This is a genomic window from Bacillus sp. JK106, from assembly GCF_053663355.1.
On the sequence record NZ_JBSJQC010000003.1, the window covers coordinates 115344 to 170342 of the forward strand.

The window sequence follows — 54999 nt, forward strand, 5'->3', positions numbered from 1 at the left end:
CCAGACATCAATATCCATGTCAAACTGTCTCAGTTTTTCTAAAACGACTGCCTGTGCGTTAAATTCATGGCCGAACGTGCTTTTTTCCCCGATCAGCCGTTTCAGCAGGCTTACCGCTTTTGCTGTGTTTTCTTCCGCCCACTCAGTGACTTTCTTTTCTAATTGATCCATGGACAGACCCCCTTTTAAGAAAACATTCTCCCAATCTGATTTCGGCGTCCGTTGTTTGAATGACATCGTCTATGGTCGTGCCATTCAGCAGTTCCTCAAGAACAAAAGCTCCCTCATCTATGCTGATGACGGCTTTCTCTGTAATGATGAGATCTGCACAGCCCGCTGCTGTAAGCGGCAATGAACAGCTTTCGACCAGCTTCGGCCGGCCTTTCTGATCGGTGTGGCTCATGACGACAACCACTTTTTTCGCGCCTTGGGCAAGCTCCATCGCCCCGCCCATTCCGGGCACTTTTTTCCCCGGCACGAGCCAATTGGCGAGATCACCTGTCCTGCTGACTTGGAGCGCGCCTAAAATGGTAATATCTATCAGCCCTTTTCTGATCATGGCAAAAGACAGAGCTGAATCAAAATAGGAAGCACCCTTAACTGTACTGACAGGAAATCCGGCCGCATTGCATAAAAGCTCATCCTCCTCTCCGCGCTCCGGACTACCGCCGATCCCGAGGACGCCGTTTTCCGCCTGCAGCATTACCTCCATGCCGGCCGGCAGAAAGTCCGGCACTAAAGAAGGAATGCCGATCCCCAGGTTGACAATCATACCTGAGGTAATTTCACTGGCGGCCCGCCTCGCGATACTCTCTCTTTCCGCTATTCCCAAGCCCATCTCCACTTCACTCCTTCACTTTGCACGACACCCTCTACGAAAACGCCCGGCGTTACAATATGCTCGCTGTCAAGTTCGCCGGCAGGCACAATCTCTGCCGCCTCAGCAAATGTTCTTTCGGCCGCAGCAGCCATCAGTGGGTTCATGTTGCGCGCCGTTTTGTCAAACGTCAGATTTCCGAATTCATCTGCAATATGCGCGGACACAAAAGCGAAATCAGCCGTCAGCGCTTTTTCAACTAAATAGGACTTTCCGTCAATCGTTACGGTTTCTTTGTTTTCACAAACGGTTGCGTTATCAATGCCGATATCAGTTAAAATACCGCCTAGCCCCGCTCCGCCTGCGCGAATCCGTTCAGCAAGCGTCCCTTGCGGCGAAAATTCCACCTCAAGCGCTCCGTCAGTCATTTGTCTGCCTGCGACAGGATTTGAACCGATATGGGAAGCGATCAGCCTTTTTACCCGCTTATGAACGATAAGCGGGCCGATACCGATTTCCGGAAATCCGGCATCATTGCAGATGACGGTCAATTCTTTAACGCCGCTTTCCAAAATCGCTTCGATTAATGACGGAGGTGAACCCACTCCTCCAAAACCGCCGAACATGATGACAGATTCGTCCTTGACATCGGCAATTGCTTCATGAATATCGATTTTTTTATGAAAAATAGACATATCAGCTCAATCCTTCTTCATCATTTTTTCAGCTTCTTCTGCGGACTGGGAAAATAGATCTGACAGCTCATCCAGCTCCGCATATGAAATCGTGAATGGCGGGGCGATGATGACGGCGTCTCCTTCTCCGCTGTCAATACCGGGCTTTGCAGGGTAAATAAGCAGGCCCCGTTTTTTTGCCGCTTTAATGATTTTTTCGGTGAAGGCCTGTTTTTTCGAAAAAACGTCCTTCGTCGTTTTATCCTTAACGAATTCAACCCCGATCAGGAGGCCTTTACCGCGGACATCCCCGATCACCCCGCTGCGGTCTTTGATTTCTTCTAATTTCCGCTTCAGCATTACGCCTTTTTCCTCTGACTGCCGAAGCAGCTCGTGTTTCTTGACATAGCGAAGCACTTCAAGCGCCGCTCTTGCACAGTATGGGTTGGCACTGTACGTATGTCCGCTCATAATGACCCCGGAGCCCCGCTTGATCGTTTCAATGATGTCATCAGACGCAACAGCTGCCGCAATCGGAGCGTAACCGGCGCCTAACCCTTTTCCGAGCACCGCGATATCAGGGGCGATCCCCCAATGCTCAGAAGCAAGCATCCGCCCTGTTCTCCCGAGCCCCGTCATGACTTCATCCGCAATAAACAAAATACCGTGCCTGCGGCAGACAACCTCAAGCGCTTCATAATAACCTGCCGGCGGAGTGATGGCCGCCCCGGCTGCTCCGACAATCGGCTCTGCGACAAAACCCGCGATAAATGAGGAACCGATCCGCTGAACAGCCGTTTCCAGTTCAGCCGCCGCAGCTTTCACAAATTCCTCTCCCTTCAGCTCTGAACGATACATATTAGGCGCTGAAACGGCCGGAAACCGTTCAAGCAGCTGGGTGAAGCGGTATCTCCGTTCGTAGAACCCCGATAATGAAAGCGCTCCCAAAGTAATGCCGTGGTAACTGCCCCATCTTGATAGAAAGACGGATTTTTGGTATTGCCCTTTTTCCTGCCAATATTGAACGGCTATTTTCATCGCTGTTTCGACTGCCTCTGAGCCGCTGTTTACAAAAAATGACCAATTCAGCCCGCCCGGCAGATGATCGGCCAGAAATAAAGCCAGTTCTTCTGCCGGAGTACTGGTGAATTGCGAGCGATACACAAACGAAACGGAGTCAAGCTGCTCTTTTAAAGCTTGTATAATATCCTCGGTGCCGTGACCGATATTGCAAGTGACCGCCCCCGATGCTCCGTCAAGATACTTGTTCCCCTCCTGATCATACACATATGATCCCTTTCCATGACTGACTGACGGATAATTTGCGTCAAGCTCCGGTTTGATTAAATAGCTCCCCATATCTTTCCACCTCGAAAACCCATTTGCTTCATTGTATGAACAGATGAATAACCGCATTCTTTCCTTCAAAAAGTTTTTTGCAGAAAATACCTTTCTGTAAAACAGGCTGCCGGAGATGTCCCGACAGCCTGAAGAGCGTTCTGGAAATTCTATTACTACTGTTGATTTTATTCTTTCTTCGGTTCTGCTATTTATCTGCTCAGCTCATCATCACATCATTTTTGATCTGAATCTGTATAAGCAGAAGGCGGAAAATTCCCGTCTTCTTTACTGTATGGGAATCAATATTTCACACAAATGATGATTCACCTTTTGTAAAGTATACCTTTCGATAATGGGCTGTTCTCTGATTGATAAATTATTTTTTTCGATCTCAGAAAAAACAGTGTTCCAAAATCCGCTGACTGCCTCTTTTGTATGATCAAGCAAGAAAACAGCGTACTTCCCTCCGGAAAATGTACCGATCCGGGCTGGTTCAGGCACATGGTCTTGATTGGTAACAAGACAAACATCATAGCGGCATTTCTCTTTAGGAGTACGATTCGGATGATCTTGCGGAATTCCTAAAATGACAGGATGATCAAGCAGGCCATTCAATTGCGCCCAGTTTTTAAATGGCTCCATCAGTTTCCGCCATACTCTCCGACGTTTCGGAAATAAGCAATTCTGGATTCGGGTAATTCTTCAATCGTTATGTTCACATTTTCTCCCCCTTCTCCAGAAAGGTAATATGTATTAAAATGTTTTTCAAGCTGATTTTTCAGCATGGAAATAACAAAAAGCCTGCAGAAAGTGATGTTCTCTGCAGGCTGATTTTCATAATAGGATTTTTTTCAGTCTAACAAATAAAAGCCGCACCGACGATGATTAATAAAATAAACAATACCACGATCAGCACAAAAGTGCTGGTTCCGCCTCCGCAGCCGCCGTGCCCGTAACCATAGCCAAAACTGCCGCAACCGTAGCCATATCCGTATCCGTACATACGCAAATCATCCTTTCTTCTTACGATATACGGCATTGTATGCGGGCCAACTCCCAATTGGTTTATGCGAATGCCCAACTATGTAAGAAAATAATGAAAAATTGTATGCACGCGCCGAAATCTTTTGAAACCGAGTTTTTCATAAAAGCGGTTTACACCGTCCATCCCGGACGTCACAAGGTATACGGTTTCCATGCCGTTCAGCTTTGCCGCCGCCATCAGCTCATTCATCAATATCGATCCGTAGCCTTTTCGTTGGAATTGATCCAGAATTGCGACTTCTTCTATTTTTGCGGTTTTATCTGCTTTGTTGATGAAAAGCTCTCCGCAGCCGATCGGAATCGTTTGCGAGGCGTCGCTGTAGCACACGACAAGCATAACCGTTCCGTCCTTATACAAAGGATATTTCCGCTCAAGCTTTTGTTCGGCCGCCGCCTCGCCAATGTAAAGGGCATCATAGATGTTCATAATAGACGACCCGTCGGCGAGGCTTTTGTCCGTCCCCCAAGCAGTGAGCGGGTGTCCTGCCTGCAGGTCCCCATTTGCCAGTTTCCTTGCAAAAAACAGCTCATCTTCCACTACGCAGCCCTGCTTTACCAGAGTTTGTTTCAGAAGAAGCGGAAATGCGTGCTCCGGAGACGCTTTCACATGAATATAATTGGCTTGAAGCATGCCCGGAACGGACGAAAAAAACGGCAACAGTTTGTCTAACGGAAATGTACGGTGCAGCTGAACAAAGTTATGCGAAAAAATCTGCGGCAAAAAAGGGTCCGTATATACACTGAAATGCTCGAACCTCTGAATGCCGGAAGTAAGCTCTATATACTGCTTCTCGGTTTTATCAAATTGATCGGTCATAAAAGCTCTCCTTTTCCTTACACATCCGACTGCATCTCTCAACCTTTTGTTATATTGAGATTTCTTATAATTTCATCGTACACCGGATAGAACGGCATTCCAATTGGTAATTGTTTAATTTGCTGAAAGGAAATGGGTATCGCCTTCTGATTCGCAAAAAAGCGTTTCGCTACGTCATGACTGATCGGATGGAGAACCCCTCTCAAATAAACATAAAATTTCCGTTCAATGCGAAACAGCATTCTCCCGGGCAGATGTTGAATACAGCCCGCTGTCCCCCGGCTGATCGGCGGACCGTCCGGAAGCGATTGTATTTCGGCCCGTTCTAAAGCCGGAATGTCATGCCGTTTAAATCGGTAAAAGCGAAATGCGCTATGATCAACCAGCCTTTTCTCCCCGTCTTCTATAAAATAAACATGAAACTGATCCCTGACGAGCTGAAAATTCGGAATACTGGCGGAGTCCTCTTCCTCATATTGAAATAAAAACGGATCCGGAATGACGACGGTTCGGCCTTCATATAACGTATGCCAGCGCTCGTTTACAGGCTTCCTTTTATTTCGGTCAAGCTGATATACTTTCTGGTCCGTCCCCTTTACAAAGGATCCGTCGATCAGGACAGACGGAAGCGATTGATACGTGTTCTGAAATGAGTGGGGTGTTTTATAGGTCGTATCCAACACTTCTTTTATCGGCAGAAATGATGTAAATGTGTTGAGCCTGCTCCAAAAAACAGAGTCTCCGTGATTCCAATGAATAACATCTTCGTCCCAAAAGCTGCCGAACTTCTCTTTCACACGCTCAAGCAATGATCTCCGGTGCATCACTGAACAGTGATCAACGAGAAAAGCGGCCTGATCAAGCACCTCTTCAGCAAAACGATAGAAGTGGAATTGTTCTGTTCCGCGCCCGTTTACATGTATCACCTTCTGGCTGGAATAGACGGCATCAAACTCGCTGCATTGATTAAGTGCTTGCGCCATGCGGCTGAGCCTATCCGGATGAAATACAGTGTCGTCTGTCAAATAAGTGATGTATTCGCCTTCGGCCCGTGAAAGCGCATCATTAATCAAAACGGCATACCGGGTCGACTTCAGCCGTTCGGCCGGATTGATAAAACTGTTGTCATAATATATGCGATGATCTTTTATATACGTACTGATGGCAGCCGAGGTTTCTTCATTTGAATGATCATCCATCACAAACAGCTCCCAATTGCTGTAGGTCTGATGCAAAACACTTTCAATCGCCTGTTTCACAAGATCCGGTTTGTTGTAACTCGTTAAGATAATTGAGATCTTCTTTTCCATCCCATCACCCCTTCTGTAAAACGTAAAAAACGGCTCCGAAAGAGACAGAGCCTGATATCCGTTATTAAAAAGCACCCCAGCTGACGATGCTTGAAATCGCGACGTTTGATCTCGTATTATTGAGCGGATTTTGAAAAACGGCCAAATCTGACAGCACTTCTTTGACAATTACGTTCTGCAGTGTGCTGCCGTTAATCAGATTGACGCGCGGTACAGGAACCCCAAGCTCTTTTGCCATTATAAGCTGACGCCGCAAATCTGAATGATCTCCGGACGGCTGATGAGATAACAAAAGAAGAAGAAGCAGTACGAGCTGAAATTCCTCCTCAAAACCCCCGTGTTTTACAGTTTCTCCTGAATCCAAAATATTCCTCTCCTTCATTTTTTAATCTATACAACGTATGTCATTCTCTTACAATCCGCATAGGCAAACAAAGCCTGATTCGAAAATTCAGCTGTTTGATTAAATATTGAAAAAAACACAAGCAAAACGGCATTCGACTTATACCAATCTCTTCAATCAGGAATATGAATAAACGTGAGGTTGAAATTGTTAAAGGAGGTGTATGTCCGCATGAGCGAGGATCGTTTGGAGCTTAAAAAGAACTTATTGAAAACTCTTTTAGCCCCTGTATTTGACAACAGCGCTTTATCTGGCGGCACAGATGGAGGAGATAACGTGAAAAACAGCGTAAAAGAATTATTGGAATCGGCAATTGATGCAAAAGTAGATGAAGCAGCGGCGAAAGACAGTCTCAGCGCACAATCAGTATTGGGAAGCGGTATTTCATTAGCGGCGAGATGGATTTTTGCAAGAATTCAGCCCGGCACTGTCATCAGCATTGTAATGGATTCAGGAGACATGATCGGCCCGGTTCAATTTGTTTCCTTTGACGAAATTCACGGAATCGTTTTTGTTACGCAGGAAAATTCCGTTACACCGGCAGGCTCTGCTACAACATTGCTTGACGTCGACAAAGTTGAAAGTGTCACGTTCACTTCGTAACAGCATATGAACGTTTTATATATCCGTTCAGGATATAAAGGCATATACACGTATCTTGACCGCTGGATCGAGGAAGGCTTTTTACAGTCTTCCGTCCGCTTTTTTTCTGTTTCTGAGTTTGAGGAAGATACCATCCGCAGTATACGGGCATTCAAACCAGACATCAGTCTGATGATGACGGGAGACCGTATTCCGTCTGAATGGCTTCAATGGCTGAAGACAGAACAGATTCCCGTTTATCTATGGATGACGGAGGATCCTTTTTATTTCGATGTGAGCATGACAATCGCCCCGCTTGCCGATGCCGTTTTAACGATAGAACAAAACGCGCTTGATGCTTACCGGCAAATGGGCTTACAGCACGTATATTATGTCCCGATCCCCGTTAATCAGCGGCTTTTTAAGAAACAACCTGCTGAAGCCTCTCTTCACACAAATCTGCTTCTGATCGGATACCCGTATCCGAACCGCGTTGAACTGGTGAAAGCAGCGGCGAAGCTTCCGTATACGCTTCGTATTATCGGGAAGGGATGGCGCAGACATCTGCCTAAAAAAATCGCCAGGCAGCAAAATGTGCTCGTAATGGATGAATGGATTGAACCCGAACATGCCGCATTATATTACAACAGCGCAGACGTGGTCTTAAACCCTCACCGTTCTTATCGGTTTGCGCTCAATCAGAACGGACGCGGCATCGAAAATACCAGTTTAAATACGAGAAGCTTAGACATTGCGGCTTGTCAGGCCTTTCAGCTGACAGACCTTTCTCCCGCGCCCCCGTTTTCATCATTTGTTTCTTACAGCGGGTTTGCGGATTTTGCGGATAAGATCCATTTTTATATGACAAACCCGGGTGAACGTAAACAAATCGCGGCGCTTAATTATCAAGAGACAGTACCGGCGTACACGTATGACCGGCTGCCGGCTGTGCTTACGGCTATCCGTTCCAAGACTTTCTCATGAAACGCTCTTCACATCAAAAAGCAGCTTGGATAAGCTGCTTTTTTCATGTTTATTTTCCGCTTCTGTCAGTCAGTTTTCTCGGGTCAACCTGTTTATTGACCTGCGGATGAAAGCCGATTTTATCAGCGATTCTTTCCCATGGCACCATTTTAAAATTTTGATTGGCCTTTTGGCCGTGATCTATATTCTCTCCGTCCTGTGCGACAAAAAGACCGAACGGATATTCAGGCCCCAGCCCGAAACCCAGAACGTCAATTCCGTCTGTATCGCTTGTGCCGTCTGTTTCAGGCCCGTCTGTTATCTGAAAGTCCGCAACATATTTGTTCTGTCCCTGTCTTTCATAAATCGCGTAGCTGCTGTTACCCTGGCTTGATGCAAGCAGATAACCTTTCCCGTCAGCAGCGTAGTAAATCGTCAGTCCTTCAATATCAGGGGTTAAATGCCTGCCGTCGGCACGATCGATAACCGTTCCGTTACTGCCGCCGTCCGGCTCAGCACTGAACTTCCAGATGGCCTCATCTTCTTCTGCGATATAAAGACTGCCGTATTCATCGTCTGCTGCCATTCCTTCTGTCTGAGAATTCATTTTAAACGCCCTTACCTTTTTGCCGGATATGTATCCATTTTTATCCGCATTTAATTCGTATTGTTCAAATTCGCCTTCTTTCCCTGTCACCATCGCGTAATATTTTCCTGTTTTTTGACTGTGGTACAAGCTGAAACCGTATACTTCATCAATTGCTGATGCAATCGGGCGGTCTGGATCCGTAATGCTTTGTAATGTGCCGTTTTTCCCGTCAATGGCGTAAATCTCAATGGTATTCTTTCCTTCAGACCGATTGGATGCCGCCGCAATATCGACTTTTTTTCCGTTCAACGGAAAATCATAGCGGATATCAACATTGTTCAGCTTCCCGGTATGATAGGAATGAAGCATCTTTCCCTCTAGGCTGTACACGACTAAGCCTGATTTTTTATTGGTTGTGATCAATTTGCTGTTCTGAGGATTCTTGGGGTCGAGCCAAATCGCAGGATCATCAGCTGCATCACCGGCTGTATCAACCGGCTCCGTTTCCGCCGCCGCATTCACGGTAAAATGATAAGGATCAGACAGCTTATGTTTGGCCTGGGAAGAAACCGCACTGCATGTGAGCATCAATCCGGCTGCCGCGGTTAACAAAAGTGTTTTTGAATGATTCATTTTCCATCCTCCTTTTATGAACGTGCACTTTAATTGTAAAATACATACAGGAAGTTCAGTGTTAAGTTTTTGTGAAGATTGTCCGCATGTGAGAATTTATGGAGAGAAAAAATTGACGTGGACAAATATTTGAAATGAATATTTAGTACAATGTTTTATTTGTGATTTCTATTCTATTAATCGGGTAAAGCCATATGAAAGCGCATCAGATTAATGTTTTTCTCTAATTTTTGATTTATTGGTTTCTTTCATTAACTCGCTGAAATTGTTCAACATATGATGCATGGTAGAGAAACGAGAGTTGGAGGATAAGCCATGCCTAAACAGCAAGCAGTAGAGCTACAACCGTTTTTTCACGATAAAACTGTTCTCGTCACAGGCGGAACAGGATCAATCGGAAGCCAAATAGTAAAACGCCTTTTGCTCTTAACCCCTAAAGAAGTTATTGTGTTCAGCAAAGATGACAGCAAACAATATGTGATGAAACAAAAATACGCGGATGAACAAAGACTGTCGTTTGTGCTCGGCGATGTTCGTGACTACAGAAGAGTCAACCAAGTGATGAAAGGTGTTGATATTGTCTTTCACACAGCTGCGCTGAAGCAGGTTCCGACATGTGAGGATAATCCCTTTGAAGCCATTCAAACCAACCTTATCGGCGGACAAAATGTCGCAGAAGCCGCTTTGCTGCAAGAAGTGACGCATGTGATTAATATCAGTACCGATAAAGCCGTTTATTAAGATACTTACCACAAACAAATCAAAAAAAGAAGCTTACTCTGCACTCCTTTCCAAAGCAGCCTCCAATAAATGCTGAGCAAATTGTTTATAAAATTCATCTAAGTCATTACTCGCTTCATCCTGTTCTATATAGCGGATACTGTAATTATCTTTATGGACAACCTTTATTGTTTTCTTCTTTAATTCCTCATAACGTTGGTAAGGTTCCAAAACTACACCCCCGCTTTCACAGGAGTATTATATGTATGTAATGGTTCGTCTCTTGACTGTTCTTTCTTTATCAAAGCCTCGCAAGCTTGTTCAAATGTATGATCCAGCGTTCAGTACCGATCTCTTCGCATATGAATATGGGAATGCTGTCTTTATTCAAGGTGCCCAGTCATTCAAAATGTGTTCTTGACATGTGCCTTCTCTGCACCTGAGTCAACAATCGTCAAATAAATCCCGGGGCAGGAATAAGCCACCGCGAATGCAGAATGACGTGAGGTTTGAAAGCATTATTTCGGTTCAATATGCCGCTTCAGTTTCGCAGCGGTATTCCTGGGAATCAAAGAATAAACACTAAATACTTTCAAACTTTGAGATGTTTGTTTTTGGCGGTGAAGATTCATTTAATTTTTAATACCAAATACGAATTTTTTGTCCTTTGCTCAAGTCATCTTTATTGTTAAGTTGACTAAGCCCCAGTAAAACTATATCCGATCTATACTTTTCAATAATTTCTTTTTCACTAAGATTTTCATAGTCTTTAACATCAGCTTTTTCATTAGGTATGAGAATTGCTTGATTCTCTCCTTTTAAAATGACATAGCCGACCATGGTTTGCTCAGCCTCCATAAAATGTTTGCTATGTTGGTCTTGACACCCTAATGTTATACATAACAAAATTAACAGCATTATAAACACTCTATACAAGGTCAAACCGCCCTTCTTGCATATTTGTAACAAGAGTAAAACACTGTTTTAGGAAATGACAGACTAAAACGACTCATTCTTATGGAACACGGCGAGGTCTTCACCAACATAGAACCGCACAATTGCATCATGAAATATTCAATTGGCTGATCAACCACAACACCTTCTTTAAGCGGTCTAATGTGGAATACGTGTAAGGAGGCGGTTTATTTGAAAAACGATCAGAAAATAACACTTGACTCTTCTTTTGCGTTATCCACTCTTATTGTCTTACTTATTGCATTGTACCCGTCCTATTCTTCTTGGTTTGTCACAATATTCTTTTTAGGATTTGCACTAATATACACATTTGAAAAAAGAGCAAATCTTCAAAACTAATTGCTATTTTCTCTTATCCATTATTTATTGTTGCGTTTGTTTACAGCATAATAAACAGCATGTAATAATCCTCCCACCTAAGGCAGGATTATTTTTATCACATTGCAGCAGCTTTTGAGCCGCCTTTGTCTGTGATGTTAAAGCTGTCACTCCCGATTTTTTCTTTCGATCCTTATCTTCATAAATCGTTACATGGTCTTTTGTCATTAAAATTGCCACTGCCATCTTACATTCCTGCCTATCCTTAAAGTAAACAATTTTACATTCACCTAGAATGATCATTATTAGCTAATCCGGCTAATCAGATGACCAGCCCCCTGTAGGCAAATTAAAAGCAAATCCTAATGTTTAAACGACAGTAGCAGTTGAGTATTTGTCAAAGTTGATCGTAGACGTTGCTTTCAGTATCATTCCAAGTCTGAGTTATCTCTTTCGCCTTAACTCCTGCCCCAAAATCATAAAGCAAACCACTCTTCAGCAGAATTCCAAAAATTCCAATTTTACCAATGTTGTTTCTCAAACCTAATTCTCCCTCTGAGTGTTTTAATGATATTACACTCAGACGTTACCCTGAAAATATTCATAAAACCATATTGTATTTAATTTTTCCTGGACTGCAAATAAATCAGAAAGCTTTCTTTCTGATACTTTGATATCAATTTTATATAAGGTATCAAACAATTGTTTGATAGCTCGTCTTACTGGTGCTTGCTATATCAAGATTCCTTCTTTTCATGCTGCTCTTTTCCTTGGCCTCAATTCTTTAAAATTACGATTTTAAGTTAACTTTAAACTGCATTATGTTGAGAATATCACCTTTAATTGGTAAGCTGACACCAGATCATACTTATCCAATGAAGGTGAAATCATGAATAAAATAATCGGAATGACCGGATTAATTATCTCCTTACTTGTGCAAGGGTTTTCAGCAAGTGATTCATTGACTCATAAGATCGCCATGGCTTGTCTATTTTTGTTCTTATTGGTTTATAATTTTAACCATACTAAGGAGTTCTCTAAAAAGTCTCTCGCTATTATAGGCGCTTCCTTTGTTGTGCTGATGCTTGGAATTTATCAATTGCTCTTTTTTACTGAGGATTACTTTGAAAGGCACGGTTTGAATTTTGGGTTTATCCTCTTACTTGAAATTGTTTTAGTTATTGCATTAGTGACTGCTGCGCTGAGTTTAATTAAGCATATTGCAGACCGCTTAAGGAAAACACCTGATGGTAAAGAGCGTTGACTCTTTGCCTTTTTTTAGCTAACCACTTCTTTTTATGCCGTCTTTCTATGTACAAAATCAAACACAATATCGACTTTTGCCGGCTCTCTTCTGTCAAATGATGAATTGACTTCAGGCATTCCATCTTAACGGACTCTTCATCATTTTTTACCATAATTTCTCAAACAATTACCTTTTTTGACAATTTACAAAAGATCAAGCGCACTGCTCTCTTTTAAGAGCTCTACATTTCTAATAGCAAGATTGGATATTGTTTGTTAATACACTCGGCCCCAACTTTTGTGTCTTAGAATTTGAAAGGCGTACTTGCACTTTAACATTTGTCATTTCAGCTGATATAGAATCAATCCTTCCAGCCCAATTAGGGCTCTCTTCCTCGGGAGTCGGATATAGTTTAAATCGCCAACTGATCTCCCCTGTTTTGAAGGCAAATCCTTCATAACCGTCGTAGCTTCCATAAGAAGATGGCTGAGGAAGGTGGACAGCAAGAATACTTATATTCGTTCTTGCAGCACTTGGCGGGTATAACTGCACTTTATAGATTAGTGCCGCACCCTTCGCATTTTTCAATTTTTGATTCACCGGTTCGAGTACTGCACTACAAGGCATTGGACTTGCTTTTATTTGAGTTGGAGAGACAATAACAGCAGCCAATAAAGGTATAACCAAGATAAATCGTTTCATCTAAATCCCCTCACATTTTTTTGTTAATTTCCCTTACTCCCGCCTTGAATATTCATCACTTTTGAATGGTTAGCTTCATTAAAAAGGCAGTACTGGAGCTACTAGCGCTGCCGGTAAAGATGGAAAATCAGCATATGAATTAGCCGTTCAACAAGCGGAACATTAGATGAGTGGCTGCCTCACTGAACGCAACAGCAAACTGATCATGTACCCTTCTCTAACGAGGGGGGTTCTATCGCATTCCACACCGAATTGAGAAATTAAGAAAAAACACCCTTCCCAACATATTACATTATGATAAAATATTACATAATCAGATGAAATACTAGGAGGTTGATTTTTTTGGAGCAATTGATCTCTTCTTCAAAGGTTGGCTTAAAAATCAATGAATGGTACAAATATATAAGATTATTCAGTGTTGCAGATGCAGAAATTCTAAAGGGTGAAGTTGAACAAGAAATAGAGCATATGGAAGAAGATCAAGATTTATTGTTGTACTACTCGCTCATGTGTTTTCGACATCAATTAATGCTTGATTACCTTGAACCAAAAACCATGAATGAAGAACGACCTAAAATTTCAGACTTATCAGAAGAGATCGAAAGTAAACAAAGCGATCTAAAAGGAATTCTTGAATATTATTTTAACTTTTTTCATGGGATGTATGAATTTGAACAGTACGAATATCTTAAAGCAATAAGTTTTTACAACCGAGCTGAAAAGAAGATATCTATTGTCCCCGATGAAATAGAGCGAGCTGAATTTCACTATAAAGTTGCTGAAGTGTACTATCACATGAAGCAAACCCACATGTCTATGCATCATATTGTTCAAGCAATAGAAACCTACAAAGCACACGAGACATACTCAATAAGAGTAATCCAATGTTCATTCGTCATCGGTCTGAATTATTTAGACATGGAGTATCCAGAAAAAGCAATACCGCATTTCATGAATGCATTAAAACAAGCACAAGAAATTGATATGCCGCGGTTAATAGGTTCTTCTTTGTACAATCTCGGTTTATGCTCATTTACAACAGGACATATGGAGAAGGCATTGGAGTATTTTAAAGAAGGCGTCTCAATTTATCAAAGTAATTCTCTTCACAATTCTAGCCGACTGCTTGACATACTTCTAATGTTGGCAAAAACGCACTTTAAATTATTCAACACGGTTGATGGAAAACAGGTTTGTGAACAAGGTCTTATGCTGTCAAAGGAGTTGAACGATGACGTATTAGGAAAAATGTTTGATTTTCTTATGGGTTTATTCGTTGAGAATGACAAAGAACGACTTTTTAAAATCTTAGATTACTTAGAATCAAAAGCTATGCTTTCAGATGTGGAAGACCTAGCGACTGATGCAGCAATGTATTATAATGTAAATGAAGACCATAAAGTAGCTACAGCCTTTTATGAGAAAGTGCTTTATGCCCAAAAACAAATTCAGAGAGGGGATTGTCTTTATGAAATTTAAATTTGCATCGGCTTTTATCTTTTTGGTTATCTTACTTGGGCTTGTTGGACATTATCTTCTTGACGGCCACAAAGTTTTTAAAGAAGCCCGAAGAGGCCACACAGCCAGTATCCATATCGCACTTGATCACCATAATGACTTCTCAGCGGAACGCCGAGGGCAAACCGCATAAATGTTTTGGCACTCCCGCATAGGGGGTGTTTTTTTATGATCTGTGTTCACCTGTAGAGCTCTATGCAATGCTGTCCTTCATAGTAAAACAGGTAAGCCTTATTCATAGCTGCAACCAAAAAAAGCACAAATAAATAGTATTGCTCTAATCTTGTGTGGCAATCATACAAAAACACAAAAGGAACCGACCTAGACAGTAATGGAGGCGCACTTTTCACACCTGCAGATATTGACCGCTCATCAAAAACTGTCTGCTCCTAATCATTTACTTTGCAGATTTATTCTGCAAGTGTCTTTTTATTGTATATAAAAGATAAGGAGCGTTATATGAAAAAGTCTTATGTTTTATATGGGATTTCAGGAGTTCTAATTGGTGCAATAGTTATATTGTTGATCAATGCATTCTTTATAAATAAAGGTGAACACTCTGTACGTACTTCTAAAATTAATCCAACCGAGGATAAAATCTTTTTTATCTATTCAAATCCACTCATCAAGAAAAGCGTACTCATATCCACATCCCAAGGAGAAAAATTCAATAAACGATACTTTAAGGTACCGGATATACCATATATCCAGAAAAAAACCCCCTCTTCAGACGATATCGTCTTGTTAGCTGAACATGAACCATATTATTACACATTAAAAAACAACACCATTAAAGAACATAAATTATCCAATCCATTTGCTTTTTGGTATCAAGGAGAAGATATTTCTGTAAAAGCCTATAATGTCGACACCAATGGAAATGAACTGAAAGTAAATGATAAAAAGTTCAATAAAAAATATAGCCTGACTTTGCCTACCCTCGTAACCATGGGAGGAAGCGATGATAATGATAAGTATATTTACGTCATTCAAGGAATGTCTTTGTACGTCATTGATAGAAAAACAGAAGAGATTATTAAAACGATTGGATTAGCTTCCTATGGAGATGTATTTGATCACTCTGAAAAATATGTTGTGGCTAGCTCAGAACATGAACTAACTGTAATCGAAAAAGGATCATGGAAAGCAAAATTCATAAAATATCCTGATGATCTCGAACAAGCGGACGCTATGTATTACGACAAAAAAAGCGGTAAATTTTACGTTACATATATTAACAAATTCGGATAAACCTGCTTACTTGAGTACGATAAAGATTTTTCTTTTGAAAAATTCGATTTAAAATTTCCGTATTATGAATGCAAAGTTTAAAGATCAAAAACTTTATGTGATTTCACAAGAGGAAAACAAAAAAGGCATTGGCGGCTATATGGGGATTTTTGATATCCGTACTAAAAAGAAATTTAATGAATTTGATTTGCCTAAAAAGAAACAAAAGTGCAGGACTTTATGGTTTTAGATTAAACATCAAGAATGAGTTGCAAAGCAAAAGCCCCTTCCTGAATAGGGGCTTTAATTTTAAATTAAATAGATGTTTTATACGCGTTAATGGCTTGATTTCTCAAAAGCATATTATCTCTCGTCACCATTCCAAGATTGTATGCTTGTTTGATGATATCCAGCACTTGATTATCAGTTTCAGTTACAGCTCGTCCCCCAGTTATTCTGGACTTCCAGTAATCAAACTGGTGATTTAATTCCGAACTGCTTTTAAGGTTTTTATTATCAACTACTTTGCCATTCTCCAGCGCTTCTTTGAATTCATTAAAACCAATTGAACATTGCTGATTCGAACTAATTCCTGCACCTTCTGTCGCTAAACTGCAAAACGCTAAAAATTTCGGATCTTTCGTGATATTGTAAGAGTTATTTAGACCTTCCATAGCATTCACCCTCTCTCAAATTTTGACGGGATGTGACCAACACCATGCTCTTTTTATTTTATGCATTTCTTATTAAAGAGATACACTATAACCAGTTTGTATTTTACAGTTTGATTATAACAGATCAAATGAAACCATTGGAAGATTTACAAAAAATTTGTTTATTGGATAAAAACATTTTTTATAGATTACACAAGTGTAATACTTTTGCTTAAGTGTCCCAGTCTTCATCCTCAATCCAGTCGTCTTTCGCTTCTTCTAGTTCCTCTATTAAAAACTCTAGGAATGTGCTACTAACTTGTTTACCATATCCCTCTTGGTTATCCCAAAGAATGACGGGGCATTCACTATTTTTCATCTTGTTAGTATCAAGACAATAAGAAAATTCATCTACATATTCGATAACTACGAGACCATCGGAAAGGTTATAATACTTTTTATATTCATTGGTCTGCTCGACAACTTCAGCACCGTGAGAGTCATAACCGAGTATCATAGTCCCGTATGCTCCCCCTGAACCATACTCAGTTAAAAACCATTTATAGCTGTCCGGAAGGGTTACATTAAGATCCTCTTCTATTTCTCTAATCTGATCTTCAGTGACTCCCCCGGTGAGAATTGAATTTTCTTTATTTTCATCAAAGAAAGTTTTCACTTTTGAATAATCCATTAAACTTTCACCTCTTATTCTTGGTTCTCAAATTGCTGAGCTCTCCATTTCCAATACCTTCTCCTAAAGCTTTTATATTGTTTATCAAGTACTGGATCGTTTCTAAAACTCTGTCCATTCTCTTTTAATCCATGCAAAACATCACTGTACTTATTGTGCCAGCTTTCAGGTATCTCGAGCATATTGCCAGGCTCTTCTTGAATCAAATGATGCAAATTAATTTGGGTTCCATCTTTTGCAAACGGAGCGTTACCATTTTTCATCAGTTGAAGATTCGTAAGGCCTTTACGATTTTTTTGATTAAGGTCAATATCTTTCATTGTATATACCCTACGGTTTACATCTCTAGGCTGTCCTTTAACTTTTACCTTACCGTCTATTTCGTATGCTTCATATTTTTCTTTATTTAACCAAGGGACATTTACTTTCTGGGCTGTAAATGGCTTTCTTGTTTCATCTAATTTCTTTGCATTAATAAAAAGTTCATTTTTAAGGTTTTGGCTGTCAACCACATTGTATGGTACGTCACCCGACAGAGCAAGATCATACTTAGAGTTATAAGGAAGCAAATCTGCAATCTTAACGTCTTTAATTTTCTTCCCTGCCTGTCCCGCTTTGTTTATGACCTTCCCCGCCGCATCTGCTTTGTTAACGGCTCCTGCGCCTTTCGTTCCGACGACAGCCACAGCTGCTGAACCAATTGCATATGTCACCCATCTTGATCTGGAGTAAGCATCTCCGTTCACCATATCTTTTTGATACGATTCCTCGATTGCTGCTGAAACAGCATCATATGTTTTAACTGGATGAAGTACTGCGTTTCCCAGTGCTGACAAGGTTTCTCCCGGATCGGTTATGAAGTCCCATAGACCGGTTACCGTGTCTTTCCCGACATCATATAAACCAACGCCGGCTCCTTTTAATATATCCCAAGTCACTTCTCCGGCTTCTTCCAGCTGTTTTGCTTGTTCAATCTGAATGACATATTGCTGCTGGGAAGGTTCAAGGCTTTCATAGCCGATCTTCTTCGCAATTTCCAAATATTCATCCGGATCAGTTACAACGTCAGCGAGCTTTTTCTTCAGATTCTTGATTTCCCGCTCTTTCGCTTCTTCCTTTTTAATCGTCAAATAAGCATCCGAATGTCTTGCAACCTCGCCTTTTTTCTTATGTATGTCACTTTCTCTGTACGCCTTGGCGTTATAGTGAAGCGGAGTGGCGTTTTTTCCTTTGCCTGTGGCATTTTGAAGCTGTTGAAAATCAGCTTGAATGAAATGTTCATTTGCCTCGGTTTCTGCATATTCTTTCGTTAGATCATGATCAAGCTTGCCGAGCTTATGTATGGCCTCATCCCGTTTTTTATCTGCTGAATCCAGCTTTTGATCGACATCTTCTGTCGAGAAAACTTCTAGTTGAATGATATCACTGATTTCATCAAGGATACCTTTCATTTCATTGCGCTGCTCCTGCATGATGGCTTGTGATTTATTCTTCGCATGAATCAGCTCATGTTCTAAAAATGACTCTTCCACAAACGAATCGGTCAATCCGGCATCAGCTACTTTTCCTGAAATGCTGTTAAGAAAAGCAATCTTCATATCGATCAAATCAAGCCAGCTGTCTGTGACACTAGCGTGATCTTGGAAAAAAGCTTTAATGTTGTCAGCGCCTTTGCCTGAAAACTCATTGTCATCTAAGTCAGCCATTTCCTGAAAAGCTTTCCTGAGATTGATAAATTGTTCTCTAATCTGATCGTATTCTTTCGCCCGCTTTTCCGCCGCTGAAATGAACGAGGCTGCTTCAAATACTTTCATAGCTGTCTCCTTCCCACTTGATTTTATCTAAACTTTCTATTCTGAAACATATTTATAATACTCTTGAGTTTTCGGGCTCACTTCCCAGTATTTTGTTCCATTTGAAGACACTAACATGTCAAACCATACCTCAAAGTTAGAGTCTAAATATACCGTATCTTCAATGTCATCAATTGAATCTAGATACAACATATACTCTAATCCCTTATTTGATTTGTTTGTGTCAATAACATACCTGCCATCATAGTGGTATCCAATTAGGACATAGCCTTTAGGGAAGTCTTGAACTTCATTAAATTCAATTATCCCTTCTGTGCTAAGAAGCTCAATACCATTAAACATTTCCATTCCGTTGTGATTGAATAGGAACTCTTTATAATCATTAGGCAAAGTTATCCCAAGCTTTTTTTCTAAACTGCTAACTTCGTGAGGACTGGCCGGATCTCTGAATTGAAAAGCAGCGTCTTCCATGACATGCCCCCCATGTTGGAACATAGGAAAAGTTCCGTATTTAGAAACAGCATCCTTTATTCCATTAAGAGTCATGTGAATTAACTTCCCTTCTTCCATATAAATTCCCTCCTCTAATGTTTAGACCACTAAATTTTACCTCAAAACTGTATTTGAGTGTCTTAAAATGCCAAAATGGAATTTACAATCTTTGGTTTTATATTTATAATTAGGAAGGTTTGTCCGATATAGAGACAGAACAAACAAATTGGGGGAATTACATTGAAGAAATGGCTGTTAGGTATTTGCGCATTATCTTTAAGCTTTTCTTTGGCCGCGTGCGGGTCTGATTCTGATTCTTCAGATAAAACAGATTCAGACAAAGCTAAAACAACGCAGCAAGAAGAAAAGGATGTAAAAGAGACAAAGGCAGACACTCAATCAAATGACAAAAGTACTAATGACAACAATGAAAAAGCCGAAAATGCTTCAAAGAAGGATTCGTCGGATAAAAAGGCGTCTGACAAAAAGAAAAGGCTGGTCGATGTAACACTTAACAGAACAGTTGATGGGAATACGATTAAAGTAAACTATAAAGGCGAAGTCAAAACGGTTCGTTATTTACTTGTTGACACGCCTAAAACTAAGAAGCCAAACTCTTGCGTACAACCATATGGTGAGGAGGCTTCAGCAAGAAACAAACAGCTGGTTAACAAGGGAAAACTTCAACTGGAGTTTGATAAAGGAGATCGTACAGACAAGTATGGCAGAATGCTGGCTTACGTTTATGCAGATGGCAAATCAGTACAAGAAACACTGCTTAAAGAAGGATTAGCACGAGTAGCTTATGTATATGAGCCAAACACGAAGTATTTAGACACGTATAAGAAAGATGAGCAAGCTGCGAAAGATAAAGACTTGAAGATTTGGAGTAAGAATGGGTATGTGACTGATAAAGGATTTAATGGCTGCGCAACGAAACCGAAGAAATCAGTAAGTGTATCTAAGCCGGCTCAAAAGTCAGTTACAACACACCAATCCGAGACACATAAATCGAACCCTAGCAATTCAAATTCAAGCAGTTCAGCATCAAGCAGCTCTTCTAACTCTGCACAAGCCTCCCCTTCTGCTGGAGGAACAGAACACTTTGCAAACTGTACAGAGCTGAGAAAGAAATACCCGCATGGCGTACCAAGCACTCACCCTGCTTATACATCTAAAATGGATCGGGATAATGACAACTTTGCATGTGAGAAGAATTAATTAATTTGAAGTCCTCTGAGGCTTCTTTTTTTATTTGGATACATTCAATCTAAACAAAAAAACCACAGAGCGTGTGAGGGACTCTGTAGTCTATAGTGGCTGATTAAACCCCTATGATACATCAATTAGGATTTTATCAAAACTTTTCTTTTAAAGATAACATCATCTCTGTCTCAAATAATGCCTGCAGCAGTTCATCTATATTAATTTCGTTCTGCTTGTAATTATGCTTTTCATAAATACCAATAATCTCTTCATATTCTGATCGATTATCTCCTTTAATGGAGCTAATTCCAAGCTCTTCACCATATCGGGTAATGAATAATTGCTTACTCATTTCTTTCGCTTTATCATTTTCATAATTACAAAATGCACCTGACAACTGGACGAGAAAAGTTTCGTCTTCAGAATTTAGGTTATTTTCGTTACACCAGTCTACAAAACGATTTCCAGTCATGGTATCACCTTTAATTTTAGTATTTAAAGAACAAGATAATCTGCAGCAAGGATGATATATTCTACCGCCATGCCAATTGTTTCAGCAACTCCTGCGCCAACTGCACCTTTAATAGCTGGTGGAATTTGTTTTCTTGCCATAGCAGCAACCTCTTTAGGAGCTCCGGTTATACCTTCGAGAACCTTACAAATTTTGTTTGTGTTTTTAATAATCTTGTTTACCGTGGACTTTCCGAACATTGTACCTAAAATGTCTTTTGCCCAAGCATTATTCGCTAGTCCTCTAATAACCTTAATCGCTTCTTTAGCTGCGGCGCTTTTAGCTCCCATAGTACTCATTTGATCTTGTGAGTTACCATTTTCGAGAGTTTTTTATTCTTCAGCCGCATTTAAAATGCCTTTTTCTTTAACTGACGGGACTGAGTATTCTTTAGCAAGTTTTTGAAGCTCGGTTGGATTATAAGTAAATTGCACATCCTGTTTAGAAGTACTCGCTTTTTTCACTTCCGAGGCCGAAGCTCCAACAGTTGGGATGGCTATAACGGCTGCAAGCAACATAAAGAGAATTTTAGCAAATAGACTTTTCAATTTGAACTCTCATTTATCCCTAATTTTATTGTTTAACACATTGAACACCATACCATAAAACATTTATATTTTTTCCTGTTTTTATTATATTCGTTTAAAAAAGGTAAGGCAGTCCTACGTTTAAAACCGTTCAAAAATCACTGCGGTGATCAAATATTCATTCACAATTTAAGATATATTTACTACAGTATTAGATGTTTTTAATCTATATATCCGTTAGAATAGATCAATATTCAAACAATACAATCCTTACAATATATTACGTTATTTTCGTATTCAATGTCAGACAGAATATTGTACGAATACTTCTGTTTTTACAGTAAATACAATAAAGAGGAGGTGCTGATTTTTTGGAGTTAAAAAACATCGTTCATTCTTACAACATTACAAATATTTTGGGTTATCTTAGACGCTCTCGTCAGGATATGGAGCGGGAAAAAAGAACAGGCGAAGATACGCTAACAGAACAAAATGAACTCATGAATAAAATACTGAAGTCGATTGAAATCCCCTATGAATTAAAAATGGAAATCGGATCTGGAGAAAGCATTGAGGGTCGCCCTGTTTTTAAAGAATGTCTTAAAGACCTCGAGGAAGGCAAGTTCCAGGCAATTGCTGTTAAAGAAATAACAAGACTCAGCCGCGGGAGCTACAGTGATGCGGGACAAATTGTTAACCTTCTTCAAAGCAAGCGATTGATTATCATTACACCATATAAAGTTTATGACCCTCGAAATCCTGCAGACATGCGTCAGATTCGTTTTGAATTGTTTATGGCCAGAGAAGAATTTGAAATGACCAGAGAGCGTATGACAGGCGCTAAATACACATATGCGGCACAAGGGAAATGGATTTCCGGACTAGCGCCTTATGGATACCGGTTAAACAAAAAAACATCCAAACTAGTCCCAGTCGAAGAAGAAGCAAAAGTCGTTCAATTCATCTTTAACATCTTTTTAAATGGGTTAAATGGAAAAGATTATAGTTATACAGCGATTGCTTCTCACTTAACAAAATTACAAATACCGACTCCATCAGGAAAAAAGCGCTGGAATCAATACACAATTAAAGCAATTCTGCAAAACGAAGCGTATATCGGAACTGTTAAATATAAGGTTAGGGAAAAAACAAAAGACGGTAAACGAACAATTAGACCTGAAAAGGAACAAATTGTAGTATCGGATGCACACGCCCCTATAATAGATCAAGAACAATTTCAACAATCACAAGAGAAAATTGCAAACAAAGTTCCCTTGCTGCCTAATAAAAACGCATTGGAATTAAGTGAATTGGCAGGCGTATGCACTTGTTCTAAGTGCGGTGAACCATTATCTAAATACGAAACTAGGCGAACGCGAGAAAACAAAAACGGCACGGAAAGTGTGTATCACGTTAAATCACTCACTTGCAAAAAGAATAAATGCACTTATGTGAGATATAACGATGTTGAAAATGCCATTCTGGATTACCTCTCTTCTTTAAGCAACTTAGATAATAAGACTTTAACAAAACATATCATTTCGATGATTTCTAAATACGAAGACGTAAATAGTAATATGAAAACAAAGAAGCAAATGTCTGAACATCTTTCACAAAAAGAACAAGAGTTAAAAAACAAAGAGAATTTTATCTTCGAGAAATATGAAAGCGGCATTTACACTGATGAACTTTTTTTGAAAAGAAAAGCTGTTTTAGATGAAGAATTTAAAGAACTCCAGATTGCCAAGCATGAACTCAATGGAACTCAAGAAGCGCAATCAGAAATAGACAGTAATACAGTCAGAAACAACATAAATAAGATAATTGATCAATATCACATTGAAACAAGCACAGAGAAAAAGAACTCACTATTAAGAATGGTCTTCAAAGATGTTATCGTTACGATGACACAAAAAAGAAAAGGGCCAATTCCGGCTCAGTTTGAAATCACCCCTATCCTGAGGTTTAATTTTTCGCTTTCGATCTCACCGCCACTGATAGTTCCTCAAAATGCAGTAAATATCTTAAAAAACCGATAAAGCCGTTTCCCCGGTAAACACAATGGGGGCTACGAAGCTGTTGTCCGAGAAGCTGTTTCATCAGGCAAATCATCATGTTCAAAACCGCGGTACGGTGTTTTGTTCGGTCCGCTTCGGCAATGTGCTCGGTTCACGCGGTTCCGTTATTCCTATTTTATTTGAGCAGTTGATGGCAGGCGGTCCGCTCACCATTACGGATAAAAACATGACGAGGTTTTTTATGTCGATCGATGACGCCGCAACGCTCACTCTGCAATCTGCGGCGATTACAAAGGGCGGAGAAACGTTTATTTTTAAAATGGAGTCCCTGAGGCTTGAAGAACTGCTTCACGGGTTTGAAGAATATGCGTTCCGGCACGGACTGCCGCGGCCAGCCGCTGTTGAAGTGGGAAAACGCCCCGGTGAGAAGCTTCATGAAGAACTGACCTCTCCTCATGAGACGGAATCTTTATATGAATGGGGCAATCTTTACGCGATATTGCCGGATCCCGCCAAACATCCGGAATTTCGGAAGGTCAATCTCCCCAGATATCAATCCGATCAGGCGCCGCTCATCACAAAAGACACAATCGTAAAGATTATTGAACGATTACATGAAGAAAAAAAAACATAGAAAAAAGGCCTGTCTGATAGGCAGGCCTTATTGCTGAGCTCTATTTTTCAAATAAATGCAGGCAGGCTTCATAGCCCTCTTCCTTCAGCTTGTCTTTCGGAATAAACCGAAGTGCCGCAGAGTTAATGCAATAACGGAGACCGCTTGGCCCCGGGCCGTCATTAAATACGTGGCCTAAGTGGGAGTCCGCTGTTTTGCTTCTCACTTCCGTCCGGATCATCCCGTGGCTTGTGTCCAGTTTTTCGTCAACCTCTTCTTCCTCAATCGGTTTTGTAAAGCTGGGCCAGCCGCAATGAGAATCGAATTTATCCAGAGATGTAAACAAGGGCTTTCCTGATACGATATCAACATACAGCCCCTCTTCTTTGTGATCCCAGAATTCATTTTGAAACGGCGGCTCCGTTCCGTTATTTTGCGTGACTTCATATTGCATGCGGTTTAATGATTTGATTTTTTCTTCTTTATTAAAAGCCATCTTATCTGTCCCTCCAATGCTCATCCAGAAAGCCTTGACGTCCGGAACCTACACGGTAGCGCCCGTAGTGATCAGGATTTTTCTTATAAAAGTGCTGATGATAGCCTTCCGCTTCATAAAAAGGCTCAGCCTTTAAAATGTCTGTGACGATCGGCTTTTTAAATATGCCGCTTTCTTCAAGCTGTTTTTTTGAGGCTTCAGCGATTTGTTTTTGCTCATCATTATGGTAATATATCGCCGCCCGATATGAACTTCCGCGGTCTGCAAACTGGCCGCCTGCATCAGTCGGGTCGATCTGCTGCCAAAACAGCTCGACAAGCTTTTCATACGGATAAATGTCAGGTTGAAATATGATTTGAACGGCTTCTCTGTGTCCGGTCGTTTCACTGCACACTTCTTCATAAGTCGGATTCTCAGTATGACCTCCTGTATAGCCGGACACCACCTTTTCAATCCCGGGCTGTTCGTCAAACGGCTTCACCATGCACCAAAAACAGCCGCCTGCAAATGTGGCGATTTCTTTTTTTTCTGACATACGGGTGCCCTCCTTTGTTCATACGTGGTATTATTATATTATAGCATGTATAAACAGAATAAAAATAATTCTGCTTTCAGGGGAAGCTGAACGAATGCCACGCTGACTACATATTGGAGGTTCATGATTTGAAAGTAAGGACACAAATGATGTATGATATGGAAGCTTTGCTTCGAAAAGTGTTTAAACAAATCAGAAATGAAGTTAATGAAATTCTAGATAAAGAGCTGTCCAGGAACGAATTCACCATTTTGCGGATTCTCAGTGAACAAGGGCCTAAAAAAGTAACAGAATTCGCCCCTATTCTTGAGGTCTCCGCAAGCCACATTACCGCAGTGACCGACGCTTTAGTAGAAAAGGAATGGATCACCCGCATCCGTTCTAAAGAGGACAGGCGAATTATCAGAATCCATATTACGGAAGCCGGGGAGAAAATTGTCGATCATTTCAACCAGAAAAAAACAGAATACTTTTTTAAACGGTTTGACTGCTACTCTGATGAAGAGCTTGCAACGTTAATCAAACTGTTCAGCAAGCTAGACAAAAAACGCTGACACAAAAAAACACAAATCCCTGAAAGGATCTGTGTTTTTTTTATGAAAACTTATTGTTTCGGATGATAATAGGAAAATTCAATTTCATCCGTGTCGAGATTGATTTTATCCGCTTTTACATACATGCCGTTGTCTAAAGGCATTTCTGACAGACGGATCTCGATGCTTTTATCCCCGGAATGAACGTGCACAAATGACGGGAGTTCATAAAAGCTGTCCATATAATTCAGCACAAAGCTGATCGGCAGGCTTAATTCGCCTAATGAAAACTTCGTCACTTTCAAAACCACATCTCCGTTCTCCTGTACGGACGGTTCAAATGTGACGACCGCGTTAATGGAGGTTGAGAATGCTTTGATTTTACCTGCCACGTGCACATCGTTATTGATGTCGACTTTGTAGTCAAGCTGATTCGATGCCTTCTCTTTTAAGTACGAATTCACAAACCTGGCAAGAGATTCTTTCGAGCTTGTGATATGAAAGCCGTACTCACTTTTTGTCTGATCTTGTATTTTCGCCTGCTCTCCCGGCATAACCAATAATGTCACAATTACCGCGGCGGCAATCACATTGAGTGCGAGAAGAACAAAAAACAGCGATTTCCACTTTTTCATCATTTCACCCTATTCTGCTGGTAACCCTTGTTTTTCTATGATGCCGTATAATCGGTCGGCGATGAGTGCATACCCTTTTGCGTTCGGATGGAAATCATCATCCTTTGAAATCCGTCTGCTGCCGCTTTTTTGACTGAACAAGTCTTCAACATTCACCGCAGCGGCGTGGGGATCTTTTTCCAGCTCTTTTGCGGCGATCTTGTTCCAATCCGTCACAACCCCATTAATTTCTTTTAATTCAGGCAGCGTAAACGTGAACGGATTATACATGCTGACATACACCAGCTCTGCGTTTTCATTATATTTGCGGATTTTTGAAATGATCGCCTTGAACCGTTTTTCAAAAGGTTTCTCTTCCTTTTGGAACGGCTGAACCGTCAGCTGCATCATATTCTGGCGGAGCACCTTCATTAAGTCATTGCCGCCGATGGTAAAAAAGATATAGTCGGCGCTCCTTAATGATTTCTGCACTTTTTTATTATCAAGCTTTTCCAGCAGGTCCGACGTTTTGTCGCCCTGCACCGCATAATTTTTAATATCTACCGTTTTCACATGTCCCTTTTTCTTAAGAGACTCCGCTGCCCTGCCGACGTATCCTGAACCGTCAGGATCTCCTACTCCTTCAGTCAATGAATCACCGACCGCAGCTATGACAATATGATCTTTCGTTTTCGGTTCTTCAGCGTCAGAACCGGTGCGCTGGACAGAACAAGCTGATAAAAGCAAAGCCAGTCCGGCGATCAATGAGAACATTCGCAGCTTCAATCTGGTTGCTCCTTCCCCGTCTACTAGTGGAAAGTGTAACATGTTTTTTCAGTTTTGAAAATGTCTAATCTGCCAGTTTACTTGAGCTCCTCAGCCGCTTTGACATCTGACAGGATATCATCATACGGAACCTTCTGCACGCCGTCATAATCTTTAAGCACCTTCCCGTCAGGTCCGACTAAATAAAAAGAAGTTTGATGTATGACCTGATCCTCTCCCTCCGGCTTTTTGACGATTGCTTTAAAGCTGTTCAGCGCAAAATCTTCAATGTCCTTTTGGCTGTAACCGGTCAGAAAATCCCAGTTGCGAAGCGAAAGCGGATATTTGGAAGCAAAGGCTTTCAGTTGTTTCGGCGTATCATTTTCAGGATCTACACTGAATGACACAATCCGCACGTCCAGGTTCTCAGCCTTCAGTTTTTTTTGCAGTTCGGTCATGTGGGCCGTCATCGGCGGACAGACTGTATTACAGTTTGTAAACATAAAATCGGCAATCCAGACATGCCCCTTCAGGCTTTTCAGTGACACTGTTTTCCCGTCTTGGTTCTGATATGAAAACGGCTCAATCTGATAGTTCAGCGGGTCTTTTATCGTTTTCCCGCCGCAGGCGCACAAGAGCAGCAAACAAAAGACGGCAGCGAAGCTTTTCATTTTTTTCATTTCCATTCCCCCCATAGATAAAACGCTTACAGCGTTCATCATAAAAAAATTCCCGCACCCTCCCTTATCAAAAGGAAGGCGCTAAGGAATATGCACCGTTATGCGTTATGTTTTAAAATCTCTTGGCTGAAAACGGCCTCATAATCTTTCCACTTCATACGGCGCTTGACATATTGTCGGAATGAATACACTGTTCTCACACTTTGTGAAGCAAAAACCTCTCTCAAATAAAGCTCAAGGTGCTGATGAATTTGAAAAAAATAATGTTCACCTTCCGTGACAACCGGTATTTCTGTCACTTTTACCTGAATCCCGTCCTGTCGTTTGAACTCTAGGCTTTTGAGTAACAAGATATCAATCCTTCTTTTTCGATTGTTTTCTTTTTATTATATACAATCTGAGAAAGCGTGTCTGTCATTTTGCGCGGCCGTTCTAAAAAAAGTCAGATTAACAGGTGGAACAGATCCTGATCTTTATTCACCTCTACGTAATGAAATCCTTTTTGATTCATCCGGGCAATGAGCGCGCCGTAATCTTCCCGATGCTTAAGCTCAATGCCGACCAATGCGGGGCCGCTGCTTTTGTTATTTTTTTTCGTGTATTCAAACCGGGTGATGTCATCATCAGGACCGAGCACCTCATCAAGGTATTCGCGAAGCGCTCCCGCCCTTTGCGGGAAATTAACGATAAAATAATGCTGCAGCCCCTCGTAAATCATGGAGCGTTCCTTCATCTCCTGCATTCTGCCGATGTCATTATTCCCTCCGCTGACCATGCAGATAACGTTTTTCCCTTTAATCTCTTCTTTGTACAGATCAAGTGCTGACACGGACAATGCACCCGCCGGTTCAGCCACGATAGCGCATTGATTATATAATTCAAGAATCGTGCTGCACACTTTTCCTTCCGGGACAAGCAAAACGTCATCGACGATGGTTTCGAGCGTTTGAAAGGTTTCAGCGCCGATTTTTTTTACGGCCGCCCCATCGACAAATTTATCAATTTTCTCAAGTTCAACCACTTGTCCGGCTTTTTTCGATTCAAAATAGGAGGCTGCGCCCTTCGGCTCTACCGCTATGATTTTTGTATCCGGCGAGATGTTCTTCATGTACGTGCCGAGCCCGGACAGGAGTCCCCCTCCCCCTACGCCTGCAAAAAGAAAATGCGGTTCAACATCAATGTCATTTAAAATTTCGATGGCAGCCGTTCCCTGTCCGGCCATGACATCGGGATCGTCAAACGGATGAATAAACGTGCGGTTTTCTTTTTCACAGCATTCCGCAGAACTCTTATACGCATCATCGAAAGTGTCACCCGTCAATATGATTTCAACAAATTCTTTTCCGAACAGCTCCACTTGGGATACTTTCTGTCTCGGTGTAGTTGACGGCATAAAAATCTTGCCGTGAATGCCGAGGTGTTTGCATGAAAACGCAACCCCCTGCGCATGGTTTCCCGCACTTGCGCATACAATTCCGTTTTCAGTCTGCTCTTTTGAGAGCTGCCTCATTTTATTATAAGCCCCTCTGAGCTTAAATGATCTGACCACCTGCAGGTCTTCTCTTTTCAAATAGATATTGCAGCCATACCTCTCAGAAAGTCTGTCATTCCTCTGCAAAGGCGTATGTATCACCACGTCCTTTACGTTTTGGTGCGCTTTTAAAATGTCTTTTACCTGGATGAGAGAGTCTTCTTTAAGCAACGGTTTCATTTACAGAGTCCTTTCTTATTTAAATCCCTATTTAATATGCCATTATAACATGAATATTCGAACAATAAGATAATTATTTTAATTTTGTAAATAAAAATAAATGAACCGATACAAGAGAAAAAGATATTTTCGATCGCATAAACGTGTTATACTTAAACCAATTAGAACCAAAAGGAGCCAATTCATGAGTGTAATTGAACAAACTGATCCTTTTTATCAGCTAGCCGGCGAACATCACACCTTTTCAGAAGCGAAACGATTGGCCTCGCAATTTGCCTTATCTGATTTGCCAGTCTTCATAACAGGTGAAGTCGGAACCGGAAAAAAACAAATGGCCAGAGCGATCCATCATAAATCCCGCAGAAACAGCGAACTATTTATTACCGTTCACTGCAGCCAAAGCGAAGATCGGCTCGAATATGAACTGTTCGGCGCTGAAGGTGCATTAAACAGAGCCCGCCGCGGAACATTATTCTTATATGAAATCGGAGACATGCCGCTCTCGGTACAGGCCCGCCTTCTTTCCGAGCTGGACGCCGGGCTTTCCGCCCGCATCATTGCAAGCAGCACGGCGAATCTTGGCGATACCGGCGCGGAAAACACGTTCAGCATAGATTTATTTTACAGGCTTCACGTGTTATGCCTTCCGCTCCCTGCTTTATCTGAACGAAAGAGCGATATACCGCTTCTTCTGCAGCATATGCTGACAGCCTCGGGACAGCATATTCATATCGACCCGTCCGTTTATCCGCTGTTTGAGCGGCACACCTTTAACGGCAACATCAGAGAACTTCAAAATGCGGCGCACTATATGGCCGCGGCAGCATCCGGCAGCACGATTTATCCCGAGCATGTCCCGCCGTATATCAAAAACAGCCAGAAAGCGAAAACCGCTAAGAAAAAAGAAAAACGGCTGACATTGATGGAGAAAGAAGAGTTTTTGTTTATTTTGGAAGCAATTAAAGACTTAAATACAAAGGGCGAACCCGCCAGCAGACGGAGCATATCCGAATTAAGCGAAAACAGCACAATGACATTAACGCCCCAGCAAGTCAGAAATAGGCTTGATTACTTAGAAAAGATGAACTATGTGACAAAAGGCCGGGGACGCGCAGGAACAAAAATCACATTAGAAGGGTTGACCTTTTTGCAGTCACTGCAAAAACAAATCCTTTAAAAAGGAGGACATTTGATTGTTCACAATAAAAGAAGAAATCGCAAATGCCGTCACACACGGAATCGGTGTATTGCTGTCGATTCCGGCGCTTATTTTTCTCATTATCTTCGCGGTGAAATACGGCTCGCCGACAGACATCGTCAGCTTTTCAATCTTCGGCGCTTCAATGCTCCTGCTGTATCTCAGCTCGACTCTTTTGCACAGCATCCAGCATAAAAAAACGAAAGACATTCTTGAGATTGTGGATCATTCCGCGATATACGTATTAATAGCCGGAACATATACGCCATTTTTATTAGGACCCCTTAAAGGGGCGCTCGGTCTGACCCTTTTAATTATTGTTTGGTCGCTTGCCATCGGAGGCATCGTGTTTAAAATCTTTTTCGTGAAGCGGTTTATCATTTTTTCAACGCTTGTCTATTTAATGATGGGCTGGCTGATCATCATCGCCATTAAACCGCTGTACGCTTCGCTGTCAGGCCCCGGTTTCGGCCTTCTTCTTTTCGGCGGCTTATTGTATTCCGCCGGCACAATATTTTATATTTGGAGAAAGGTTCCGTATCATCACGCCATTTGGCACAGTTTTGTTTTAGGCGGCAGCGCCTCGATGTTTTTCTGTATTTTGTTTTATTGCGTCAAAGTTCCCTTTATCTGAAATAAAAAAGCACAGCCTCTCGTATAGAGACTGTGCTTTTTTTATGCACGGAGCCGTTTCTGACCGGCCGGATAATAAGCGGGCTTTATATGTAATTCAATGTCAGCCGGTTTCAGCCGTTTCAGTAATCTGCCCCGCAGCAGCCGGTCTGTTCCCGAAGTGCTGACGGGCACAATCGGGAGATCGAAACGTAGGGCCAGTTCCTCCGGATTGATTTTGCCGTCTTCGGACAGAATCAGACTTTGCCCTTTTTGCAGACGGACTTCCGCCTCCTGAAGCACTGCATCCCGGCTGTCTCCGCCACAAATGACACCCATCAGACGCAGCCAATTTCCGAGAAACGGCATCCGGAAAGCTTTCTCGCCAGCGATAAAACCAGCCGGCTCTTCAAGATGTCCCGCGAGCAGCAGAAGATCAGCCGGGCGCAATTTGGGATGCACATACAATACGGGGCCGTCCGGGATCGGCTGATCATGATGAATGCCGATTGTCGATCCCGAGACGTCAATACAGCCTCTCATAAAGGCTTTCGGCCGCTCATACACCAGCCTCATCTGTTTTTGAAAAGAAAGCCGCGGGTCAAGCTCTTTTTGATTGATATATTCCTGAATATTTTTCATGAACATAAATACAACGTACATCACAAGGCAGCCGTAACGAATCAATTCTTGTCCCCCTGCTTAATTCTTTTTCTCGTATACAAGGTACTCATAATCGTAAGGATTTTTTTCATTTTTTACTCCCTGTTTGCGGGAGGTCAATTCCCATTCAGCTTCATTAAATTCCGGAAAAAAACGGTCTCCTTCAAAGACATGGTGAATTTTTGTCATGTAGAGTCTGTCCGCATAAGGAAAGAGCGCACTGTACAGCTGGGCGCCGCCGATTACAAAGCATTCTTCATCCGCCGGGATCAGCTTGAGCACTTCCTCAGCCGAGTCGGCGGTAATACAGCCCGGGAATGAAGATTCGTCCCGTGAGGTTACAACGATGTTCCGCCGGTTCGGAAGCGGGCGTCCGATTGATTCAAACGTTTTCCGCCCCATTACAATGGTGTGACCCGTCGTCACTTTTTTGAAATACGCGAGATCATCGGGAAGGTGCCAAGGCAGATCGTTATCTTTTCCGATCAGCCGGTTCTCATCCATCGCAAAAATAAACGAAATCATACGCTGACAGCTCCTTTTATGTGCGGATGCGGGTCATAATCCTCAATGATAAAGTCTTCAAACGTAAAATCAAAAATAGAATCAACATTTCGCGCAAACCGCAGTTTCGGCAGCGGACGGACATCCCTTGTCAGCTGCAAATTCACCTGCTCCACATGGTTTTGGTAAATGTGGACGTCTCCGAATGTATGAACAAACTCACCCGGTTCAAGCCCCGTCACATGCGCGATCATCATTGTTAAAAGCGCATAAGACGCAATATTAAACGGCACGCCGAGAAAGACATCCGCTGAACGCTGATAAAGCTGACACGACAGTTTTCCGTCCGCGACATAAAACTGAAACAGGCAGTGGCAAGGCGGAAGCGCCATATGATCAATCTCTCCGACATTCCAAGCGCTGACGATTAAACGTCTGGAATTCGGGTTTGTCTTGATGTCATGAATCAGCCGGGAGATTTGATCAATGGTCTCGCCGTCCGCTCCGCGCCACGAACGCCATTGAGAGCCGTAAACCGGTCCGAGTTCTCCGTTTTCATCCGCCCATTCGTTCCAGATGCGGACTCCGTTTTCCTGAAGGTAGCGGACATTCGTATCTCCTTTTAAAAACCAAAGCAGCTCATGCGCGATGGATTTAAAATGGAGCTTTTTCGTCGTAAGCATCGGGAAACCTTCCTGAAGGTTAAACCGCATTTGGTAGCCGAACGTGCTGATCGTACCCGTTCCCGTACGGTCTCCTTTTTTTTCTCCGTTTTCTAACACATGACGGCACAAATCTTTATATTGTTTCATTTTTTTCATCCTTTTAAAGTAGTCTTTTAGTAGTGTAACACAATAAAAAATCATTTCTGCAAAATTTCTCAGAAATGATTTTTTTATTTCTTCTCGCTATTACACGCTCATCCAGTCAGGCGGCGTATTGCGGTCCCAGTAAATGCTGCCGAGCTCATGATGTGATTGAAATCCGTCTTCAGCGGTATGGTAATGAAAATTAAACCAGTAGCCGTCTTGCGGAGGATGATCCCGGCGGACGTGGAACCTTAAAAGATCTTCACCTGTCAGCCTGTTATACACATGAAAAATTTTTTCGGTTTTTCCGGCCGACGGTTTACTGGAAATAACCACATCCTGATACGCTTCATCATCTTGAAACTTGGCTAAATGTCCTGTGATCACATCTTCGATTTTCGGCAGAATTTCACTTCTGTAATCATCTTCAATGACCGGAGAGATTTTGCTGCCGAATTTTAAAAATGATTGATTTTCAGCATCACCGAGAAGCTGCTGCTGATACGATTGAAACAGTAATTCAGGCTCCCGCCCTGCCTTCGCTTCTCCCGGCAGGGCGTGTTCATCATAAAAAGCGGTGTAATCATTCTGCTCAAGACTGCTCGACTGTCCTGAAGGCTTGTCTGTCATCAAAGCAGCCGGAGGAGACACGAGTCCGAACGTTACAATGGTAAACAGAACCACAAGGGTCTTTTTCATCCACAATTTCATGATAGATTGTTCCCCTCTGTTTTATTGTCCTCTTTTCCTTTATTTTAGCATAGATTAAAGCGCGGCGTCATGCCCGGCAGCGTATTATCATGCAATATGGGAAATTGGTAACTGTGACCGAGCGGATAAACCGCTTACAATAAGAAGGAGAAAAAGGAGGGGATGAGATGATTAACGCTTTATTTGCGACTGTATCACTTCTCACGCTGCTTTATTTTGTCGTTATGGAAATCACTGATTAACGAAAAAGAAGCCCATGATATCATGAGCTTACATGGATTACACCGAAGTGGAAAAGCGCCGTCTTTCTTTTCAGCACCTTGAAGCCGTATCGTTCAAACCGCGGGCTTTTCCAATGGTCTTTAAGCACTACGCATTTTTTCGCCGCCCGGACGGCTTGCGTGATGCACTCTTCGTTAAAACCCTCTTCTGCCAGCGCGCGGAGCGGTGCAATGCCGTCTGACGTTTCAACAGGTTCGTGAAACATCGGGTCAAAATAAATGACATCTACCGATGAATCAGGAAGCTCCCGCAAATAATCGGTGCAGTCGGCATGTTTAACCTGAATGCGTTTCATGGCGGTTTGGAGCTGCTCCATTCCGGTTTCCCACGTTTGAAGTCCTGTTTCAACAAGCAATGAGACAAGCTTGTTTTTCTCCAGGCCGATGACTTGCCCGCTTTTTCCGACTGCCAGGCTCGCCAAAATCGCATCGGATGCCAGGCCGAGAGTACAATCTAAAAAGGAATCCCCCTCGCGTAATCCGGCTGCTTTTAACAACGGCTCGGCTTCCCCTCTCAAAAACCGCTTTGCGCGGAACATCGCTGTATTCGGGTGAAAAAAGAACTTCTCCCCTTGCTTCGTGTAAAGTTCGAACCGTTCCTTTCCGATGACTAAAAGATCGCTAGCGGCTCGTTCCAGCATTTTTTCAATGGGCTGTTTATTGCGGCTGCAGTAAGTGTCACCCAGCCTGACACTGAGTGACTGCGCTGTTTGTATCGTGTATTCGCTTGGTCTGTAACTCGTTGTAATCATCTTTTTCTCCAAAAAGAAAATGCCCGGAATTCGGGCATTTCAGCAGTGCGCATCGAAGGCATCCGTCAGATTTTTCATAATTTCCTCCATGTCATGCCCTTCGATTTCGTGGCGGGGAATAAAATGAACGACCTCTTTCCCTTTTAACAGCGCCATTGATGGCGAGGAAGGTTCCTGCCCCGTAAAATATTCACGCATTTTTGCAGTTGCGTCTTTATCTTGACCGGCAAATACGGTAACCGTATGATCAGGCGCTTTTTCATGCTGTAAAACAGCCTGAGTCGCAGCCGGACGGGCGAGACCGGCAGCACAGCCGCACACGGAGTTAACAACGACCAATGTCGTGCCCTCTGCCTGTTCCATAAAGCTTTCTACTTCTTCAGCAGTCGTTAATTCCTGAAAACCCGCACCCGTCAGCTCACGGCGCATCGGCACGACCAGCTGGCGCATATATTCTTCATAAGCCATTGACATAAAAAAGCCCCCTCTAAAATCCTTATATGAAGTCAAGGATACTATAGAGGGGGCCGGAATTCAATTGTTCAGGCCTCTGTTTTATATTTTCATGATTCCGCCTGTATTGGCGCTTGTTACGAGTTTGGAATACCGGGCTAGATATCCTGTTTTTACTTTCGGCTCGAAGCCTTTCCATTCGGCCTTGCGTTTTTCCCATTCTTCTTCAGGCACTTGTACGTCCAAAATCCGTTTTTCTATGTCAACGATGACATGGTCGCCGTTTTCTACGAATGCGAGCGGGCCGCCTTCAGCCGCTTCAGGTGATACGTGCCCGATTGAAAGACCCCGGGACGCTCCTGAAAAACGGCCGTCTGTAATAAGCGCCACTTTCGGGCCAAGCCCCATTCCGACAATCTGAGACGTCGGAGCAAGCATCTCCGGCATGCCCGGTCCGCCTTTTGGCCCTTCATAACGGATAATGACAACATCTCCTTCTTTTACTTTGCGGTTTATAATGCCTTCAAGCGCGGCATCCTGAGAATCAAAGACGACAGCGGGACCTTCATGTCTTGTAATCCCGTCCTGTACGCCGCCTGTTTTGATAATGGCGCCGTCCGGAGCCAGATTCCCAAACAGGACGGCCAAACCGCCTTTTTCGGTAAACGGATTGTCAAGCGGATGAATCACGTCATAATCCTTTACTTCATGACCCGCAATTGTTTCTCCGAGTGTGCGGCCTGTTACAGTCAGCGCGTCAAGATGAAGCGCCCCTTCTTTTTTCGCCAATTCATTAAGGGCCGCCGAGACTCCGCCCGCTTCGTGCAGATCTTCAATGAAGACGTCCGAGGCCGGCGCCAATTTCGATAAGTGAGGCACTCGTTCAGCCACTTCGTTAATGCGTTCTAAAGAGTACTCAACCCCAGCTTCATTGGCAAGCGCAAGCGTATGCAGCACTGTGTTGGTTGATCCGCCGAGAGCCATGTCTAACGCAAAGGCGTTGTCAATCGCTTTTTCGGTGACAATATCACGCGGCTTAATGTCTTTTTTGATGGTCTCCATCAATTGGGCCGCTGATTTTCTCACAAACTCTCTTCTCTCCGGTGAAGTTGCCAGAATTGTTCCGTTTCCCGGAAGCGCCAGACCGAGCGCTTCAGACAGACAGTTCATGGAGTTTGCCGTAAACATGCCTGAACAAGATCCGCACGTCGGACAGCCGAACTGTTCCAGCTCCTGCAGGTCGCTTTCACCGATTTTCCCGGCTTGATATGCGCCGACGCCTTCAAATACTGAAGAAAGCGAAATTTTGCGGCCATCGCTTGTACGGCCGGCTGCCATCGGCCCCCCGCTGACAAAAATGGTCGGAATATTAATCCGCATAGCCGCCATCAGCATTCCCGGCGTAATTTTGTCGCAGTTCGGAATGCAGACCATTCCGTCAAACCAGTGCGCCGAGACGACCGTTTCAACTGAATCGGCAATGATTTCACGGCTCGGCAGCGAATATCTCATGCCGATATGCCCCATCGCGATTCCGTCATCTACTCCGATCGTATTAAATTCAAAAGGCACACCGCCCGCTTCCCTGATTGCTTCTTTTACGATTTTTCCAAATTCCTGCAGGTGAACATGCCCGGGAACGATATCGATGTATGAATTACAGACCGCGATAAACGGCTTGCCGAAGTCTTCTTCTTTTACGCCGGCAGCGCGAAGAAGGCTGCGGTGCGGCGCTCTGTCAATTCCCTGTGTGATCATGTTGCTGCGTAATTCTGCCATGGTGATCCCCCTACTGTTTTTAGACTGTGCATTATTTTTAAAATTTTCAGTTTATTCTAGGGCGCGTTCTGCAAATTACCTGTTTACAGTGTCTTTGCCCTGTCTCGCTTTTCTATTCTTTCTGTATTTCGATAAAAACCCTCCAACAATTAATATTGTACTTACTATATAGAGTTTTGAATCATTTTTCAACAATATTCTAAATAATTTTTATAAAAAGTGAATTCAAATAAAAAAGGTGCATGGCGCACCTTTTTGTTATAACTGTTCTTTTTTTCTGCTTTCAGTCATCTGTTTCCAGACTGAACCTTTCGCCTCTTCTCCGTGCTCAATCCGTTCAATCGCCATTTTGACTTGCAGGCTGACTTCGAATTCCGGATCGTCTTCCGCCGCTTTTAATGCTTCCAGCGCGCTTTCATCGCCGACTTCATATAAAAACATGGCCGCGCGCCAGCGCACGAGCTTGCTTGAGTCACTGAGCGATTTTATCATTGCCGGGATGGCGCTCGCATCGCCGAGATCCGACAGACAGTCACCCGCCGTCCTTCTGACCGTCACCGTTTTGTCTTCAAGCGCTTTGTATAACAGCGGAAGCACAGACGGCTTTTCGATCATTCCCAAATAAACGACGGCTTGTCTTCTGATCGAAGTCTTCGGATCATGCAGCGCCTTTTCCAATACTGGTAAATCGTCTTCATCCGGATCCATTTGCTCAAGATGGGCATAGCGCTGTTTCCAGTCTTCATCATCGAGCATTTCCAAAGTCACTTTATAAGCTTTCCGCTGCACTGCCGGTTTGGCCTCACCCTTTTGCTGTACGGCTGCTTCTGTCAGGCGTTTGAGCCGCTCATCACTGTAGGCGGCCTGAAGCTCTTCTGTGACATCGTGTCCGATTTCGGTAAAATCCCCGAAGCGCACGCCTTGTTCTTTCCAAGCCCGCTCAAATACAACATTTGAAGCTTCGGAACGCAGCTTTAAGATGGCTTCTTGGAAACGTTCCGGAAGGCCGAAGCGCTCTTCACGTTCCCCGTCCGTCAATTTGACCTGCATCGGGATTCCGCTGAACATTTGTACGAAAACCTTCACTTCACCGAACGATTCCTGTTCAGAACGGCTCTCAGACTGCTCCGTATGTTCCATTCCGAAAGCGGAACGGACCTGAGGCAGAATGTCCTTCCAGTCAAAACGGGCGTTTCTCTCCACAGCCAGGAAATCGGCAACGTGATAAACGCCCTTTACTCCTTCAATGTTTAAAATATCACGTACGACGGCCGGAGCATCATCTGCCTGATCGGGCTTGTAATTGTTGCTTTTCCCCGCCGGAAGCTCTTCAGTCAAAATCACTTTCATCGTGTTCGGACTCGGCGTCGGTTCTATTGATTTAATCTTCATATTGGTCCTCCTATGCGCAATCTGACACTTATTCTAACATAGTCGGCACAAGCGTTCTATTGCGCCGCTTAGCTTTTGCCGATGCCGGCCTCTTTTTGGATACGGGCGGCGAACTGCAAAAGAAATTGATGCCGCTCCTCTGCTAAACCGGCTCCCGCTTTTGTATTCATTAAGCCTTTAAGCTTGATTAATTTATCCTCTATATGGGCCAGCACACTTGTTTGAGTTCCGTACATCGGGTGACCCTTCGCGCCGGCAAACATAAAAGCCCTGCCGATGCCCGCTGCGCCGATCGCATCAAGCATGTCTGCATCCTGAACAACTTTCCCCTCCAATGAAAGCGGCCGCTTTATCAGCAGTTCCCTGTGTCTGAATGACATTCTCGTGATGATATCCGCGATCTCCTCAATGGAGCCAGCCGCAATGTTGAAAGCAGCCAGCCGTTCTGTCACTTCGCCTGCCGTCAGCCTTTCGCTTTTTTCGAGCTTGGCGTCAATCAGATCATGAACCAGCGCGGCCGTCTCAGTGATAAATAAGTCGGCGCCTTCTTCTTTTGCCATATAAACAGAAAGTGCTGCGACCCGGGAAATATGAAGCCAGTCATGGCCCGTACGTTCATTGATAAGCTTTTCTCTGACCCAATTCCTGACGCTTTCCAGCTGCTCTTTTTCGTTCACCGTATCACCTCTTATTGGGCCAAAAGCCTCTGCACCGTATCTTCAAGCTCTTTTGGGTTGACGTTCGGTGAAAAACGCCCGGTGACTTCACCGTTTCGGTCCACGATAAACTTAGTGAAATTCCATTTGACCGCTTTTGTGCCGAGCATCCCCTTCGCCTGCTCCGTCAGATATGTGAAGAGAGGATGAGCGTCTGCTCCATTGACATCAACTTTCGCAAACATCGGGAATGTGACTCCGTAGTTTTTCACACAGAACTCTTGAATTTCCGCTTCGTTTCCAGGTTCTTGATTCATGAATTGGTTGCAGGGAAATCCCAATATTTCAAGACCTTCCTCCCGATATGTATCATAGAGCTCCTGAAGCTGCTTGAGCTGGGATGTGAACCCGCATTTGCTTGCTGTATTCACAATGATCATCACCTTGCCTCTGTAAGCCGATAGCGTCATGTCTTCGCCTGTTATGGTCCGTACGTTTATATCGTAAATTGTCATCTGCGGCCCTCCTTTTTACATTCTTCATTTATTTTACCTGTTTTACACTGCAAAACAAACGGTAACCGCTTTTTCCTTCCACTTAACGGAAAACGTTTTTTTCGAGGAACCAAACGGCTCTTTACCCGTCATAATAAAGAGCCGCTCCGAATTTTATGTCCATTTACCGCTTTTATCCCTGTCATTATGCGTTAAATGCGGTTTATTGCGCCAGGATGGATTGAAAAATGGCTTAAAAATTTCTATAATGAAGAAAATTAACGGGGAATAACGGAGGTGGCATGTTGCCTATTAATATACCAAATCACCTGCCCGCTAAGCAGGTGCTTGAAAGTGAACACATCTTTGTAATGGATGAAAGCCGGGCTTTTCATCAGGATATCCGGCCGCAGAAGATCGTGATTTTAAATCTGATGCCGAAAAAAATCCAAACGGAAACCCAGCTCCTCAGGATGCTTGGGAATTCACCTTTACAAGTTCACTTTACGTTCTTAATTCCGAGCACACATACTCCAAAAAATACGGCAAGGCAGCATCTGGATGAATTTTATACGGATTTTTCCAGCATCCGCCACAAACGGTTTGACGGAATGATTATTACCGGGGCTCCGATTGAGCACCTGCCGTTTGAAGATGTTTCTTACTGGGAAGAATTGAAGGAAATCATGGAATGGAGCAAAACGAACGTCACTTCAACACTCCATATCTGCTGGGGCGCTCAAGCCGGTTTATACTATCATTACGGCATTGAGAAAGTGGAGCTGCCGAAAAAAATCTTCGGTGTGTTTGAGCATACCGTTCTTAAAAAACATGAGAGATTGGTAAGAGGATTTGACGAGCTATACTATGTGCCCCACTCACGGCATACAGATATTAATACAGAGCAGCTGCAATCGGCTTCGGATCTGGATGTGCTCAGCGTTTCAGAGGAAGCGGGGGTCTGTTTAATCGTTTCAAAAGACGAAAAACAGATTTTCTTAACGGGTCATCCGGAATATGATACCGATACGCTGCTTCAGGAGTATGAGAGAGACATAGAGAGAAATCTTTCAAACGTAGAAGCTCCTAAGCACTATTTTGCGCCCGGCGGGAAAGAACCTGTTAACCGCTGGAAAGCTCATGCAACGTTATTGTTTATGAATTGGCTGAATTATTACGTATATCAGGAAACCCCGTATGAATGGGATTAATTTTTGTTTTGAGTGATACGGTGACAAAAATATGATAAAATACTCTTGATTCAGTATGCGTATAACAAAACTTTAAAATAATGGAACATATCAATTAAATTTAGTTTAAATATGTTGCCGCGCTTATTATAAAATGATGCACTTGTGTTATGTTTATCTATAGACAATAACTCCTTACGATGCATGAAGCTTGCTTGTTGTTGATTACATTGAGGTGAATTTACTTGAATACCAATAAAAAAGTATTAATTTTGACTGCAAATTACGGAAACGGGCATGTTCAAGTGGCCAAAACGCTCTACGAACAATGTCTGCGTCTCGGCTTAGATGTGACGGTTTCCAATTTGTATCAAGAGTCAAATCCGATTGTTTCAGAGGTTACTCAATACCTTTATTTAAAAAGCTTCTCAATCGGGAAACAGTTTTATCGTTTGTTTTATTACGGAGTTGACAAAATCTATAATAAACGCAAATTCAATATTTATTTTAAAATGGGAAATAAACGTTTAGGCCAGCTCGTCGAAGAGCATAAGCCGGACATTATTATCAATACATTTCCGATGATTGTCGTACCGGAATACAGACGGAGAACCGGAAAAGTGATCCCGACGTTCAACGTTATGACCGATTTCTGCCTTCACAAAATCTGGGTTCATGAAAATGTTGATAAATATTATGTCGCCACAGATTACGTGAAGGAAAAACTGATTGAAATCGGCACTCACCCGAACAACGTAAAGATCACAGGCATTCCCATCAGGCCTCAATTCGAGGAATCGATGCCGAAAGAACCGATTTATAAAAAATACAATCTCTCTCCCGACAAAAAAGTTCTTCTTATTATGGCGGGAGCGCATGGTGTGCTGAAAAACGTAAAAGAACTGTGCGAAAATCTCGTTCATGACGATCAGGTGCAGGTTGTGGTGGTATGCGGCAAAAACAGCTCGCTGAAAGAATCCCTCAGCAGCTTGGAAGGTGACAATGCCGACCGGCTGAAAGTGCTGGGCTATGTAGAAAGAATTGACGAGCTGTTCCGTATTACGGACTGCATGATCACAAAACCAGGCGGCATCACACTGACGGAAGCGACGGCGATCGGAGTACCCGTTATTTTGTACAAACCGGTTCCCGGACAGGAAAAAGAAAACGCCATTTTCTTTGAAGATCGCGGTGCGGCTGTCGTGGTCAACCGCCACGAAGAAATTTTAGAGTCTGTCACCTCCCTTCTTGCGGATGAGGAGAAGCTGAACCGGATGAAGGACAATATTAAAAGCCTTCACCTCCCCAACTCTTCTGAAGTCATTTTGCAGGACATTATAAAAGAATCTGAAATGATGGCCGGGAAGGCGGATATGGCATTATCGTAAAAGAAAAGCACACGAACGATTCGTGTGCTTTTTGTTTTTTTCCGGTTAAGCTTTGTTACTGGAAAAATAAAGATAAAAAATAGGGAGCGGCCGCTTGACGCCCGCTCCCATATGGTGTATAGTTGAACCATCATTTAACAACGTTTACATACGTACGGTTGGATGATGACAAAATTTTTTTTAGCACGAAGGTGCTACAGTACTAGGAGGAATTAAGCAATATGCAAAACGGTAAAGTAAAATGGTTCAATAACGAAAAAGGATTCGGCTTCATCGAAGTTGAAGGCGGAGACGACGTATTTGTTCACTTCACTGCTATCGAAGGAGAAGGATACAAATCATTAGAAGAAGGACAAGAAGTTTCTTTTGAAATTGTCGAAGGTAATCGTGGACCTCAAGCTTCTAATGTTGTAAAACTCTAAACTCAATACATGTTGATCAGATGACAAATAGAGGAGAGGCGTATGCCTCTCCTATTTGATTGCCGTCTGAATCTCAATTGCGACAAGATTCTGCTTACAGCGCTGCTCGATTTCTTCAATTTGCTTCTCCTTTGACGGCATTCCTTTTTTTGCCATTTCCGCTAAACTTCCCAAATCACCGTATATTTCTTTAAATGTCTGCTGAAGGATTGTTTTTAAATCATTATCATTCACGGCTGGTTTTTCCCTTCTCTCCCAAGATACCCTGAATAATAGTAAATAAGCCCTAATTAATCAGGTTCAATAGTTATATCGGCTTATTTTCTATATTTTTTTCTATTTTCCGTACATATTTCTAAAAAAAATCTCCAAACTATTTGCGGAGGTGTTTTTTAATGGACTCTGAATTTTTTTCAAACGGACTGACGGATAAACGCCAGCTTGAATTAGCGGTGGAAACTGCCCAGAAAACAACGGGAGCGGCTACCCGGGGCCAAAATTCAACTTTGGTGGAATCTGCTTACCAAGCGATTCAGGATGCCAGAACGATGTCACAATCCAGTGAACTGCAAGCTCTCGACCAGGATTTTCTGCAAAAGCAGCGAATGCTTCTCGACGATTGCCAGCATCAGCTTGATGAATTCGAAAAATAAAACCGCAGAAGCTGCGGTTTTATTTTTTATTGATTTGTCAGCACCTTGCCGTAGGCTTTCAGCTTCTCCCCCACCGTGCATTGGTTGATACAGAAAGAATGAGCGTGCGTTTTTCCAAACTCTTTGCGGAAATGCTTTTTTACGAAACAGTCTTTGCAATATTCATCCTGAAGCTCTGTCAATTCTTTATAAATGCTTTTTTTATCCAATATCAGTCATCTCCGTTACCTTCTAATGTTATGCGGCTTTCAATTTGCCGGTCCGAGAGAATTTTTCTGGCAAGGTCATCCGCTTCTTGATTTTCCTTTCGGTTTACGGCTTCATATGTCGGTGTCAGCTTTAAGGATTCGAGCAGCGCTTCAATTTTATCCAGCCATTCGTTTTGCGTTTCATCATAACACGGCCAGCTGCCGTCAAGCTGATGCAAAACGACGAGGGAATCCCCTCTTATCGTGATTGAATTTCTGCTTGCGCCAAGTTCCTGCACTTCCTTAAGCGCTTCGTACAAAGCGGCATATTCCGCCTCATTGTTCGTCTGAAGCGTTAAGCTTTTATTTTTCCGTATGCGATGCCGCTTGCCGCCGAGAGAATAATACACGACAATTCCGAGTCCTGCGCGTCCGCTTGTTTTGTCAAAGCCGCCGTCGAAATACACTGTAATGTCGTCAGGTTCGTACGCAAGTTCTTCAGTAAGCTTTTCTAATTCTTTAAGCGTCCAGCTCGCGCCTTTTTCATCCTCAAAATAAATGTCTTTTATATAAGGAAAGCGGCTGACTTCTCTTGCAAGCATGCGCGCTTTCGGAACGGTCAGCCAATCTTCGGAAAAAAACGCGACAGGGCCTGTTCCTTTTGCTTCTATTTCGATATACGGCTTAAGATTCATTGAAATCACCTTACCATTCATTAGTTGACGGGCGTGTGCTATAATCAAACCATTCTCAAATTGAAAGGAAGTCAGCAGGTTTTGTTTAACGATGTGTTATGGATCTTATTTGCGGTCATTCATTTTATCATTGTTCTTCTGTTTTATAAAGGATTTGGCAAAACGGGCCTATTCGTATGGGTCGGTTTCGCCACGGTGTGCGCCAACTTGCAGGTTGTCAAAACAGTTGAGCTGTTCGGGCTTACGGCAACACTGGGAAATATCATGTACGGCACCGTTTTCTTCGCAACGGATGTGCTGAACGAAAAATACGGTCCCCGGGAAGCTCGCAAAGCCGTCTGGCTCGGCTTTTCCACTCTGCTCGCTTTAACATGCGCCATGCAGGGGGCTCTTTTATATAAACCGGCTGCGTCAGATATCGCACAGCCTGCCCTTGAGACGATTTTCGGTTTTCTGCCGCGTGTTGCGCTCGGAAGCCTCTTGGCTTTTATTTTCAGCCAAACGATAGATGTTTATGTATATTCAGCCATTCGGAGAATCTTTCCTTCAGACAGGCTTCTCTGGCTCAGAAACAGCGGAAGCACGGCCCTCAGCCAGCTGCTGGATACATTTATCTTCACTGCCGTGGCCTTTCTCGGCGTTTATTCCGCGGGCGTCTGGTTCAGCATCTTTATTTCGACTTATCTGATTAAATTTGCGGTATCACTCATTTCTGTCCCTTATGCGTATGCGGCAAAACGAATGACACCGAAGGGAGAGTGACGGATGATGCCCGCTGAAATTTACGTGGACGGTGCAAGCGCCGGAAACCCGGGCCCGTCCGGTATCGGTATTTTTATTAAACATGACGGGAAAACAGAATCTTTCTCAATTCCGATCGGCGACCATTCAAATCAGGAAGCTGAATTTCTCGCTTTAATTGAAGGAATGAAGCTGTGTGCCGCCCGCCGATTTGAGTCCGTGTCATTCCGGACGGATTCAGATATCGTGGAGCGGGCCGCGGAACTTGAAGCGGTTAAAAACAAGGCTTTCCAGCCGTTTGTTGACGAAATCATCCGCTTAAAGGCCGGATTTCCATTGTTTTTCATTAAGTGGATTCCCGGCAGACAAAACCAAACAGCCGATCAGCTCGCAAAAAAAGCGATTCGGCTGAATAAATAACCGGAATGAAATTGCGTCTCACTGTTCATCCTACAAATGAGGTGAACAGCTATGAGAAAAGAAAATAAAGGCCGGCTGACCGGGGGCGTGAATCCTCAGGGAAATATGGAAGGAAATGCGCATAAAGACCCGAAATCAGCCCTTGAAAACAACGCAAAAAAAAGCAATACAAAACGCTAGAGGGATCAGCTGATCTCTCTGGCGTTCAGCTTTTCGAGCATTCTTTCAATTCCTTTTATCTGATGGCGTCTGAGCATTAAGGATGCTTCCTCCATCTTCAATGAAAAAAGTGCTTCTTCAAGCGTACAGACTAACGGCACCTCGCAATGTATTTCAGCAAGCTGCCTTGACAGCTCCAATTCTTTCAAGCTTTGCTGAATTTTCGTTTGCTGGCCCTTCGGCAAGAGAGCGAGGCTTTCTAATAACCGTTCTATGTTTTCGTATTCACGGATCAGCTTGTACGCCGTTTTTTCCCCGATCCCTTTAACGCCGGGATAGTTATCGCTTGTGTCTCCCATCAGCGCCTTAATGTCAATCAGCGCTTTTGGCGGAACTCCCGTTTCTTCTCTGAATATCTCATCTGTATATACCTTATAATTGCCGATACCCTTTTGCAGCAGCGCTACTTGAACTTGTTCATTCAGCAATTGAAGCAGATCTTTATCGCCCGTTACAATCGTAATTTCCGCTTCCCCGGCAAATAGGGCAGAAAGCGTACCGATACAGTCATCCGCCTCATAGCCTTTTATGCCGATGTTTAAAAACCCGAGCTCTCGCGCTGCTTCTTTCGCTAAATCAAATTGCGGAATCAGCTCAAGCGGCGGTTCGCTTCTGTTGGCCTTATAATCTTGAAACAAATCATTGCGGTACGTTTTGCTCCCCATATCCCAGCAGCAGACGACATGTGTGGGCTGAAACGTATCAACCGCCGTAATGAGATGCTTTAAAAAACCGTTCACGCCGTTTGTCGGGATTCCGTTTTCATTTATCATAAAATTGCGATGAACGGCCGTCGCGAAAAACGAGCGGAACAAAAGCGCCATGCCGTCAACGAGCAGTAATTTGTTATTCATATATCGAAACTCCTTTTTTTATTCAATGTTCCTATTTTACCAAAGAAGGCGGTAAAAAAACAGCATCCCCCCATTTGGAAGATGCTGCCGTCACGTTACTCACCGTGTCTTTTATTGCTTGCCATCAGCTTTTCAGCTTCACGGCCGGCATAGGAATCAAATTTCTGTCCGAAGCCGTTTTTCTTTTTGGCATTGTTATTCTGCTGAGCATTTCTGTTTCCCAGTTTTGTTCTGCCCATGGTCATATCCCCCTTTAGAGAAGATACGGATAGTATGTACAGCAAGCGCTGATGACACACGCGGCAGGTTCATCCATTACTGTCTGCTGACGAATTCTTTCACCATCTCTTCACTTACGAATCGTCTTTGCGGCACGATGCCCTTTTTCGCCAGCTGGTTCATTTTTGCGGTGATGCCATTAATGGCATCTGTCGTGAACGGTTCATTCTGTCTGCATTTTACAATGGCTTCTTCAATGGCCTGTTCACGCTCATAGTCAAGCTGTACAAATGTTTTGACGTGCTGATGCTGTTTTGCGGAATGTGCTGAAATTGCTTTATGGACTTCTGACATAAAAGGTTTCATCTCGCTTTTTTCATTTTAGTCTACCACGACTGTTATCTGCCCGCCAACCGGATTTTTAAATTTTCAGCATTTCATCTTTCTTTTTCCATGCTTTTTCGGCTTCGTAAAGGTGTTCAATTTCCCTTGCACTCGTATTTTCCGCAAGACCTTGTAAATAAGTGTCCCGCTGCTCGTGGATCTGGGACAGGCTTTTATCCGCCATGTCTTCTTGCAGACGGCGCACCTGCTCAGTATATCGCTCTGAAAGGCTTTCTTTCTCCTGCTCAAGCCACTTTTCTGTCACTTTTTGCAGGCTGAGCCTGAGCCCTTCCACAAACGCTCTTTTTCCGTTCTGTTCAAAAAACTGCTTCGGCGATTTAACTTCTTTTATGTGATGTGTGAATGCCGAGACGTCAATGACCGGAGCGACCTCTTTCAGCTGAACGGCAAATTCGTTTTCGGCGCTCACATAAATAGAGAAATCTCCGTCTTCCATAAGCTTCTTCTGACAGTTTTCCATCCATTCCTCAGTCATATGGCGCTCAATAAAACCGGTCATCCGGATATCGAGCGTTTTCAGCTCTTGAATATATTCAAAACGGAATTCCTTGAGCGCTTCATTCAGCGCCGCTGATATATTTTGTTTCCAATCACCGTTTTGAAGACCCGGATGGAAGGCGGTTTTCAGCATATCATTCGCATAAAACGTCAGGCGATGTTTAATGTGATAGAGCTGCTCTTCCGTATCTTTCATCACTTTTCGAATGATGACCTCAGACGTACGGCGCTTTGAAATGTCAGCGAGAGCTTTTTCATAGGAAGACTCCAGACGCTGTTTCTTTTTCTCTTTTTCTTCTGCCGACTGGTGAAGAGATTCGTGAAGCTGTTCCACCATATCGCACAATTTGTCGGCCTCTGTTTTCAGCTGGGCACAGCTTGCCCTCATTACATCTTCCTCAATAAAGTGCTCAAGCCCGGTTCTTACATCAGAGAACCTGTTATAAAAAGCTGCTTTTTTACCCGCAAGCTCTTCTTTACTTGAGACATGATATAATTTCGGCCGGTTAATTCCCTCTTTTGAGAGTTCTGAGCGGACATAGTCTTTGACGGTTTCCAGCTCGCTTTCGGTTTTGGCCAGATCTGCGGCGTTAATGACAAAAAACATTTTATCCATGCCGAATGATTCTTTGACGAGGCCGAGTTTCTTCAGAAAAGACCTGTCTCCTTTTGAAAAAGAATGCTGATAGTACGTCATATAAAAGAACGCGTCAGCATCTTTTATATATTGAAAGGCAAGTTCCGTATGGCGCTTGTTTATACTGCTTGCTCCCGGCGTATCAACAATGGTGATGCCTTTTTGCGTGAGAGGCGAATCATAATACACGGTGACTTCTTTTACGCAGCAGGCCGTTTTTTCTTCCGCTGCATACGGTTTTAAATCTTCAACCGGCACCGTCAGTGTCTGCCTTTGACGGATCTGTTCTTCATACGTATCAAACGCCTGCAGCATCGTCTGAATCACCGGGATAAGTTCATCCGGAACTTTTCCCTTTTTAATGGCATAATTCCATCTCTCTTTCAGTGAACGTCCCTTTACATCAGCGTCTTTCAGCTCAGTCAGCTGAAGCATTTCAGCGTCCAGCTCCTCCTCCGTTTTAAAAACGATCTCCGCAGATTTATGCGGTTTGCCGTCTTGCGGTTTCGTTATTTTGTTGATCGTAGCCGTTGTGGGCGTCGGTGATGACGGAAGCACGTATTCACCGACAAGCGCATTTGCAAATGATGATTTACCGGAACTGAATCCGCCGAATAACGCCAAGGTAAACTGGCGGTTTCCAAGCCGCTCAATCCTGCTTCGAAAGGCTTCTGCCTGTTTTCCTAATATGCTCGAGGATTCAAGAATCCCGGCAAGCTCATAGAATCGATCAGTCTGCTCTTTTATAGAAAGTTCCTTCATCGCATTTTTTTCGGGCTTGTTTACTTCATACTGTACAGTCTCTTTTGGTTTCTCTATTTGGACGGGCGCGTTTGCAAGACGTTTTTTTCGCGTATACCAGTCGCCGCTTCCCGTATCACAGGTCAATTCTTCTTCCCACAAAGCGCGGACTCGGGCTGCTTTTTCCAAGGCATTGCGTTCTTCTTTTGCCGATTGCGCGAGCTCATCCCTTATCTTCTTTTCTTTTTCGAGCCGTTTTTTCAAGTTCTCAATGAGCGGTCCGTTTTTTGCCTGAACATAAGCGGTCAGCTCCTCAATGAGTTCCGCTGTTTGTCTTTTGGCTTCCCTTCTGATCATCTCAGCGAGGTCTTTCGTATAAGTTAATACGTATTCAGATGAAAAGGCCGCTCCCTGCTTAATGGCCTGAGCGGTGATATCATCAGAAAGCGGTGTGCGGTACGCCTGGATTTTCTTGATCAGTTCGTCCGAATCCGCTTCATACCGCTTGGCCGCTTTCGTAAATGTGTCGATAATATGCCAATCCGCTTCCCCTTCTGTTCTTTTTTTAATATCGGCAAAAAATTCAGCATGCCTTCTCTCTTTCTCCTGAGCCGTTTTCGCTTTTGAAAAGAATAATCCGGTTTTAAATGAGGGCTGCTGTGATTCAATATAAGCAGATGCAAGCTCCCTCATCTCAAAGGGTGTCAGATTAGCGTTCTGCAATATGTTCTGCACGTCTTTTCTGATGTCTTTCTCTGCTGTTTCAGCCTGTTGAACGGCTTTTTTAAGCTCATCTTCAACAGAACGGACAAGTGCTTCTTGTTTGTCAAACTGCTCTCCGCTGCCGTTTTTATCTTCTTTTACGAGCATCTCTGTATGCTCTTTGACTAAGTGTGCGACTTTTCTCTCCGTTAAGGACCATAAATTTGATTTTGCCTGCTGTTTCAGCTTCTGCAGATGTTTTTTCAGCTGTTCCATGCCGTTTAAAGGATGGTCAGGCTCAGTGACAGACGTAAAGAAAAGCGATTCTTTCGGTATTCCCGCGCCTTCAAGCATATCTTCCACCTGCCTGCGGTACTCTTCAAACTTCGTTTCGGTTTCATCATGCCTGTCAATTTGGTTGACGATCAGAAACAAATTCGGAATACGGTCTTTGATGGAGCTGAGAAACAGCATATTTTCTTCTGAATGAACGTGATTATAATGAACGACGTAAAATAAAGCGTCAGCCTGATGGAGAACCGAAGCGGCAGATAAAAAATGCGCTTCGTCCGTCGAATCAATTCCCGGTGTGTCAATGTAGGCCGCATAAGGCTCTGACTCCTTAAAGCCGGCATAGACTTCCACCGTTTCAATTTGCTCACCGTCTTTACAGAATTGCTGCACTTGTTTTTTATCGTAACTTCCTTTAATTTCTGCATAAGCCCCGTCCGTCGTATGAAGCACGACTTTATCTTCACCGTGCCGGATGACAACGAGGTTGGCGCTTGTGGGAATCGGGCTTGTCGGCAGTATGTCTTCACCGAGCAATGTGTTTAATAAAGAGGACTTTCCGGCCGAATAATGCCCGGTAAACGCGATATAAACCTCTTCATCAGCCGCTTTTTTCATAATGGCTGCGAGCTGATCGGCCCGTTTTTCATCCTGATGATCCAAAAATTGTGCGTATAAGGCACCCGTTCTGCTGAAAATCTCCCTGTTATGGCGTTCTTCTTCTGTCATGTGTCTTTACCCCTTTGTGTCTGTCGCATCAAATGACGTTTTCATTTTTAGAAAGCTCTGAAAAAAACCTCTCCCCCATTTTACACAAGAATGGCCCACTTTTCTTCTGGAAACGTAAAAAAGCCGCCGATATCGGCAGCTGATAAAAAAAAAACACCCGCGGCATTAAAAACCGCAGATGTTTAAGAAGACATCGATTTATTCGAAACTTTTTTCAATACGAAACCAATTAAAACACTGTATGTACAAACGGCTGCAAATAAAAATAACATTGTCATTTTCGGCACCACCTTGAATGAGAATCATTTTCATATTTACATCTTATCATGAGTGAGAATGATTTTCAATCTCTATTTTGCGGTGTTTTCTTCTAGCGCTTTCTCTTCGGCGCGAATCCTCACAGTGAGCATGCAGGCATTGAGAATCGAAAAGAGAAACAGTGTCCAATATGCTCCGTATAACAGCGGCAGAAAAATAAATTCTAAGATGACGACCGCGTAGTTCGGGTGCTTCATCCACCTGTACGGCCCCTTTCTGACAAGCTCCGCATCCGGCACGACAAGAATTTTCGTATTCCAATACCGCCCTAATGATAATAGAGCCCAATACCTGATCCCCTGTACAAATAAAATAATACATATAATGGCGGCCCACCTTGGAGAAAGCGTTTTTTGAAACGCCGCCACCTCAGCTGTAAGAGAGACAAAAAAGAGCACGTGCATCAGGACGAGAAAGGGATAATGTCCTTCTCCGTATTCGACTGCGCCTTGCTTTTTCACCTTCTGCTCATTGCGCCGGGCCACGATCATCTCCGCAATCCGCTGGGCCGCAAGCAGCATGATAAACAGCCAAAACATTAAGAAGCCCCCTTTTCCCAGCTGAACAGCAAAAGCTCAGACGAAAATCCCGGCCCGAGAGCGCCGATCAGCCCTTTTTCGTTTTCTTTCTGCCGGCCGCGGAGCAACTGTTCTTTTATCACGTGAAAAATAGTTGCGGAAGACATGTTGCCGTGTTTTTGCAGCACCTTCCGAGATGCCGCAAGCTGACCGGTGTCCATTGAAAGACTCGTTAAATAGGCGTCAATGACCTTTTTCCCGCCTGGATGGGCAAGAAAGGTTTTAATGTCGTGAGGATCGACACCATATTCTAATAAAAATTCATCAACATTGTCCTTCAGCCACTGTGAAACCAGGGTGGGAATATCTCTTGAAAAAATGACTTGAAAACCGCTGTCGGTGAATTCCCAGCCCATCACATCTTCCGCATCCGGCATCATCACCGATTGAGTGGCAAATATCCGCGGAAGAAGCGGCTGTTTGACGTCGTTTCGGTTCGCCTTTTCCCCTCCGATTAGTACTGCGGCAATTCCGTCCGCAAACAGGGAAGTTCCGATTAAGTTGCTTTTTGACTTGTCGTTCGGCTGAAACGTTAAGCTGCAGAGTTCAGCCGCGATGACAAGCACGTATGCTTCAGGATATGCGCGGCAGTATTCGTACGCCCTGGACAGGCCGGCCGCTCCGCCCGCGCATCCTAAGCCCCAGATCGGTATCCGTTTTGTTTTCGCAGAAAACGGCAGCTGATTCATCACTTTCGCTTCAATGCTGGGTGTCGAAAGCCCGGTGCTGGAAATAAAAAAGATCGCATCCACTTTTTCATAAGGAAAGGGATTTGTTAAACAATCCGGGTTTGTTAAACAATCAAGCGCCGCATCCGCACTGTGCTTAACGGTTTCTTCCGTATACAGCCGGTTCTTTTCTGAAAAACCCCGCGCCGTTTTATACCATTCAATCGGCCGGACAAACTGCCTTGATTCAATTTCGCCGTTTTGAAAGGCTTTTAACAGCCGATCAATATCCTTAAATGAAACGGCAAACATCCCTCTCGCAAAATCCGCCGCCGTTTCTTGCGAGACATGATACTTCGGAATGCTCGTTCCGACCGACAACACATATGCCATGCCCATCACCTCTTCACATAAAGGTTTCCGCTTTTTTCCTGAATGTATGCATAAGTTTGAATCGAGGATTTCACTGACATGCCATTTTAATTTAAAATTGGCCCTTTTGAATGATAAACCGTTCGACTATACTTGACCCATTCATAAAAAAAGGTTGTGATAAGCATGCTGAAACCCGTCATTCTTAAAGGGTCACTCGTTCAGTTAGAGCCGATGACGATTGATCACTCTCAGGCACTTTGTGAAGCTGCTTCAGAAAATAGGACGACTTACGCTTACACCCATGTTCCTGACGGAATCGAAGAAACAAAGCGTTATATTGAACGTGCGCTTTCCGATTATGAAAAAGGACTTGCATTGCCATTTGCAGTACGGAGTCTTGAAACAGACCGAATCGTCGGAAGCACGCGGTTTATGGATGCGGAAGTGTTTACGCGGCCGGCGGACGCAGCCCCGGAAGTGTGTGAGATCGGCAGCACATGGTATGCCTCTGCCGTACAGCGGACCGGTGTCAATACGGAATGTAAACTTCTGTTGCTGACCCATGCGTTTGACGCGTGGCAAGCTGTCAGGGTGACGTTGAAAACCGATGTTCGCAACCAGCGCTCACGAACTGCGATTTTGCGGATCGGTGCCCAATTTGAAGGAATCCGCCGCGCGCATATTCCGGCTGTCGACGGCGGCCTCAGAGATACCGCCTACTACTCCATCCTTCGGGCGGAATGGCCTTATATCCGGCAAAACCTTTCTGGCCGGCTTGCAGCATATAACTGAAAAACCTGCCGATATATACGGCAGGTTTTTTACATATTCGGATCATGGACGTATAAATTGAGATCGATCCGTCCGTCTGAGGTGACCGCTACCCCCTCAGCTTCAAGAGACAGCTTCTGTACAGAAAACATCTCTTCATCTCTTAATCCGATTTCACCCTTTGCATTGATGACCCTGTGCCAAGGAAGACGATGCTTTTTACTCATGGAGTGAAGAATCCTCACAACCTGCCTCGCTCCCTGCGGACTTCCCGCAAGACCGGCAATTTGACCATACGTCATCACTTTTCCTTCAGGAATCTGTTTGATAATGGCTACCGCCCGTTCCGTAAATGTCATGTAACTCCTCATTTCGCAAGAGCAGATGATTTTCGAGAAAATCAGCCACTTCCTGTTCTTATTTTTATAGATGATAATTGCTTCATCATCATACTTATTACATCTCTGCGTTTAAATAGATTATCTGTTTGTTCACAAAAAATTAACAAAGATAGGCATGTACATGTTTAACATAATATGTAATAATACAATTGTATTAAAAAAGAAAAGGAGTGTTTGCAATGAAAATGAAAAAAGCTTTAGCCGGCTCAGCCCTATCACTCGCTTTACTCTGTTCTGCCGCCCCTGCTTTTGCCGCAGGTCCTGCTGATACACCTTCTGCAGAAAGCAAAACGAAGGAAGTATCTGCTTTGGCGACGTTCATACTTAATGGTTCTGGTCCTGATTATCCTACTTCAATTTACCAGAATGGAATCACCTATTATTTAGACAACATCACCTTCCATGGTGCTGATGGCACTTGGACAGCCGTCTACAAAAGCTGATTTTTCATGACGGCGGAATGATTGTCTTAAGTAACAACTAAAAAGCTACTAATATAAGGGGGGCTTTGCCCCTTTTTTTAGTTTCACTCCATTTTATAATTGATCCAGCATATAGCACCTAGGTGCGTAATTTCATTTCACCCGATGATCATTATCAGTCGTACTGTTTTCTGCTTTTAGACGCAAAAACACATAATCTAAAATTCTCTCCCGCGTGTCTATCCAAAAGCCGAGTCTCAACTCTATCAATCCGGAACATTTTATCGACGCCTGAGTTCCCCAGCTAACGTTAAGAAACCTCTTACTTGCTCTTTTATTTTTGATAAAACACCATCCAGGGTGATAACATGAGATTTGCTTGGGAAGAATTAATTATAATTGCATTCGGAATGATTTTACTGAGAATTT

At 43.2% G+C, this 54999-nt stretch carries 68 protein-coding genes and 7 pseudogenes (2 of these 75 running past the window's edge); 25 read left to right on the forward strand and 50 right to left on the reverse strand.

Going from position 1 to position 54999, the window contains the following annotated elements; all coding sequences use genetic code 11:
- The 9 genes and pseudogenes from ACWJJS_RS10935 to cgeC all read right to left on the reverse strand — a co-directional run.
- Positions 1 to 171, reverse strand: partial view of a peptidase gene (locus ACWJJS_RS10935; protein ID WP_003153675.1) — the 5' end (the start) only. 1131 nt of this gene lie to the left of the window's left edge; only the first 171 of its 1302 coding nucleotides appear in the window; it begins with the start codon at positions 169 to 171; its stop codon lies off the left edge, out of view.
- Positions 143 to 838: a 3-oxoacid CoA-transferase subunit B gene (locus tag ACWJJS_RS10940; RefSeq protein ID WP_003153674.1), complete on the reverse strand. Its 696-nt coding sequence runs from the start codon at positions 836 to 838 to the stop codon at positions 143 to 145. Before ACWJJS_RS10940 ends, ACWJJS_RS10935 begins: the two co-directional genes overlap by 29 nt.
- Entirely contained in the window at positions 823 to 1512 is a 690-nt protein-coding gene (locus ACWJJS_RS10945) for a CoA transferase subunit A (RefSeq protein WP_003153673.1), read from the reverse strand. The genes ACWJJS_RS10940 and ACWJJS_RS10945 overlap by 16 nt, the downstream gene beginning before the upstream one ends.
- A gap of 6 nt (positions 1513 to 1518) precedes the next feature.
- Positions 1519 to 2850, reverse strand: coding sequence for an aspartate aminotransferase family protein (locus tag ACWJJS_RS10950; protein WP_003153672.1), 1332 nt, complete (start codon positions 2848 to 2850; stop codon positions 1519 to 1521).
- A gap of 267 nt (positions 2851 to 3117) precedes the next feature.
- Positions 3118 to 3551, reverse strand: a pseudogene (locus ACWJJS_RS10955) (AraC family transcriptional regulator).
- Between the two features lie 137 nt (positions 3552 to 3688).
- Positions 3689 to 3835 carry a YjcZ family sporulation protein gene (locus ACWJJS_RS10960; protein ID WP_014418145.1) on the reverse strand — a complete coding sequence of 49 codons (147 nt, stop codon included), beginning with the start codon at positions 3833 to 3835 and terminating at the stop codon, positions 3689 to 3691.
- A gap of 78 nt (positions 3836 to 3913) precedes the next feature.
- Complete coding sequence (locus ACWJJS_RS10965) at positions 3914 to 4693, reverse strand: GNAT family N-acetyltransferase (RefSeq protein WP_454023573.1); 780 nt, start codon at positions 4691 to 4693, stop codon at positions 3914 to 3916.
- Between the two features lie 38 nt (positions 4694 to 4731).
- A complete protein-coding gene (locus ACWJJS_RS10970; protein WP_003153668.1) occupies positions 4732 to 6003 on the reverse strand; it encodes a glycosyltransferase family 2 protein in 1272 nt (423 codons plus the stop codon).
- Between the two features lie 64 nt (positions 6004 to 6067).
- Positions 6068 to 6367, reverse strand: a complete 300-nt coding sequence (gene cgeC / locus ACWJJS_RS10975; protein WP_079891442.1) for a spore maturation protein CgeC — start codon at positions 6365 to 6367, stop codon at positions 6068 to 6070.
- 210 nt (positions 6368 to 6577) lie between these two features.
- On the opposite strand from cgeC, the gene ACWJJS_RS10980 reads away from it, so the two are divergent.
- Together ACWJJS_RS10980 and ACWJJS_RS10985 are read left to right on the forward strand one after the other, a co-directional pair.
- Positions 6578 to 7009 (forward strand): hypothetical protein, encoded by a 432-nt coding sequence (locus ACWJJS_RS10980; RefSeq protein ID WP_003153666.1) that lies wholly within the window; start codon positions 6578 to 6580, stop codon positions 7007 to 7009.
- Positions 7010 to 7015: 6 nt separating this feature from the next.
- A complete protein-coding gene (locus tag ACWJJS_RS10985) occupies positions 7016 to 7972 on the forward strand; it encodes a CgeB family protein (RefSeq protein WP_454023574.1) in 957 nt (318 codons plus the stop codon).
- A 49-nt stretch (positions 7973 to 8021) separates the two neighbouring features.
- Here ACWJJS_RS10985 and phyC read toward each other — a convergent pair whose 3' ends face one another.
- Positions 8022 to 9173, reverse strand: a complete 1152-nt coding sequence (phyC, locus tag ACWJJS_RS10990) for a 3-phytase (RefSeq protein WP_070081991.1) — start codon at positions 9171 to 9173, stop codon at positions 8022 to 8024.
- A gap of 315 nt (positions 9174 to 9488) precedes the next feature.
- Here phyC and ACWJJS_RS10995 point away from each other — a divergent pair, with 315 nt between their 5' ends.
- The gene (locus ACWJJS_RS10995) at positions 9489 to 9914 is read left to right on the forward strand and encodes an SDR family NAD(P)-dependent oxidoreductase (protein WP_003153663.1); all 426 of its coding nucleotides are present in this window, start codon (positions 9489 to 9491) and stop codon (positions 9912 to 9914) included.
- A 33-nt stretch (positions 9915 to 9947) separates the two neighbouring features.
- Here ACWJJS_RS10995 and sprB read toward each other — a convergent pair whose 3' ends face one another.
- Together sprB and ACWJJS_RS11005 are read right to left on the reverse strand one after the other, a co-directional pair.
- A complete protein-coding gene (sprB, locus tag ACWJJS_RS11000; protein ID WP_003153662.1) occupies positions 9948 to 10124 on the reverse strand; it encodes a recombination directionality factor SprB in 177 nt (58 codons plus the stop codon).
- A gap of 408 nt (positions 10125 to 10532) precedes the next feature.
- Complete coding sequence (locus tag ACWJJS_RS11005) at positions 10533 to 10751, reverse strand: DUF3221 domain-containing protein (RefSeq protein WP_454023575.1); 219 nt, start codon at positions 10749 to 10751, stop codon at positions 10533 to 10535.
- A 288-nt stretch (positions 10752 to 11039) separates the two neighbouring features.
- Between ACWJJS_RS11005 and ACWJJS_RS11010 the strand changes: the two are divergent.
- A pseudogene (locus ACWJJS_RS11010) lies at positions 11040 to 11272 on the forward strand (hypothetical protein).
- On the opposite strand, the gene ACWJJS_RS11015 reads toward ACWJJS_RS11010, so the two are convergent.
- Entirely contained in the window at positions 11232 to 11432 is a 201-nt protein-coding gene (locus tag ACWJJS_RS11015) for a hypothetical protein (protein ID WP_003153660.1), read from the reverse strand. The pseudogene ACWJJS_RS11010 and the gene ACWJJS_RS11015 overlap by 41 nt on opposite strands.
- A gap of 151 nt (positions 11433 to 11583) precedes the next feature.
- Complete coding sequence (locus ACWJJS_RS11020) at positions 11584 to 11727, reverse strand: hypothetical protein (RefSeq protein WP_229873573.1); 144 nt, start codon at positions 11725 to 11727, stop codon at positions 11584 to 11586.
- 348 nt (positions 11728 to 12075) lie between these two features.
- On the opposite strand from ACWJJS_RS11020, the gene ACWJJS_RS11025 reads away from it, so the two are divergent.
- Complete coding sequence (locus ACWJJS_RS11025) at positions 12076 to 12450, forward strand: YoqO family protein (protein ID WP_048367415.1); 375 nt, start codon at positions 12076 to 12078, stop codon at positions 12448 to 12450.
- A gap of 231 nt (positions 12451 to 12681) precedes the next feature.
- On the opposite strand, the gene ACWJJS_RS11030 is transcribed toward ACWJJS_RS11025, so the two are convergent.
- The gene (locus ACWJJS_RS11030; RefSeq protein ID WP_077722479.1) at positions 12682 to 13134 is read right to left on the reverse strand and encodes a hypothetical protein; all 453 of its coding nucleotides are present in this window, start codon (positions 13132 to 13134) and stop codon (positions 12682 to 12684) included.
- Between the two features lie 342 nt (positions 13135 to 13476).
- Between ACWJJS_RS11030 and ACWJJS_RS11035 the strand changes: the two genes are divergently transcribed.
- The 3 genes and pseudogenes from ACWJJS_RS11035 (at position 13477) to ACWJJS_RS11045 (ending at position 16137) form a co-directional block, all read left to right on the forward strand.
- On the forward strand, positions 13477 to 14613 hold the full coding sequence (locus ACWJJS_RS11035) for a Rap family tetratricopeptide repeat protein (RefSeq protein ID WP_077722480.1): 1137 nt from the start codon (positions 13477 to 13479) through the stop codon (positions 14611 to 14613).
- Positions 14603 to 14785: a hypothetical protein gene (locus tag ACWJJS_RS11040; protein ID WP_003153655.1), complete on the forward strand. Its 183-nt coding sequence runs from the start codon at positions 14603 to 14605 to the stop codon at positions 14783 to 14785. The genes ACWJJS_RS11035 and ACWJJS_RS11040 overlap by 11 nt, the downstream gene beginning before the upstream one ends.
- Positions 14786 to 15111: 326 nt before the next feature.
- A pseudogene (locus ACWJJS_RS11045) lies at positions 15112 to 16137 on the forward strand (hypothetical protein).
- A gap of 59 nt (positions 16138 to 16196) precedes the next feature.
- Here the strand turns inward: ACWJJS_RS11045 and ACWJJS_RS11050 are convergent.
- From ACWJJS_RS11050 to ACWJJS_RS11065, 4 genes are all read right to left on the reverse strand, one after another.
- A complete protein-coding gene (locus tag ACWJJS_RS11050; protein WP_003153654.1) occupies positions 16197 to 16556 on the reverse strand; it encodes a hypothetical protein in 360 nt (119 codons plus the stop codon).
- A gap of 211 nt (positions 16557 to 16767) precedes the next feature.
- Positions 16768 to 17226, reverse strand: coding sequence for an SMI1/KNR4 family protein (locus tag ACWJJS_RS11055; protein WP_454023576.1), 459 nt, complete (start codon positions 17224 to 17226; stop codon positions 16768 to 16770).
- 14 nt (positions 17227 to 17240) lie between these two features.
- Positions 17241 to 19040 (reverse strand): T7SS effector LXG polymorphic toxin, encoded by a 1800-nt coding sequence (locus ACWJJS_RS11060; RefSeq protein WP_454023577.1) that lies wholly within the window; start codon positions 19038 to 19040, stop codon positions 17241 to 17243.
- Between the two features lie 36 nt (positions 19041 to 19076).
- Positions 19077 to 19511 (reverse strand): SMI1/KNR4 family protein, encoded by a 435-nt coding sequence (locus ACWJJS_RS11065; RefSeq protein WP_088412337.1) that lies wholly within the window; start codon positions 19509 to 19511, stop codon positions 19077 to 19079.
- Between the two features lie 261 nt (positions 19512 to 19772).
- On the opposite strand from ACWJJS_RS11065, the gene ACWJJS_RS11070 reads away from it, so the two are divergent.
- Complete coding sequence (locus ACWJJS_RS11070; RefSeq protein WP_003153650.1) at positions 19773 to 20753, forward strand: thermonuclease family protein; 981 nt, start codon at positions 19773 to 19775, stop codon at positions 20751 to 20753.
- Between the two features lie 136 nt (positions 20754 to 20889).
- Here ACWJJS_RS11070 and ACWJJS_RS11075 read toward each other — a convergent pair whose 3' ends face one another.
- From ACWJJS_RS11075 to ACWJJS_RS11085, 3 genes are read right to left on the reverse strand one after another with little or no spacing between them, the layout of a single operon-like run.
- On the reverse strand, positions 20890 to 21210 hold the full coding sequence (locus tag ACWJJS_RS11075; protein WP_454023578.1) for a hypothetical protein: 321 nt from the start codon (positions 21208 to 21210) through the stop codon (positions 20890 to 20892).
- A 23-nt stretch (positions 21211 to 21233) separates the two neighbouring features.
- Positions 21234 to 21539: a hypothetical protein gene (locus tag ACWJJS_RS11080; protein WP_454023579.1), complete on the reverse strand. Its 306-nt coding sequence runs from the start codon at positions 21537 to 21539 to the stop codon at positions 21234 to 21236.
- A gap of 42 nt (positions 21540 to 21581) precedes the next feature.
- A complete protein-coding gene (locus ACWJJS_RS11085; protein ID WP_454023580.1) occupies positions 21582 to 21797 on the reverse strand; it encodes a hypothetical protein in 216 nt (71 codons plus the stop codon).
- A 350-nt stretch (positions 21798 to 22147) separates the two neighbouring features.
- Between ACWJJS_RS11085 and ACWJJS_RS11090 the strand changes: the two are divergent.
- Both ACWJJS_RS11090 and ACWJJS_RS11095 read left to right on the forward strand, forming a co-directional pair.
- A pseudogene (locus ACWJJS_RS11090) lies at positions 22148 to 23832 on the forward strand (recombinase family protein).
- Positions 23808 to 24428 (forward strand): annotated as a pseudogene (locus tag ACWJJS_RS11095) (polysaccharide biosynthesis protein); the annotation flags it as partial. The pseudogenes ACWJJS_RS11090 and ACWJJS_RS11095, both read left to right, overlap by 25 nt.
- A 40-nt stretch (positions 24429 to 24468) precedes the next feature.
- On the opposite strand, the gene msrB reads toward ACWJJS_RS11095, so the two are convergent.
- A complete protein-coding gene (msrB, locus tag ACWJJS_RS11100) occupies positions 24469 to 24903 on the reverse strand; it encodes a peptide-methionine (R)-S-oxide reductase MsrB (RefSeq protein WP_007409536.1) in 435 nt (144 codons plus the stop codon).
- A gap of 1 nt (position 24904) precedes the next feature.
- Entirely contained in the window at positions 24905 to 25438 is a 534-nt protein-coding gene (gene msrA / locus ACWJJS_RS11105) for a peptide-methionine (S)-S-oxide reductase MsrA (RefSeq protein ID WP_454023581.1), read from the reverse strand.
- A 128-nt stretch (positions 25439 to 25566) separates the two neighbouring features.
- Here msrA and ACWJJS_RS11110 point away from each other — a divergent pair, with 128 nt between their 5' ends.
- The gene (locus tag ACWJJS_RS11110) at positions 25567 to 25992 is read left to right on the forward strand and encodes a MarR family transcriptional regulator (protein ID WP_003153639.1); all 426 of its coding nucleotides are present in this window, start codon (positions 25567 to 25569) and stop codon (positions 25990 to 25992) included.
- A 50-nt stretch (positions 25993 to 26042) separates the two neighbouring features.
- Here the strand turns inward: ACWJJS_RS11110 and ACWJJS_RS11115 are convergent, their stop codons facing one another.
- The 5 genes from ACWJJS_RS11115 to ilvA all read right to left on the reverse strand — a co-directional run bounded on the left by ACWJJS_RS11115 (position 26043) and on the right by ilvA (position 29741).
- Positions 26043 to 26606, reverse strand: coding sequence for a YpmS family protein (locus ACWJJS_RS11115; RefSeq protein ID WP_003153637.1), 564 nt, complete (start codon positions 26604 to 26606; stop codon positions 26043 to 26045).
- A 9-nt stretch (positions 26607 to 26615) separates the two neighbouring features.
- Positions 26616 to 27371, reverse strand: a complete 756-nt coding sequence (locus tag ACWJJS_RS11120; protein ID WP_156734890.1) for an SGNH/GDSL hydrolase family protein — start codon at positions 27369 to 27371, stop codon at positions 26616 to 26618.
- Between the two features lie 77 nt (positions 27372 to 27448).
- The gene (locus ACWJJS_RS11125) at positions 27449 to 28030 is read right to left on the reverse strand and encodes an SCO family protein (protein ID WP_079005166.1); all 582 of its coding nucleotides are present in this window, start codon (positions 28028 to 28030) and stop codon (positions 27449 to 27451) included.
- Between the two features lie 98 nt (positions 28031 to 28128).
- On the reverse strand, positions 28129 to 28380 hold the full coding sequence (locus ACWJJS_RS11130) for a DUF2535 family protein (RefSeq protein ID WP_003153631.1): 252 nt from the start codon (positions 28378 to 28380) through the stop codon (positions 28129 to 28131).
- Positions 28381 to 28472: 92 nt separating this feature from the next.
- Entirely contained in the window at positions 28473 to 29741 is a 1269-nt protein-coding gene (gene ilvA, locus ACWJJS_RS11135; protein WP_031379000.1) for a threonine ammonia-lyase IlvA, read from the reverse strand.
- A gap of 184 nt (positions 29742 to 29925) precedes the next feature.
- On the opposite strand from ilvA, the gene ACWJJS_RS11140 reads away from it, so the two are divergent.
- Both ACWJJS_RS11140 and trhA read left to right on the forward strand, forming a co-directional pair.
- Positions 29926 to 30918 (forward strand): sigma 54-interacting transcriptional regulator, encoded by a 993-nt coding sequence (locus ACWJJS_RS11140; RefSeq protein ID WP_102422249.1) that lies wholly within the window; start codon positions 29926 to 29928, stop codon positions 30916 to 30918.
- A gap of 16 nt (positions 30919 to 30934) precedes the next feature.
- Positions 30935 to 31573, forward strand: a complete 639-nt coding sequence (trhA, locus tag ACWJJS_RS11145) for a PAQR family membrane homeostasis protein TrhA (protein WP_003153625.1) — start codon at positions 30935 to 30937, stop codon at positions 31571 to 31573.
- Positions 31574 to 31614: 41 nt separating this feature from the next.
- Here the strand turns inward: trhA and ACWJJS_RS11150 are convergent, their stop codons facing one another.
- The 10 genes from ACWJJS_RS11150 to ACWJJS_RS11195 form a co-directional block, all read right to left on the reverse strand.
- Positions 31615 to 32238 carry a lysophospholipid acyltransferase family protein gene (locus ACWJJS_RS11150; RefSeq protein WP_015417675.1) on the reverse strand — a complete coding sequence of 208 codons (624 nt, stop codon included), beginning with the start codon at positions 32236 to 32238 and terminating at the stop codon, positions 31615 to 31617.
- 15 nt (positions 32239 to 32253) lie between these two features.
- Entirely contained in the window at positions 32254 to 32739 is a 486-nt protein-coding gene (locus ACWJJS_RS11155; protein WP_025649779.1) for a dihydrofolate reductase, read from the reverse strand.
- Positions 32736 to 33530, reverse strand: a complete 795-nt coding sequence (locus tag ACWJJS_RS11160) for a thymidylate synthase (protein WP_003153622.1) — start codon at positions 33528 to 33530, stop codon at positions 32736 to 32738. Before ACWJJS_RS11160 ends, ACWJJS_RS11155 begins: the two co-directional genes overlap by 4 nt.
- 99 nt (positions 33531 to 33629) lie before the next feature.
- Positions 33630 to 34238 carry a YpjP family protein gene (locus ACWJJS_RS11165; RefSeq protein WP_031378998.1) on the reverse strand — a complete coding sequence of 203 codons (609 nt, stop codon included), beginning with the start codon at positions 34236 to 34238 and terminating at the stop codon, positions 33630 to 33632.
- A 262-nt stretch (positions 34239 to 34500) separates the two neighbouring features.
- Positions 34501 to 35271: a class I SAM-dependent methyltransferase gene (locus ACWJJS_RS11170; protein WP_454023582.1), complete on the reverse strand. Its 771-nt coding sequence runs from the start codon at positions 35269 to 35271 to the stop codon at positions 34501 to 34503.
- A 39-nt stretch (positions 35272 to 35310) separates the two neighbouring features.
- Positions 35311 to 35745 carry a BrxA/BrxB family bacilliredoxin gene (locus ACWJJS_RS11175; RefSeq protein WP_003153619.1) on the reverse strand — a complete coding sequence of 145 codons (435 nt, stop codon included), beginning with the start codon at positions 35743 to 35745 and terminating at the stop codon, positions 35311 to 35313.
- Positions 35746 to 35826: 81 nt separating this feature from the next.
- Positions 35827 to 37503, reverse strand: a complete 1677-nt coding sequence (gene ilvD, locus ACWJJS_RS11180) for a dihydroxy-acid dehydratase (protein ID WP_007409524.1) — start codon at positions 37501 to 37503, stop codon at positions 35827 to 35829.
- 258 nt (positions 37504 to 37761) lie between these two features.
- Positions 37762 to 38895 carry a conserved virulence factor C family protein gene (locus ACWJJS_RS11185; RefSeq protein ID WP_031378996.1) on the reverse strand — a complete coding sequence of 378 codons (1134 nt, stop codon included), beginning with the start codon at positions 38893 to 38895 and terminating at the stop codon, positions 37762 to 37764.
- 68 nt (positions 38896 to 38963) lie between these two features.
- Entirely contained in the window at positions 38964 to 39572 is a 609-nt protein-coding gene (locus ACWJJS_RS11190; RefSeq protein ID WP_071391713.1) for an HD domain-containing protein, read from the reverse strand.
- A gap of 11 nt (positions 39573 to 39583) precedes the next feature.
- Positions 39584 to 40066 (reverse strand): glutathione peroxidase, encoded by a 483-nt coding sequence (locus ACWJJS_RS11195; protein ID WP_061582158.1) that lies wholly within the window; start codon positions 40064 to 40066, stop codon positions 39584 to 39586.
- Between the two features lie 284 nt (positions 40067 to 40350).
- On the opposite strand from ACWJJS_RS11195, the gene metA reads away from it, so the two are divergent.
- The 4 genes and pseudogenes from metA (at position 40351) to cspD (ending at position 43045) form a co-directional block, all read left to right on the forward strand.
- Positions 40351 to 41256: a homoserine O-acetyltransferase MetA gene (gene metA / locus ACWJJS_RS11200; RefSeq protein WP_003153608.1), complete on the forward strand. Its 906-nt coding sequence runs from the start codon at positions 40351 to 40353 to the stop codon at positions 41254 to 41256.
- Positions 41257 to 41480: 224 nt separating this feature from the next.
- Positions 41481 to 42623: a diglucosyl diacylglycerol synthase gene (locus tag ACWJJS_RS11205; RefSeq protein WP_007409520.1), complete on the forward strand. Its 1143-nt coding sequence runs from the start codon at positions 41481 to 41483 to the stop codon at positions 42621 to 42623.
- Positions 42624 to 42717: 94 nt separating this feature from the next.
- Positions 42718 to 42829 (forward strand): annotated as a pseudogene (locus ACWJJS_RS11210) (hypothetical protein); the annotation flags it as partial.
- A gap of 15 nt (positions 42830 to 42844) precedes the next feature.
- Entirely contained in the window at positions 42845 to 43045 is a 201-nt protein-coding gene (gene cspD, locus ACWJJS_RS11215; protein WP_003153604.1) for a cold-shock protein CspD, read from the forward strand.
- A 51-nt stretch (positions 43046 to 43096) separates the two neighbouring features.
- Here cspD and ACWJJS_RS11220 read toward each other — a convergent pair whose 3' ends face one another.
- Entirely contained in the window at positions 43097 to 43279 is a 183-nt protein-coding gene (locus tag ACWJJS_RS11220; protein WP_077722488.1) for a hypothetical protein, read from the reverse strand.
- Between the two features lie 161 nt (positions 43280 to 43440).
- Here ACWJJS_RS11220 and ACWJJS_RS11225 point away from each other — a divergent pair, with 161 nt between their 5' ends.
- On the forward strand, positions 43441 to 43698 hold the full coding sequence (locus ACWJJS_RS11225; RefSeq protein ID WP_353575018.1) for a DUF2564 family protein: 258 nt from the start codon (positions 43441 to 43443) through the stop codon (positions 43696 to 43698).
- A gap of 26 nt (positions 43699 to 43724) precedes the next feature.
- Here ACWJJS_RS11225 and ACWJJS_RS11230 read toward each other — a convergent pair whose 3' ends face one another.
- Entirely contained in the window at positions 43725 to 43907 is a 183-nt protein-coding gene (locus ACWJJS_RS11230) for a zinc-finger domain-containing protein (protein ID WP_003153581.1), read from the reverse strand.
- A gap of 2 nt (positions 43908 to 43909) precedes the next feature.
- A complete protein-coding gene (locus ACWJJS_RS11235; RefSeq protein ID WP_024085518.1) occupies positions 43910 to 44581 on the reverse strand; it encodes a ribonuclease H family protein in 672 nt (223 codons plus the stop codon).
- A gap of 81 nt (positions 44582 to 44662) precedes the next feature.
- Between ACWJJS_RS11235 and ACWJJS_RS11240 the strand changes: the two genes are divergently transcribed.
- From ACWJJS_RS11240 to sspL, 3 genes are read left to right on the forward strand one after another with little or no spacing between them, the layout of a single operon-like run.
- Positions 44663 to 45343: a queuosine precursor transporter gene (locus tag ACWJJS_RS11240; protein ID WP_353575019.1), complete on the forward strand. Its 681-nt coding sequence runs from the start codon at positions 44663 to 44665 to the stop codon at positions 45341 to 45343.
- A 6-nt stretch (positions 45344 to 45349) separates the two neighbouring features.
- Entirely contained in the window at positions 45350 to 45742 is a 393-nt protein-coding gene (locus ACWJJS_RS11245) for a reverse transcriptase-like protein (RefSeq protein ID WP_077723166.1), read from the forward strand.
- A gap of 51 nt (positions 45743 to 45793) precedes the next feature.
- Positions 45794 to 45922: a small, acid-soluble spore protein L gene (gene sspL, locus ACWJJS_RS11250; protein WP_003153575.1), complete on the forward strand. Its 129-nt coding sequence runs from the start codon at positions 45794 to 45796 to the stop codon at positions 45920 to 45922.
- A gap of 5 nt (positions 45923 to 45927) precedes the next feature.
- On the opposite strand, the gene ACWJJS_RS11255 is transcribed toward sspL, so the two are convergent.
- From ACWJJS_RS11255 to ACWJJS_RS11285, 7 genes are all read right to left on the reverse strand, one after another.
- Complete coding sequence (locus ACWJJS_RS11255) at positions 45928 to 46815, reverse strand: 5'-3' exonuclease (protein ID WP_070082003.1); 888 nt, start codon at positions 46813 to 46815, stop codon at positions 45928 to 45930.
- A 95-nt stretch (positions 46816 to 46910) separates the two neighbouring features.
- On the reverse strand, positions 46911 to 47054 hold the full coding sequence (locus ACWJJS_RS11260) for a hypothetical protein (RefSeq protein ID WP_003153570.1): 144 nt from the start codon (positions 47052 to 47054) through the stop codon (positions 46911 to 46913).
- 76 nt (positions 47055 to 47130) lie between these two features.
- On the reverse strand, positions 47131 to 47388 hold the full coding sequence (locus ACWJJS_RS11265) for a YpbS family protein (RefSeq protein WP_031378990.1): 258 nt from the start codon (positions 47386 to 47388) through the stop codon (positions 47131 to 47133).
- Positions 47389 to 47455: 67 nt separating this feature from the next.
- Positions 47456 to 51037: a dynamin family protein gene (locus tag ACWJJS_RS11270; RefSeq protein ID WP_454023583.1), complete on the reverse strand. Its 3582-nt coding sequence runs from the start codon at positions 51035 to 51037 to the stop codon at positions 47456 to 47458.
- Positions 51038 to 51219: 182 nt separating this feature from the next.
- Positions 51220 to 51315: a Fur-regulated basic protein FbpC gene (fbpC, locus tag ACWJJS_RS11275; protein WP_025284905.1), complete on the reverse strand. Its 96-nt coding sequence runs from the start codon at positions 51313 to 51315 to the stop codon at positions 51220 to 51222.
- Positions 51316 to 51387: 72 nt separating this feature from the next.
- Positions 51388 to 51894: an isoprenylcysteine carboxyl methyltransferase family protein gene (locus ACWJJS_RS11280; RefSeq protein WP_003153565.1), complete on the reverse strand. Its 507-nt coding sequence runs from the start codon at positions 51892 to 51894 to the stop codon at positions 51388 to 51390.
- A complete protein-coding gene (locus ACWJJS_RS11285; RefSeq protein ID WP_167860230.1) occupies positions 51894 to 52994 on the reverse strand; it encodes a type III polyketide synthase in 1101 nt (366 codons plus the stop codon). The genes ACWJJS_RS11280 and ACWJJS_RS11285 overlap by 1 nt, the downstream gene beginning before the upstream one ends.
- A 165-nt stretch (positions 52995 to 53159) precedes the next feature.
- Here ACWJJS_RS11285 and ACWJJS_RS11290 point away from each other — a divergent pair, with 165 nt between their 5' ends.
- The gene (locus ACWJJS_RS11290; RefSeq protein WP_182068923.1) at positions 53160 to 53768 is read left to right on the forward strand and encodes a GNAT family N-acetyltransferase; all 609 of its coding nucleotides are present in this window, start codon (positions 53160 to 53162) and stop codon (positions 53766 to 53768) included.
- Positions 53769 to 53797: 29 nt separating this feature from the next.
- On the opposite strand, the gene ACWJJS_RS11295 is transcribed toward ACWJJS_RS11290, so the two are convergent.
- A complete protein-coding gene (locus ACWJJS_RS11295) occupies positions 53798 to 54106 on the reverse strand; it encodes an MGMT family protein (RefSeq protein ID WP_146284443.1) in 309 nt (102 codons plus the stop codon).
- A gap of 221 nt (positions 54107 to 54327) precedes the next feature.
- On the opposite strand from ACWJJS_RS11295, the gene ACWJJS_RS11300 reads away from it, so the two are divergent.
- Both ACWJJS_RS11300 and ACWJJS_RS11305 read left to right on the forward strand, forming a co-directional pair.
- A complete protein-coding gene (locus tag ACWJJS_RS11300) occupies positions 54328 to 54591 on the forward strand; it encodes a hypothetical protein (RefSeq protein WP_031378986.1) in 264 nt (87 codons plus the stop codon).
- A 347-nt stretch (positions 54592 to 54938) separates the two neighbouring features.
- Positions 54939 to 54999 (forward strand): annotated as a pseudogene (locus ACWJJS_RS11305) (DUF421 domain-containing protein) (it continues 517 nt past the right edge of the window).

Coding starts and splice junctions, on each gene's coding strand:
- ACWJJS_RS10965 (WP_454023573.1), bottom strand. CDS start 4,693: ATGACCGATCAATTTGATAAAACCGAGAAGCAGTATATAGAGCTTACT.
- phyC (WP_070081991.1), bottom strand. CDS start 9,173: ATGAATCATTCAAAAACACTTTTGTTAACCGCGGCAGCCGGATTGATG.
- ACWJJS_RS11235 (WP_024085518.1), bottom strand. CDS start 44,581: ATGAATCTTAAGCCGTATATCGAAATAGAAGCAAAAGGAACAGGCCCT.
- ACWJJS_RS11160 (WP_003153622.1), bottom strand. CDS start 33,530: ATGAAACAATATAAAGATTTGTGCCGTCATGTGTTAGAAAACGGAGAA.
- fbpC (WP_025284905.1), bottom strand. CDS start 51,315: ATGACAATGTTATTTTTATTTGCAGCCGTTTGTACATACAGTGTTTTA.
- ACWJJS_RS10985 (WP_454023574.1), top strand. CDS start 7,016: ATGAACGTTTTATATATCCGTTCAGGATATAAAGGCATATACACGTAT.
- ACWJJS_RS11295 (WP_146284443.1), bottom strand. CDS start 54,106: ATGACATTTACGGAACGGGCGGTAGCCATTATCAAACAGATTCCTGAA.
- ACWJJS_RS11175 (WP_003153619.1), bottom strand. CDS start 35,745: ATGTCAATGGCTTATGAAGAATATATGCGCCAGCTGGTCGTGCCGATG.
- ACWJJS_RS10945 (WP_003153673.1), bottom strand. CDS start 1,512: ATGTCTATTTTTCATAAAAAAATCGATATTCATGAAGCAATTGCCGAT.
- ACWJJS_RS11260 (WP_003153570.1), bottom strand. CDS start 47,054: ATGGGCAGAACAAAACTGGGAAACAGAAATGCTCAGCAGAATAACAAT.
- ilvA (WP_031379000.1), bottom strand. CDS start 29,741: ATGAAACCGTTGCTTAAAGAAGACTCTCTCATCCAGGTAAAAGACATT.
- ACWJJS_RS11025 (WP_048367415.1), top strand. CDS start 12,076: ATGAATAAAATAATCGGAATGACCGGATTAATTATCTCCTTACTTGTG.
- ACWJJS_RS11170 (WP_454023582.1), bottom strand. CDS start 35,271: ATGATTACAACGAGTTACAGACCAAGCGAATACACGATACAAACAGCG.
- ACWJJS_RS11040 (WP_003153655.1), top strand. CDS start 14,603: ATGAAATTTAAATTTGCATCGGCTTTTATCTTTTTGGTTATCTTACTT.
- cspD (WP_003153604.1), top strand. CDS start 42,845: ATGCAAAACGGTAAAGTAAAATGGTTCAATAACGAAAAAGGATTCGGC.
- ACWJJS_RS11065 (WP_088412337.1), bottom strand. CDS start 19,511: ATGGAAGACGCTGCTTTTCAATTCAGAGATCCGGCCAGTCCTCACGAA.
- ACWJJS_RS10970 (WP_003153668.1), bottom strand. CDS start 6,003: ATGGAAAAGAAGATCTCAATTATCTTAACGAGTTACAACAAACCGGAT.
- ACWJJS_RS11285 (WP_167860230.1), bottom strand. CDS start 52,994: ATGGCATATGTGTTGTCGGTCGGAACGAGCATTCCGAAGTATCATGTC.
- ACWJJS_RS11005 (WP_454023575.1), bottom strand. CDS start 10,751: ATGGAGGCTGAGCAAACCATGGTCGGCTATGTCATTTTAAAAGGAGAG.
- ACWJJS_RS11125 (WP_079005166.1), bottom strand. CDS start 28,030: ATGAAAAAAATGAAAAGCTTCGCTGCCGTCTTTTGTTTGCTGCTCTTG.
- ACWJJS_RS11140 (WP_102422249.1), top strand. CDS start 29,926: ATGAGTGTAATTGAACAAACTGATCCTTTTTATCAGCTAGCCGGCGAA.
- ACWJJS_RS11280 (WP_003153565.1), bottom strand. CDS start 51,894: ATGTTTTGGCTGTTTATCATGCTGCTTGCGGCCCAGCGGATTGCGGAG.
- msrB (WP_007409536.1), bottom strand. CDS start 24,903: ATGGCTTTTAATAAAGAAGAAAAAATCAAATCATTAAACCGCATGCAA.
- ACWJJS_RS11255 (WP_070082003.1), bottom strand. CDS start 46,815: ATGAATAACAAATTACTGCTCGTTGACGGCATGGCGCTTTTGTTCCGC.
- ACWJJS_RS11030 (WP_077722479.1), bottom strand. CDS start 13,134: ATGAAACGATTTATCTTGGTTATACCTTTATTGGCTGCTGTTATTGTC.
- ACWJJS_RS11165 (WP_031378998.1), bottom strand. CDS start 34,238: ATGAAATTGTGGATGAAAAAGACCCTTGTGGTTCTGTTTACCATTGTA.
- ACWJJS_RS11270 (WP_454023583.1), bottom strand. CDS start 51,037: ATGACAGAAGAAGAACGCCATAACAGGGAGATTTTCAGCAGAACGGGT.
- ACWJJS_RS11055 (WP_454023576.1), bottom strand. CDS start 17,226: ATGGATTATTCAAAAGTGAAAACTTTCTTTGATGAAAATAAAGAAAAT.
- ACWJJS_RS11245 (WP_077723166.1), top strand. CDS start 45,350: ATGCCCGCTGAAATTTACGTGGACGGTGCAAGCGCCGGAAACCCGGGC.
- msrA (WP_454023581.1), bottom strand. CDS start 25,438: ATGTCAGAAAAAAAAGAAATCGCCACATTTGCAGGCGGCTGTTTTTGG.
- ACWJJS_RS11185 (WP_031378996.1), bottom strand. CDS start 38,895: ATGAAGATTAAATCAATAGAACCGACGCCGAGTCCGAACACGATGAAA.
- ACWJJS_RS11225 (WP_353575018.1), top strand. CDS start 43,441: ATGGACTCTGAATTTTTTTCAAACGGACTGACGGATAAACGCCAGCTT.
- ACWJJS_RS11050 (WP_003153654.1), bottom strand. CDS start 16,556: ATGGAAGGTCTAAATAACTCTTACAATATCACGAAAGATCCGAAATTT.
- ilvD (WP_007409524.1), bottom strand. CDS start 37,503: ATGGCAGAATTACGCAGCAACATGATCACACAGGGAATTGACAGAGCG.
- ACWJJS_RS10950 (WP_003153672.1), bottom strand. CDS start 2,850: ATGGGGAGCTATTTAATCAAACCGGAGCTTGACGCAAATTATCCGTCA.
- ACWJJS_RS10980 (WP_003153666.1), top strand. CDS start 6,578: ATGAGCGAGGATCGTTTGGAGCTTAAAAAGAACTTATTGAAAACTCTT.
- ACWJJS_RS11075 (WP_454023578.1), bottom strand. CDS start 21,210: ATGACTGGAAATCGTTTTGTAGACTGGTGTAACGAAAATAACCTAAAT.
- sspL (WP_003153575.1), top strand. CDS start 45,794: ATGAGAAAAGAAAATAAAGGCCGGCTGACCGGGGGCGTGAATCCTCAG.
- ACWJJS_RS10995 (WP_003153663.1), top strand. CDS start 9,489: ATGCCTAAACAGCAAGCAGTAGAGCTACAACCGTTTTTTCACGATAAA.
- ACWJJS_RS11265 (WP_031378990.1), bottom strand. CDS start 47,388: ATGTCAGAAGTCCATAAAGCAATTTCAGCACATTCCGCAAAACAGCAT.
- ACWJJS_RS11080 (WP_454023579.1), bottom strand. CDS start 21,539: ATGGGAGCTAAAAGCGCCGCAGCTAAAGAAGCGATTAAGGTTATTAGA.
- ACWJJS_RS11195 (WP_061582158.1), bottom strand. CDS start 40,066: ATGACAATTTACGATATAAACGTACGGACCATAACAGGCGAAGACATG.
- ACWJJS_RS11015 (WP_003153660.1), bottom strand. CDS start 11,432: ATGGCAGTGGCAATTTTAATGACAAAAGACCATGTAACGATTTATGAA.
- ACWJJS_RS11155 (WP_025649779.1), bottom strand. CDS start 32,739: ATGATTTCGTTTATTTTTGCGATGGATGAGAACCGGCTGATCGGAAAA.
- ACWJJS_RS11115 (WP_003153637.1), bottom strand. CDS start 26,606: ATGAAAAAGTGGAAATCGCTGTTTTTTGTTCTTCTCGCACTCAATGTG.
- ACWJJS_RS11290 (WP_182068923.1), top strand. CDS start 53,160: ATGCTGAAACCCGTCATTCTTAAAGGGTCACTCGTTCAGTTAGAGCCG.
- ACWJJS_RS10960 (WP_014418145.1), bottom strand. CDS start 3,835: ATGTACGGATACGGATATGGCTACGGTTGCGGCAGTTTTGGCTATGGT.
- ACWJJS_RS11060 (WP_454023577.1), bottom strand. CDS start 19,040: ATGAAAGTATTTGAAGCAGCCTCGTTCATTTCAGCGGCGGAAAAGCGG.
- ACWJJS_RS11300 (WP_031378986.1), top strand. CDS start 54,328: ATGAAAATGAAAAAAGCTTTAGCCGGCTCAGCCCTATCACTCGCTTTA.
- ACWJJS_RS10940 (WP_003153674.1), bottom strand. CDS start 838: ATGGGCTTGGGAATAGCGGAAAGAGAGAGTATCGCGAGGCGGGCCGCC.